Annotated in this window: 38 protein-coding genes (1 of these 38 cut by a window edge); 15 read left to right on the top strand and 23 right to left on the bottom strand. The window is 62.6% G+C overall.

Annotation, left to right across the window (positions count from 1 at the left end; translation table 11 throughout):
• Both RA26_RS10035 and RA26_RS10030 read right to left on the bottom strand, forming a co-directional pair.
• Window positions 1–2052: caspase family protein (locus tag RA26_RS10035; RefSeq protein WP_039183326.1), on the bottom strand; the 2052-nt coding region annotated here is incomplete at its 3' end.
• Between the two features lie 393 nt (window positions 2053–2445).
• Entirely contained in the window at window positions 2446–2913 is a 468-nt protein-coding gene (locus tag RA26_RS10030; RefSeq protein WP_052272374.1) for a hypothetical protein, read from the bottom strand.
• 113 nt (window positions 2914–3026) lie between these two features.
• Between RA26_RS10030 and trkA the strand changes: the two genes are divergently transcribed.
• The 4 genes from trkA (at window position 3027) to hflX (ending at window position 7572) form a co-directional block, all read left to right on the top strand.
• Entirely contained in the window at window positions 3027–4403 is a 1377-nt protein-coding gene (gene trkA / locus RA26_RS10025) for a Trk system potassium transporter TrkA (RefSeq protein WP_039183322.1), read from the top strand.
• Window position 4404: 1 nt separating this feature from the next.
• Window positions 4405–5940, top strand: coding sequence for a TrkH family potassium uptake protein (locus tag RA26_RS10020; protein ID WP_039183320.1), 1536 nt, complete (start codon window positions 4405–4407; stop codon window positions 5938–5940).
• 121 nt (window positions 5941–6061) lie between these two features.
• On the top strand, window positions 6062–6301 hold the full coding sequence (gene hfq, locus RA26_RS10015; protein ID WP_005611588.1) for an RNA chaperone Hfq: 240 nt from the start codon (window positions 6062–6064) through the stop codon (window positions 6299–6301).
• On the top strand, window positions 6301–7572 hold the full coding sequence (hflX, locus tag RA26_RS10010) for a GTPase HflX (RefSeq protein ID WP_039183318.1): 1272 nt from the start codon (window positions 6301–6303) through the stop codon (window positions 7570–7572). The genes hfq and hflX overlap by 1 nt, the downstream gene beginning before the upstream one ends.
• A 48-nt stretch (window positions 7573–7620) precedes the next feature.
• On the opposite strand, the gene RA26_RS10005 is transcribed toward hflX, so the two are convergent.
• On the bottom strand, window positions 7621–10098 hold the full coding sequence (locus RA26_RS10005) for a penicillin acylase family protein (RefSeq protein WP_039183316.1): 2478 nt from the start codon (window positions 10096–10098) through the stop codon (window positions 7621–7623).
• 6 nt (window positions 10099–10104) lie between these two features.
• On the opposite strand from RA26_RS10005, the gene RA26_RS10000 reads away from it, so the two are divergent.
• Window positions 10105–11091: an NAD(P)-dependent oxidoreductase gene (locus RA26_RS10000; protein ID WP_275041636.1), complete on the top strand. Its 987-nt coding sequence runs from the start codon at window positions 10105–10107 to the stop codon at window positions 11089–11091.
• Between the two features lie 101 nt (window positions 11092–11192).
• Here RA26_RS10000 and RA26_RS09995 read toward each other — a convergent pair whose 3' ends face one another.
• Both RA26_RS09995 and hemB read right to left on the bottom strand, forming a co-directional pair.
• Entirely contained in the window at window positions 11193–11768 is a 576-nt protein-coding gene (locus tag RA26_RS09995; protein WP_039183312.1) for a lipid-binding SYLF domain-containing protein, read from the bottom strand.
• 149 nt (window positions 11769–11917) lie between these two features.
• Window positions 11918–12916: a porphobilinogen synthase gene (gene hemB, locus RA26_RS09990; protein ID WP_039183311.1), complete on the bottom strand. Its 999-nt coding sequence runs from the start codon at window positions 12914–12916 to the stop codon at window positions 11918–11920.
• Between the two features lie 184 nt (window positions 12917–13100).
• Between hemB and RA26_RS09985 the strand changes: the two genes are divergently transcribed.
• Both RA26_RS09985 and mfd read left to right on the top strand, forming a co-directional pair.
• Window positions 13101–13625, top strand: coding sequence for a hypothetical protein (locus tag RA26_RS09985; protein WP_039183308.1), 525 nt, complete (start codon window positions 13101–13103; stop codon window positions 13623–13625).
• A gap of 36 nt (window positions 13626–13661) precedes the next feature.
• Window positions 13662–17114: a transcription-repair coupling factor gene (gene mfd / locus RA26_RS09980; protein ID WP_039183306.1), complete on the top strand. Its 3453-nt coding sequence runs from the start codon at window positions 13662–13664 to the stop codon at window positions 17112–17114.
• A 58-nt stretch (window positions 17115–17172) separates the two neighbouring features.
• On the opposite strand, the gene RA26_RS09975 is transcribed toward mfd, so the two are convergent.
• The 4 genes from RA26_RS09975 to RA26_RS09960 form a co-directional block, all read right to left on the bottom strand.
• Window positions 17173–18846, bottom strand: coding sequence for a tetratricopeptide repeat protein (locus RA26_RS09975; protein WP_039183304.1), 1674 nt, complete (start codon window positions 18844–18846; stop codon window positions 17173–17175).
• A gap of 58 nt (window positions 18847–18904) precedes the next feature.
• On the bottom strand, window positions 18905–20140 hold the full coding sequence (locus tag RA26_RS09970) for a multidrug effflux MFS transporter (protein WP_082015794.1): 1236 nt from the start codon (window positions 20138–20140) through the stop codon (window positions 18905–18907).
• A 151-nt stretch (window positions 20141–20291) separates the two neighbouring features.
• Window positions 20292–20957 carry a DsbA family oxidoreductase gene (locus tag RA26_RS09965; protein ID WP_039183301.1) on the bottom strand — a complete coding sequence of 222 codons (666 nt, stop codon included), beginning with the start codon at window positions 20955–20957 and terminating at the stop codon, window positions 20292–20294.
• Window positions 20954–22459, bottom strand: coding sequence for a class I adenylate-forming enzyme family protein (locus RA26_RS09960; RefSeq protein ID WP_039183298.1), 1506 nt, complete (start codon window positions 22457–22459; stop codon window positions 20954–20956). The genes RA26_RS09965 and RA26_RS09960 overlap by 4 nt, the downstream gene beginning before the upstream one ends.
• A gap of 64 nt (window positions 22460–22523) precedes the next feature.
• On the opposite strand from RA26_RS09960, the gene RA26_RS09955 reads away from it, so the two are divergent.
• Window positions 22524–23147, top strand: coding sequence for a helix-turn-helix domain-containing protein (locus RA26_RS09955; protein WP_039183295.1), 624 nt, complete (start codon window positions 22524–22526; stop codon window positions 23145–23147).
• Window positions 23148–23156: 9 nt separating this feature from the next.
• On the opposite strand, the gene RA26_RS09950 is transcribed toward RA26_RS09955, so the two are convergent.
• The 6 genes from RA26_RS09950 to RA26_RS22950 form a co-directional block, all read right to left on the bottom strand.
• The gene (locus RA26_RS09950) at window positions 23157–23348 is read right to left on the bottom strand and encodes a hypothetical protein (protein WP_409201592.1); all 192 of its coding nucleotides are present in this window, start codon (window positions 23346–23348) and stop codon (window positions 23157–23159) included.
• 169 nt (window positions 23349–23517) lie between these two features.
• Window positions 23518–24174: an aquaporin gene (locus RA26_RS09945; RefSeq protein ID WP_039183290.1), complete on the bottom strand. Its 657-nt coding sequence runs from the start codon at window positions 24172–24174 to the stop codon at window positions 23518–23520.
• Complete coding sequence (locus tag RA26_RS09940) at window positions 24171–24647, bottom strand: arsenate reductase ArsC (RefSeq protein ID WP_039183289.1); 477 nt, start codon at window positions 24645–24647, stop codon at window positions 24171–24173. Before RA26_RS09940 ends, RA26_RS09945 begins: the two co-directional genes overlap by 4 nt.
• A 22-nt stretch (window positions 24648–24669) precedes the next feature.
• Window positions 24670–25503, bottom strand: coding sequence for an arsenate reductase/protein-tyrosine-phosphatase family protein (locus RA26_RS09935; protein ID WP_039183286.1), 834 nt, complete (start codon window positions 25501–25503; stop codon window positions 24670–24672).
• 69 nt (window positions 25504–25572) lie between these two features.
• Window positions 25573–27288 (bottom strand): extracellular solute-binding protein, encoded by a 1716-nt coding sequence (locus RA26_RS09930; protein ID WP_241482623.1) that lies wholly within the window; start codon window positions 27286–27288, stop codon window positions 25573–25575.
• Between the two features lie 169 nt (window positions 27289–27457).
• Window positions 27458–27664, bottom strand: a complete 207-nt coding sequence (locus tag RA26_RS22950; RefSeq protein ID WP_206540430.1) for a hypothetical protein — start codon at window positions 27662–27664, stop codon at window positions 27458–27460.
• A 52-nt stretch (window positions 27665–27716) separates the two neighbouring features.
• Between RA26_RS22950 and RA26_RS09925 the strand changes: the two genes are divergently transcribed.
• Window positions 27717–28490 carry a 3-hydroxybutyrate dehydrogenase gene (locus RA26_RS09925; protein WP_039183280.1) on the top strand — a complete coding sequence of 258 codons (774 nt, stop codon included), beginning with the start codon at window positions 27717–27719 and terminating at the stop codon, window positions 28488–28490.
• 100 nt (window positions 28491–28590) lie between these two features.
• Window positions 28591–29619: a patatin-like phospholipase family protein gene (locus RA26_RS09920; RefSeq protein WP_039183277.1), complete on the top strand. Its 1029-nt coding sequence runs from the start codon at window positions 28591–28593 to the stop codon at window positions 29617–29619.
• Here RA26_RS09920 and RA26_RS09915 read toward each other — a convergent pair.
• The 4 genes from RA26_RS09915 to RA26_RS09900 form a co-directional block, all read right to left on the bottom strand.
• A complete protein-coding gene (locus tag RA26_RS09915; protein ID WP_039183274.1) occupies window positions 29616–30332 on the bottom strand; it encodes a DUF502 domain-containing protein in 717 nt (238 codons plus the stop codon). The genes RA26_RS09920 and RA26_RS09915 overlap by 4 nt on opposite strands.
• 80 nt (window positions 30333–30412) lie before the next feature.
• Window positions 30413–31327, bottom strand: coding sequence for a pseudouridine-5'-phosphate glycosidase (locus RA26_RS09910; protein WP_039183271.1), 915 nt, complete (start codon window positions 31325–31327; stop codon window positions 30413–30415).
• Window positions 31324–32232 carry a PfkB family carbohydrate kinase gene (locus RA26_RS09905; protein ID WP_039183268.1) on the bottom strand — a complete coding sequence of 303 codons (909 nt, stop codon included), beginning with the start codon at window positions 32230–32232 and terminating at the stop codon, window positions 31324–31326. The genes RA26_RS09910 and RA26_RS09905 overlap by 4 nt, the downstream gene beginning before the upstream one ends.
• Before the next feature lie 41 nt (window positions 32233–32273).
• Window positions 32274–33083, bottom strand: coding sequence for a DUF4198 domain-containing protein (locus tag RA26_RS09900; RefSeq protein ID WP_039183265.1), 810 nt, complete (start codon window positions 33081–33083; stop codon window positions 32274–32276).
• On the opposite strand from RA26_RS09900, the gene RA26_RS09895 reads away from it, so the two are divergent.
• Window positions 33082–34233, top strand: coding sequence for a HupE/UreJ family protein (locus RA26_RS09895; protein ID WP_039183262.1), 1152 nt, complete (start codon window positions 33082–33084; stop codon window positions 34231–34233). The two genes, RA26_RS09900 and RA26_RS09895, sit on opposite strands and share 2 nt — an antisense overlap.
• Window positions 34234–34260: 27 nt before the next feature.
• Here RA26_RS09895 and RA26_RS09890 read toward each other — a convergent pair whose 3' ends face one another.
• A complete protein-coding gene (locus tag RA26_RS09890) occupies window positions 34261–34893 on the bottom strand; it encodes a thiamine phosphate synthase (protein WP_039183259.1) in 633 nt (210 codons plus the stop codon).
• Window positions 34894–35059: 166 nt separating this feature from the next.
• On the opposite strand from RA26_RS09890, the gene RA26_RS09885 reads away from it, so the two are divergent.
• Genes RA26_RS09885 through RA26_RS09875 form a run of 3 tightly spaced genes read left to right on the top strand, consistent with a single transcriptional unit; the run spans window position 35060 to window position 38491 of the window.
• Entirely contained in the window at window positions 35060–35812 is a 753-nt protein-coding gene (locus tag RA26_RS09885) for an RNA methyltransferase (protein ID WP_039183257.1), read from the top strand.
• Between the two features lie 60 nt (window positions 35813–35872).
• Complete coding sequence (gene ctaA, locus RA26_RS09880) at window positions 35873–37018, top strand: heme A synthase (RefSeq protein WP_039183254.1); 1146 nt, start codon at window positions 35873–35875, stop codon at window positions 37016–37018.
• Between the two features lie 3 nt (window positions 37019–37021).
• On the top strand, window positions 37022–38491 hold the full coding sequence (locus RA26_RS09875) for a carboxypeptidase M32 (protein ID WP_039183251.1): 1470 nt from the start codon (window positions 37022–37024) through the stop codon (window positions 38489–38491).
• A 194-nt stretch (window positions 38492–38685) separates the two neighbouring features.
• Here the strand turns inward: RA26_RS09875 and RA26_RS09870 are convergent, their stop codons facing one another.
• Both RA26_RS09870 and gyrA read right to left on the bottom strand, forming a co-directional pair.
• Window positions 38686–39036, bottom strand: coding sequence for a DUF6614 family protein (locus tag RA26_RS09870; RefSeq protein ID WP_039183249.1), 351 nt, complete (start codon window positions 39034–39036; stop codon window positions 38686–38688).
• 138 nt (window positions 39037–39174) lie between these two features.
• Window positions 39175–41883 (bottom strand): DNA gyrase subunit A, encoded by a 2709-nt coding sequence (gyrA, locus tag RA26_RS09865; protein WP_039183247.1) that lies wholly within the window; start codon window positions 41881–41883, stop codon window positions 39175–39177.
• Window positions 41884–42107: 224 nt separating this feature from the next.
• Here gyrA and RA26_RS09860 point away from each other — a divergent pair, with 224 nt between their 5' ends.
• Window positions 42108–42377: an usg protein gene (locus tag RA26_RS09860; RefSeq protein WP_039183244.1), complete on the top strand. Its 270-nt coding sequence runs from the start codon at window positions 42108–42110 to the stop codon at window positions 42375–42377.
• A gap of 19 nt (window positions 42378–42396) precedes the next feature.
• Here RA26_RS09860 and RA26_RS22080 read toward each other — a convergent pair whose 3' ends face one another.
• Window positions 42397–43942: the 3' portion of a caspase family protein gene (locus RA26_RS22080; RefSeq protein WP_052272366.1), read on the bottom strand. It continues 8 nt past the right edge of the window; the window shows 1546 of its 1554 coding nt (coding positions 9–1554); its start codon lies beyond the right edge, outside the window; its stop codon occupies window positions 42397–42399.

Raw genomic sequence — 43942 nt, 5'->3', positions numbered from 1 at the left:
GGCCGCGGCGGCATGGGCCGGGACGCGGTCAGACAGCCGGTTCAGCGCCACCCAGGCGCCGTTCGCACCGCCCCAGGCATCGCCGCGGGCAAGGCCCATGTCATACCATTCCAGAGCTTCTGCAGCGTCGCTGCCGGGCAGGTCGCCGTTCATGATCATGCGGCCAATCTCACCCGGGGCATGCGGGTGGCCCAGCTGGGCGGCCTCCGCAAACAGCGCGCGGGCCTTTTCCTTGTCCACCGGTTTGCCGGCACCGCCGTCGCGGTAGACGTAGCCCAGATTGGCTGTGCCATAGATGTCGCCGCGCCCGGCGGAGGCCTCCAGATATGTCAGCCCGCGCTCCGGCTGCGCCAGCTCATCACCGCTCCACAAGAAGAAATAGCCAAGCTCGTTCATCGAGTAGGTGTGGCCAAGCTCAACTGCGCGGCTCAGCAGGTCGTAGCCGCGCCGCTTTTCCTCCGGCGTGCTGCTTTTGCGCAGAAGCCGTTTGCCGCGTGCATGCATCGAGAAGGGGTCGCCGGCCTCAATGCCCTTGTCCCAAAGCGCAAATGCCTTGTCCGGGTTATAGGGGATCGGCACCGTCTCGCGGTCCACATTCTGCGTTACATGCAGATAGGCTACCGCGTTATAGGCGCGGATATGGCCCAGGCTCACTGCCTTTTCAAAGGCTTCATAGGCTTCCATCAGCCGCCCCTGGCCCTGCAGCGCACGGCCAAGCTGGTAATGCAGGCGGCCAAGGTCCGGCGCAGCCTGGACAGCCTCCCGGCAGGCGGCCTCTGCTGCCTTGAGGTCGATTTCATTTGGGTAGCGGAACAGGCCTACGCCCTGCAGATCCAGCAGATCTCCAGCTTCCAGATCGCATTGGCGGGCGATCATCTCGAGATTCACGGTCACGTCGCGCACTGCATCGGCCTGTGCTAGGCGCAGCACCATCCGGTCCCTGCGGACCTGGCCACCGTCCTGGCGGGCGGGCAGCTCTGTGAGCTTGGGTGCATAGCTGACGCTGAGCGAGCGGCCATCGCCGGACTGCAGCGATGTGACACCGGAAGACGAGTTTTCAACGATCGAAACCGTTGTGCCCGCTTGAATATAGGGGCTGATTTCAGGCGCCAGCTCCAACGCCCGGCCCAGCGGCACTTTGACAGACAGCTCTGCTGGGATCTGGTCAAGGCTGGCGGCCACAGTCCCAGATGCGGTGTCCATACTGGCCGAGGCAACATTCAGGGACCGCTCCGCAGGGCGCAGATAGATCTTCTGCATCAGGGTGGAGCTCTCCCAGGGCACCTGTGTATTGCCGGTAGCGCTGTAGACATCGCTGCGGATGGCCGCCAGAACGGTCATCGCGTCCTCGTCCGGGTTGTCCGGGAAATGCCGCACGACGGAAGCGGTATAGGGGCTGTTGCCGCCGGGCTCCCCATCCAACGCGGTGGCGCCGGGGGAGGTGGAAAAAGCCACCAGCGTGTTCAGCGGCGGGCGGAACACATCAAAGCCTTCGCGCGCCTCATAAAGCTGGGCACCGACCTCGGCGTTGAGCTTGGCTTGCGGCACTGGGTTGTCGCGGCAGGAATCCAGCATCAGGATCTGGCTGCCGGCCTTGCCTCCCAGAATGGCGGACACCCGGTCCAATGTAACAGACTGGAACGGCAGGTCGTGAATGCCCGACAATTCTGCATCGCTGGTAAGCAGATAATTGCGCCGCCCCAGCTGAATGCCGTGGCCTGCGTAGTAGAAAAACACCTGGCTGCCGTCGCGGATGTTGAGCGCCGCCTGGCGAAGCAGTGCCTCGAACCCGCGCTTGTCCAGGTCGTAGCCTTCATAGACAGTATAGCCGAAGGTCTTGAGCATCTCTGCCATTGCCTCGGCGTCCTTGCGGGTGTTGGTCAGATCGCTGACGTGGTCGTAGTCCTGTATGCCGATCACAATGGCGGTTTCGGGAGCGGCGCTGCCTTCGCTGGTCTCATAGGCTGCCTGAACTGCCGCCGCAGGCAGCAGTCCTGCACAGGAAAGGGTCAGAGCAGCAAACGAGGAAGGTATGGGGGAAAGGGCTGTCATGGTTTTGTCCGGGTTTAGCCCCAGCCGCCACCNNCCGGCACCGCCGCCGCCCGGCGGACCGATGGTTGTTGCAGCAGGAGCGGTTGTTGTGCTGGCCGGGGCTGTGGAAGCGGGAGCCGGTGCGGGCGCGGGGCGCGTTGCCGGGGTGCTGTAGCTAGCAGGTGCCGTAGCCGGTACAGATGCAGCCGCCGGCGGCGGAGCAATCGGAGCCGTCGGTTCACAGGCTGCGGTAACAGCTGCCACAGGCAGCGCGGCAAACAGGAAATGTATCCGCATCGGGTACCTTTCTCTCTTGAGAATACTGGTCAAAAAACAATTGGCGTTCAGCTTACTTGAACTTAGTCCGCAAATCAAAAATGTCCTGCCGCTGAACGGCGGATCAGGACCGGATGCTCAGCCGCCGCTGCGGATGATGGTACTGCCATCGCGGTTGCGCTGCGCGCAGGATGCTTCGCTCAGTGGTGCCAGCCGCGGCCCAAGCGGGGTGCCGGCACTACTCCGGGTGCAGCGTTTCAGTGCGATCTGCTGATAGCCCTTTGAGGCCATGCAGGATTTTTCCAGCCGCTGGCGCAGAGGCTTGTTGACATCAACGGTGTAGATGCTGCCTTCCGACCAGTAGCCGGGGTAATAGTGGCAGTTGCCGTTATGGCAGACCTGCCGGCCGGGGTAGAATACCGGTGGATGCTGGCGGATCTCATTGGCGACGGGCGCCTCCTTCAGCGCTTGGGTCGCGCAAACCAGTTCATCGCTTTGCAGCCGCGATACCTCTGCCCCCTGCTTGTAGTAGACGGGCAGGGGCCCGCAGGCCGTTGTAAAGGCCAGCAAAACAGCGCCGGAGGTAACTGTATAACTGCGTTGCATATCGAAAGAATGGCCGCAAACTGAGGAAGTTACAATTAATTTGACCGTGAAAGCGGCATCTGTCATTCACATCGGGCAAAACTTTGCCCGAAACTCCGCCAAGGGACATGTAAATGAAGGTCATTATCTGCGGCGCGGGCCAGGTCGGCTGGCAGATCGCCCGGCACCTGTCCGGTGAGCACAATGATGTAACGGTGGTCGACAGCAATCCGGAACTGGTGAGGCGCGCGACCGATACGCTGGACGTGCAGGGCATCCATGGCTTTGCCTCTTATCCGGATGTGCTGGACCGGGCCGGGGCGCGGGACGCCGATATGATCATCGCCGCCACCCACTCGGACGAGGTCAACATGGTGACCTGCCAGGTGGCGCATTCGGTGTTCAAGATCCAGCGCAAGATCGCCCGCTTGAGGGCCAAAAGCTATCTGACTGCGATCTATTCCGACCTCTATCAGCGGGAGCATCTGCCGATCGATGTTGTGATCAGCCCGGAGCGCGAAGTGGCCGCGGCTGCGATGCAGCGGTTGTCGGCGCCTGCTGCCTTTGACACTGAGACCTTCATGGGCGGCAAGGCGCAGCTTTTGGGGATTCAGATCGATGCGGAGTGCCCGGTGGTGAACACGCCGCTGCGCCAGCTGACGGACCTGTTTTCCACCTTGCGTGCGATTGTGGTGGGGGTCCGCCGCGATGGCACCCTGTTTGCGCCAGAGCCGGGCGACCAGCTGTTCGTCGGCGACAGCTGCTATGTGTTTTCCCACGCGGACGATGTGCCGCGCACCATCGAGGTCTTCGGCAAGAAAGAGAAACGCCAGGACCGTGTAGTGGTGGTCGGCGGCGGCAACGTCGGGCTGGAAGTGGCCAAAGCGTTGGAAAGCAGCACCTCCCGGATCCGTGCCAAGGTGATCGAGCGGGACCGCCGCTGTGCCGAACGCGCTGCCGAGGAGCTGGAGCGCACCATTGTGCTGAATGGCGACGGGCTGGACCGGTCACTGATGATCGAGGCGGGCATCGACAAGGCGGACGCACTTCTGGCCGTGACCGACGACGACAAGGTCAACATGCTGGCCGCCGTTAGGGCCAAGGCCGAAGGCTGCCCGCTGGCGATTGCTCTGATCAATGACCCGACCCTGGTGCCGCTGCTGCCGCACCTCGGCATCGACGCCTATATCAACCCGCGCTCCACCACCGTTAGTTCTATCCTGCGCCACATCCGTTATGGCCGGGTGCGGCAGGTCTATTCGCTGGGCGACGCCGAGGCTGAGATGATTGAGGCTGAGGTGCTGTCGACCTCGCCTATTGCCGGGCAGATGATCCGCGAGACGGACTTCCCCGAAGGCGTGCTGGTCGGCGGCATCCTGAAGAACGGCGAGATGCTGCGACCGTCAGGTGAGACCCGGATCGAGGAAGGCGACGTGATCGCGCTGTTTGCAATGGCCGATGACGTGCCCGAGGTGGAGCGGCTCCTGCAGGTGTCGATCGACTACTTCTAGCATGCGCCGCGTGGTCCAAGCCCCCATCGGCGTGTTGCGCCTGCCGCTGTTCCTGCTGATCTGGGGCATCGCGTCTTTGGCGATGTGGCTGCCGGCCATCCATGCGGTGGTGCTGGATGACCATCACACATCGCAAAGCTTTTTCTATTCCGGACTGGCGGGGCTGATCCTGGTGGTTCTGATTGCGCTGTCGATGGGCAACCGGGTGCCGCGCTACGGGATGCCAGGGCAGCTCTTGTCGCTGCTGGCAACTTTTACCGTGTTGCCGTTGTTCCTGGCGGTGCCGGTGCAGGACGCGCTGGTCAGCACGCGTTACCTGAACGCCTATTTCGATATGGTCAGCGCCATTACCACCACCGGCGCCGATATCTGGGCCGATCCCGGCCGCCTGCCGCCCAGCGTGCATCTGTGGCGGGCTATGATCGGCTGGCTGGGCGGGCTCTTGATGTGGGTGGCCGCCTCAGCTGTGCTGGCGCCGATGTCGCTGGGCGGGTTCGAAGTCACCGCCAAGGGCGAGCCGGGCGGCGGCGTTGCCGGGCCGGGCCATATGGAGCGCGCGGACCCGCGCCGCCAGCTGCTGCTCGTCACCCGCACCCTGGCGCCGGTCTATGCCGGGCTGACCATGGTTCTGTGGCTCTTGCTGATGATCACCGGCGAACAGGCGCTGACCGGGCTCAGCCATGCGATGTCCGTGATGGCGACCTCGGGCATCTCCGCCACTGGCGGGGTGGAGAACGCGGGCAGCGGGATCGCCGGCGAGATGGTGATGTTCCTGTTCATGTTCTTCGCGCTGTCACGTCTGACCTTTTCCAGTGATACGGTGACTGCGGGGCAAGGGCGTTTGGACAAGGACCCGGAGTTCCGCACCGGGCTTCTGATCGTCTTCGGTGTGCCGCTGCTCCTCTTTCTGCGCCATTGGTTCGCCGCCTTCGAGGTGGATGCTGCCGAGGATCTGCTGCAGGCGCTGCGGGCGTTCTGGGGCACGCTGTTCACGGTGATGTCTTTCCTGTCCACCACAGGGTTTGAAAGCCTGCACTGGGAAGCCGCGCGGACCTGGTCCGGGCTGGAAACGCCGGGCATGATCCTGTTGGGGCTGGCTGTCTTCGGCGGTGGTGTTGCCACCACGGCGGGCGGGGTCAAACTGCTGCGGGTTTATGCGCTCTACCTGAACGGTCTTAGGGAAATGGAGCGGCTGGTTCATCCCAGCTCGGTCAGCGGCGAAGGCGACCGGACCAAACGGCTGCAAAAGAACGGTGCATTTGTCGCCTGGATCTTCTTCATGCTGTTCGCCTTGTCGCTGGCGCTGGTCAGCACCGCGCTTGCGGCGGTCGGGTCCAGCTTCGAGCAAGCTCTGGTTCTGGCAATCGCAGCGCTCTCGACCACCGGCCCGCTGACCGAGAGCGCCAGCAGTGCACCGATTGTTCTGAACCTGCTGACGGACCCGGCCAAGCTGATCCTGTGCATCGCCATGGTGCTGGGCCGGCTGGAAACGCTGGCCTTCATCGCGCTGCTGTCCCCGAACCTCTGGCGCAGCTGACTGTTCCCGCGGGTGAAAAGTGTTTTTCGGGTGGAAACTTATTTTTTCTTTCTCCATACTGAATTTTAACGTGCGTGCTGGTCCGCAGCGCGCGGCAAGAACAAAGGCGAGATAATAAAAAATGGCTTCGGACAGACAGAATCTTCAGGATGCCTTCCTGAATCACGTTCGCAAAACCAAGGTTCCGGTTACAATCTTTCTGATCAACGGGGTCAAACTGCAGGGTGTGATCACCTGGTTCGATAATTTCTGTGTGCTGCTGCGCCGCGACGGACAGTCGCAGCTGGTCTACAAACACGCGATCTCGACCATCATGCCGGCCCAGCCGATCAGTCTCTATGAGGGTGAAGACTCCAATTGATGGAGCATGACAGGAAGCAGACCCGCGCCTGGGTCCTGCATCCGGAAATCAAATCTGACATGGGACGCCGCGAGGCTGCTCCCGCGCTTGAGGAGGCCGTTGCGCTGGCAGCGGCCTTGCCCGATCTTGACGTGATCGGATCGAATGTGGTGCGCCTGCCCAAGGCGCATCCGGGGATGCTGTTCGGCTCCGGCAAGATCGAAGAGCTTGCGGGCATCCTGAAGGCGAATGACATTGAACTGGTCCTGATCGACGGGCCGGTTTCCCCCGTGCAGCAGCGCAACCTTGAGAAGGCCTGGAAGGTCAAGATCCTGGACCGGACCGGGCTGATCCTGGAAATATTCTCGGATCGGGCGGCGACCCGCGAAGGCGTGCTGCAGGTCGAAATGGCCGCGCTCAGCTATCAGCGGACGCGGCTGGTGCGGGCCTGGACCCACCTGGAACGCCAGCGCGGCGGCCTGGGGTTTGTCGGCGGACCCGGCGAAACCCAGATCGAGGCTGACCGGCGGGCCATCGATGACCATCTGGTGAGGCTGCGTCGGCAGCTGGATAAGGTGGTTAAGACCCGGACGCTGCATCGTGCCTCGCGCGCCAAGGTACCCTATCCGATTGTGGCGCTGGTGGGTTATACCAACGCTGGCAAGTCGACGCTGTTCAACCGGCTGACGGGTGCTGAAGTGATGGCCAAGGACATGCTGTTCGCGACCTTGGACCCGACCATGCGCCGGGTGCAGATCCCTGACGGGCCGGAGGTGATCCTGTCCGACACCGTGGGCTTCATCTCGGACCTGCCGACGGAACTTGTTGCCGCTTTCCGCGCCACGCTGGAAGAGGTGCTGGCGGCGGATGTCATCCTGCATGTGCGCGACATCAGCCATGACCAGAGCGAGGAGCAGGCAGAGGATGTGGAGGCGATCCTGACGTCTTTGGGCGTGGATGAAAACCGCGCCGGGATTGAAGTCTGGAACAAGCTGGACCAGTTGTCTGAAGAAGAAGCCGAAGCCCGACGGCAGCGTGCGGCGCGCGAGGAAGGCATCCACGCGATCTCTGCCCTGACCGGCGAGGGGCTGGAAGGTCTGCTGGCGGATATCGCGGAGCAATTGCAGGGCGTGCGGCACGAGGAACTGCTGCAGCTGACCTTTGCGCAAGGCAAGCAGCGGGCCTGGCTGTTCAAGGAAGACCTGGTGCAGCGCGAGGAGCAGACCGAGAGCGGCTTCGATATCACCGTGCTGTGGACCGACCGGCAGAAAGCCAAGTTCGAGCGGCTATAAACTTCCAATTTGCTTACAAAGAGAAACGGGCGCTGATGCGCCCGTTTTTTATTGCCTCGGTGCAATCCGGGTTATGCCGACAGCCGCAGCACGGGCTAGTTCTTCGTCCAGCGACATTGGAATGTATTCGCCGCGGCGCCACAGCTGGGCCATGTCGTCATAGTAGCGGGACAGCGGGTGGCCGGACTGCCCGGTGGCAGTGATAAAGACGGAACTGTCCGGGTCGGCAAAGTCATAGACCCCGCGGTAGCCGGCAGCGTGGATGTTCTGGAACGGCTCCGGGTCTTTGCCGGAGCTTTTGCCGCGCTGCAGGGTGTTGTCGCCGCCGCTGGTGGACTGGCGGATGTTCACGAAATAGCGCAGCAGCGGCACGTCGCCCAGAACAGCATGGTCCTGAACCGCCTGATGCGCGTCACCCCAGCGCAGGGATTCCAGCGCGTCGCCATAACGCTCCTCGATCCAGATCAGCGCATCATCAAGTGCAAGGCGCGCCATGTCGGTGCAGGTTTCCTGCGGCGCGCTCTGGCGCACGTCGCACCAGGATGCGGCGCCTTCGACATTGCGGAAGACACGCTCGATAAACAGCGGCTCCACGTGGCGGTAGGATTTTGCGACCGGCCCCAGTTCGTCGGTGATCAGGCGGGTCTGCAGGGCGCGCAGCCAGGCAGCATAGATTAGCGGCTCCGGCAGGTGCTCGTTCATCTCGCCGTTCCACTCTGACAGCAGGGTCAAGGCGATCTGGCGCTGGCGCTCACGGGTGCCTGCGGGTGCCGCCTCGCCGGTGAACCACAGGTTTGCGCCAATGAGCGGCAGCAGGGTGCGCGCGGTGTAGGAGACCGTGTCCAGCTGCGCCTCAATGAAGCTGTCGCGGGTGTGCACCTCGCGGTTCTGCATCAGCTTTTCCCAGCGGTGGATACGCTGGGTATCGCCCCAGTCAAAGGAGACGTGCCGGGGGAACGGGCGGTCGAGGATCTTGTTGTTGGTATTGCCCAGAATGCCGCCCGCGGGGCTGACGAACTCCGGGTTTTCCGTGTAAGGCGCCTGGCCTTGCCAGCGGTTTTCCAGTCGCCAGCCCTGGCTGGGCATCCGGCCTTTGCTTTGATGGTTTGCATCACGCAGCGGAAAAGCGCCAACGGTTTTCAGCGCGATGGTGTCCTTGTCCGCCAGTGTCAGGTTCTGCGCCGGGGCAACAAAATCCTCACCTGCTGTGATCGCCTCCTGCACCGAGGCGCTGCGCATCAGTCCGATGGTGGCGCTCATTGAGGTGTCCTTGGGGCTGAGAACGGTCCAGCCGAGGGAAGCCACGTGGCCGGGCGGGGTAATGTCCGCCAGGTTGAACATGGAGCCGGGCAGCACCGGGCCGTTGTCGGTCCAGCGCAAGGTCAAGGTGACGGGCGCCTCGTCCTTGATCTTGATGATCGAGGGGCGGGTGACGAATTTCTTGTAGCCGTCAACGCTCAGATATTCCTGCGGGTTTTCCGGGTTCAGCCGTTCGATAAACAGGTCCTGGTCGTCCATGTAAGAGGAAGTGACCCCCCAGCCCAAGGCATCGGACCGGCCGGTGATCACTGCGGGGATGCCGGGGATGGTGCCGCCGATCACGCCGCCGGTCGCCAGTTCCAGCCGGGCCAGATACCAAACGCCCGGGGCACTGAGGCCCAGATGCGGGTCATTGGCCAGAAGCGTGCCGCCTGCTGCAGAGCGGCTGGGAGCGGCGGCCCAGGCGTTGGAGGCGCCAGCGAGGCCGCGCGGAGCAACCGGGAACAGCAGGCTGTTTTCCTCGATGGGTGTGGCAGAGGCAAACTGCCGGGCGCCGGGTACCAGTTCCGCGTATTCGGGCAGGGCGGTGACACCTTTGCCCGGTGCGTCCGGCAGGATGTCCCGGATGCGCTCCGCATCGTTCAGCGCCAGCGAGGTGCGGGCGCGCAGGATCTCTTCCTTCATGTGGCCGGAGAGCTGCAGCGCCATCAGCTTCATGATCGCAATGCTGTCGGCGGGCTGCCAGGGGGCGAGCGGCATCTGAAACAGGAACATTTCCGGCGCGCCGCGGCCAAGCGCGTCCTCGTTGATTTCCAGAAGCCGGGCATTCACCCCGTCGGCATAGGCTTTGAGTGCCGCCGTCGCCTCGGGCGACTGCACCTCCACCGACTGCCGCGCCAGATTGTAGAGATCGAGGCGGCGCAGGTAGGTGTCGGTCTCCACTGTACGGGTTCCGAAAATTTCCGACAGGCGGCCCTGTGCTGTTCGCCGCATCACCGCCATCTGCCACAAACGGTCCTGGGCATGGGCGTAGCCGAGGCCGAAATACACATCCTCATCGCTGGCGCCGAAGCTGCCGAAAATATGCGGCACATTGGCGTTGTCGCGCACGATCTCCACGGGCGAAGAGATACCGGGCAATGCCAGTTCCTTGTTGTATTCGGGCAGAGACTGCGAGGCGAGGTAATAGACCAGCGCGGCGGCCAGGAGGCTCAGCAGAATCAGGCCCGCAGCGAGGCGCAGAAGCCAGCGGAAAAGAAGTCCCATCAGCGGTTGTTTTCCCTTGGGTTTTTGTCATTTCCAGCCGCATGGCAGATTGCGCCCCGCGGCGGCGGTGTTAGGGTTGGCGCCAACATATGCGAAGACAGATCAGGGGAAAAGCAGATGGCAAAAATCGCGTTTCTGGGGCTTGGTGTCATGGGCTATCCGATGGCGGGGCACCTGCAGGCCGCGGGCCATGAGGTCACCGTCTACAACCGCACCGAAACCAAGGCCAAGGCCTGGGCCAAGGAGCATGGGGGCCATTTTGCGGCGACCCCGCGTGCGGCGGCATCAGGTGCGGAGTTCGTGATGGCCTGCGTCGGCAATGACGACGACCTGCGTTCAGTCTGCATGGGCGCTGACGGGGCTTTTGCAGGCATGGCCAAGGGTACGGTCTTCACCGATCACACCACGGTTTCGGCCAAGGTCACGCGCGAGCTGTACGGTGCTGCGGCGGAACAGGGAATTGCTTTTGTCGATGCCCCCATCTCCGGCGGCCAGGCAGGGGCGGAGAATGGCGTTCTGTCCGTCATGTGCGGCGGTGATGAAGACGCCTATGCCCGCGCTGAGCCGGTGATTGATGCCTATTCCCGCATCTGCCGCCGCATCGGCGGCAGCGGCGCCGGCCAGATGACCAAGATGTGCAACCAGATCGCCATCGCGGGCCTCGTGCAGGGCCTGAGCGAGGCGCTGCATTTTGCCGAAAAGGCCGGCCTCGACGGGCGCGCGGTGGTGGAAGTGATCAGTCAGGGCGCGGCAGGCAGCTGGCAGATGGCGAACCGCTACGAGACCATGCTGGACGATCATTTCGAGCATGGCTTTGCGGTGGACTGGATGCGCAAGGACCTGGGCATCTGCCTGGACGCAGCGGATGAAACCGGCGCCAGCCTGCCCGTGACGGCGCTGGTCGATCAGTTCTACAAGGACGTGCAGAAAATGGGCGGCGGGCGCTGGGACACCTCGTCGCTGTTCAAAAGGCTGCGCCAGCTGGACGGCTGAGGCAAAAGAAAATGGCCTTTCCAATTGGAAAGGCCATGCCTCCGGCGGGGATATTTCCAGCCAGATGAAGAGGCGGATCCTGCCGCCTCCATCCCGTTCTCTTAGGGAATGATGCGGGTGTATTTGGTGCCTTCCAGGGTGGCGCCGACACGCAGGCCCGCCTGGGCAAATACCACGGCCAGAACCGGCGAGGTCAGGGTGTTGGTATCGGCTCTCAGGGATTCGCCTTCGTTCATGATGACGAATTCAGCATCGGCGCCAGCCGCCCAGCCTTGCGAGCGGCGGAAGTCTGCCAGCGCGTCCTGGGTCATGAAGAACAGCACATGGGCGTACTGCTGCGCCCCGATCTGGAAGCCGGCGTTGCCCTTGTAGGTCGCGTAGTAGTCAACGGTCACATCATTGATCCGCAAGGCGCCGCGGCCATAGGCGCCGCCAAAGACAAATCCGGCCTCGGTCACCAGCGGCATCACCAGCATGCCAGCTGCCTTGTCCGCAAGGGTGCGGGTGTTCGGGTACTGATTGTACATATGGTTCAGTGTGGCATCGACACGGGCGTCGATGGTGGCGGCGTTGGTGTTGCCGACGCCGTTGCCGCAGGCGGCAGTGACGCCTGCACCGGCCAAAGCGGTCAGGGCGAAACCGCGGCGGGTCATGCGGATAGAGGAATTATCGCTCATTTTTCAGGTGCCTGTAATGATTGCTCCAAGGCCGGTTCGATCCGGCTCTGAGGCAGTGTATACGCGGAAAACCGCTGCCTGTCATCCGCTGCGGTGCGGATATTGGCGGCTTCCCGCTGAAGTGATCCGGGGCGGCCCGCAGTGCAGCGTCAGCCGTTCAGCAGGCGTGCCGCGGAAGGCGCGAAATACGTGAGGATGCCGTTGCAGCCTGCGCGCTTGAAAGCCATCAGGCTTTCCATCATCACCTTCTCACCGTCGACCCAGCCGTTCTGGGCCGCGGCCTGGATCATCGCGTATTCACCGGAGACCTGATAGGCGTAAGTCGGCACGCCAAAGGTGGATTTCACCCGTTGGCAGATATCCAGATAGGCGATGCCGGGTTTGACCATTACCATGTCGGCGCCCTCCATCAGATCGCGTTCGATCAGCCGCAGAGCCTCGTCGCTGTTGGCCGGGTCCATCTGATAGGTTTTCTTGTCGCCCTTCAGCGCGCCGGATGCCCCAACCGCATCGCGGAACGGCCCGTAATAAGCTGAGGCGTATTTGGCCGAGTATGACAGGATCGCCACATTGTGGTGGCCTGCCTGTTCCAAGGCCGTCCGCATGGCGCCAACGCGGCCGTCCATCATGTCGGAAGGGCCGATGATGTCGGCGCCGGCGTCGGCTTGGGCCAGCGTCATCTTGACCAGCGCCTCAACCGTGGCGTCATTGACGATCTCGCCATCCACCACATAGCCGTCGTGGCCGTTGATATTATAGGGATCCAGCGCCACATCGGTCATTACGGCGATATCAGGTGCCGCGTCCTTGATGGCGCGGATGGCACGGTTGGTCAGGTTGTCCGGGTCCCAGGCCTCGGCGCAGTCCTCGGTCTTGAGCGAGGCATCGGTGTAAGGAAACAGGCAAATCGCCGGAATACCCAGCGCCTGGGCTTCAACCGCGGCTTCAGTGATCTTGTCCACCGAGCGGCGCATCACGCCTGGCATTGAGGCAATGGGCTCTTCCACGCCTTCGCCGTCGCGGACAAACACCGGCCAGATGAAATCGGATGGGGTCAGGGTGTTTTCCTGCACCAGATTGCGGATTGCCTGGCTTGCACGGGTGCGGCGCAGGCGGGCGGCGGGAAAGGGCGCGACGGTGGGCTTCATGGCGGTCTCTCGTTTTGGCTGGCCCATGGGTGGCATGGAAGCCGCCCCGGGAACAAGAGGCACATTCGCCGCGCTTGGGAACTTGTGCGCTCTGCGGGCTTGCCTGCGCGCGTTTCCCGGTTGATATAGGGCCAGTTACATAAAACAGGCCCCAAGGGCCGGCAGCGGCAAGATGGGGGCTGGAGTGGATCTGTTTCAAATCCTCTATGAGATGATTGACCTGCGGTCGTTTTCCAATCTCTGGTACTGGATTGCACTGGCAGTGATGTGGTCCTCTGCCAGCCACAGGGTTCTAGGTGTTCCGTTTGACATGGTCCAGCGGGCACGCCGCCGCGGAGGACAGGCGGAACAGGATCTGGAGGACATGGTCCGCGTCAACGTGAACCGGCTTCTCTACATTGCCGAAGTGTCCGGCCCCTGGCTGGTGGCGCTGGCCTGCTTCCTGTTGTCTGCCCTGGCGACGCTGGGCTTTGTTTTCCTGATGGAATTCGCCCAGGCTGTGTTCTTGCTCGCTTTCCCGATGTCCTTTGTTGGTGTCATCAGCTATTTCACGGCACGCCGGATTGCACGGGACGGTGCTTTGGGCGAGGACCTGTGCAAGCGGCTGTCCATGTGCCGGCTCTGCATCCAGTTCGTGGGGTCAATCTCAATTCTTGTGACCGCCTTCTGGGGGATGTATCAGAACCTCTCGATCGGCGCCTTGGGCTGAGGGGCAGGGTTTCAGCGAACCCGGAAAGGAAACCGCATGGCACAGCGCGCAATAACCATGGGCGGCGCCCCCGAGGGGTATGATGCCCGGCTGATCCTGAAGGAAGTGCAGAAATCCGGCGTGCCGGTGGTGCATGTGGCGCGCGATGACAAGCGGATGGAGGCGATGCGGGCCGCACTGGCCTTCTTTGCGCCTGACATGCCGGTGTTCGTGTTTCCAGGCTGGGACTGCCTGCCCTATGACCGGGTGTCTCCGAATGCGGACATCTCTGCGGCGCGGATGGCCACGCTGGCGGCGCTGGTGCACCAGATGCCCAAGCAGTTCGTGCTGCTGACCACGCTGAATGCCGCCAGCCAGCGGGTGCCGGCGCGGGAGGTGCTGCGGGAGGCGGCATTTACCGCCCGCGTCGATCACCAGGTGGATGAAGAGGCGCTTCGCAACTTCCTGGTCCGCATGGGGTTTTCACAAAGCCCGACCGTGATGGAGCCGGGCGACTATGCCATTCGGGGTGGTATCATTGACATCTTCCCGCCGGGTGAAAGCGGCCCCGTGCGGCTGGATTTGTTCGGCGATGTGCTGGACGGCGCCCGCCGCTTTGATCCGGCGACCCAGCGCACCACTGAGAAGCTGGAGGTGGTGGAACTGGCGCCAGTCTCCGAGGTGATCCTGGACGAGGCGGCGATCACACGGTTCCGCCAGAACTACCGGATCGAATTCGGCGCCGCCGGTACCGATGACCCGCTGTATGAGGCGGTCAGCGCAGGCCGCAAACACCAGGGGATTGAACACTGGCTGCCGTTCTTCCATGAGAAGCTGGAAACGCTGTTTGACTACCTGCCGCAGGCGACCGTCACGCTGGACGATCAGATGACGCCCGCACGGCTGGCGCGCTGGGACAGCATCGAGGATCAGTACGGCACCCGCAAGCACGCGCTGGAGCAGAAGGGGCGGATCGACACCGTCTACAAACCGACGCCGCCGGGTTTGCTATATCTCGACGATGCGGCCTGGGAGGCGGCTGTTGCGGATATGCGCGTTGTGCAGTTCCACCCGCTGCCGCAGGCCTCCGGCCCTGGAGTGGCAGATGCGGGCGGCCGCATTGGGCGCAATTTTGCGCCGGAGCGCCAGCAGGAAAACATAAGCCTTTTCGGCGCTTTGGCGGACCACATTAAGGTGCGGATGCAAGAGGGTCCGGTCCTCATTGCCTCTTACTCCGAAGGTGCGCGGGAGCGTCTGACGGGGTTGATCGAGGATGAGGGCCTGGCTGAGGCCATCCCGGTGATGGATGGCACCCGTATCGGAAAATCCGGTTTGCATTTGGCGGTCTGGGCGCTGGAGTACGGGTTTGAGGCGCCGGATATGACGGTGATCGCGGAGCAGGATGTGCTGGGCGACAGGCTGATCCGGGCACCGAAAAAACGCCGCAAGGCAGAGAATTTCCTGACCGAAACCCAATCGCTCAGCCCCGGCGATCTGGTGGTGCATGTGGACCATGGCATCGGCCGCTTCAAGGGGCTGGAGGTTGTCACAGCAGCCAGTGCGGCGCATGAGTGCATCCTGCTGGAATATGCCGAACAGTCCAAACTGTACCTGCCGGTCGAAAACATCGAGCTTTTGTCCAAATACGGCCATGACGAGGGGCTCTTGGACCGGCTCGGCGGCGGAGCCTGGCAGGCCAAGAAAGCCAAGCTCAAGGAACGCATCCGCGAGATGGCGGACAAGCTGATCCGCATCGCGGCGGAGCGTGCCCTGCGCAAGGCGCCAGTGATGGATCCGCCGCCGCACGCCTGGGAGGAGTTCTCAGCCCGCTTCCCCTATCAGGAAACCGACGACCAGCTGCGCGCGATCGAGGATGTAATGGAGGATCTGCACTCCGGCCAGCCGATGGACCGGCTGATTTGCGGCGATGTAGGCTTTGGCAAGACCGAGGTGGCTATGCGTGCGGCCTTTGTTGCCGCGATGTCCGGCCTGCAGGTGGCGGTGGTTGCACCAACCACGCTGCTGGCGCGCCAGCACGCCGCGTCTTTTGCTGAACGGTTCCGTGGTTTTCCCCTGCAGGTCAGGCAGTTGTCACGCTTTGTTAGTACCAAGGAGGCCAGCCAGACCCGCGAAGGATTGTCCAAGGGCACCGTCGACATCGTGGTCGGCACCCACGCGGTTCTGGCCAAGAACATCAAGTTCCAGAACCTCGGCCTCTTGATCATCGACGAGGAGCAGCACTTCGGCGTCGCCCACAAGGAACGGCTGAAGCAGCTTCGCAGCGACATCCATGTGCTGACGCTGACGGCTACGCCGATCCCGCGGACCTTGCAGCTGTCCCTGACCGGTGTGCGCGATCTGTCGATCATCGGCACGCCCCCCGTGGACCGGCTGGCGATCCGAACCTATGTCAGCGAATTCGACAGCGTCACCATCCGCGAGGCTCTGCTGCGCGAACATTACCGTGGCGGTCAGAGCTTCTATGTGGTGCCGCGGATCACCGATCTGCCGGACGTCGAGGAGTTCCTGAAGGCGCAGCTGCCGGAGCTTAGTTACGTGGTGGCGCACGGGCAGATGGCGGCGGGCGAACTCGACGACCGTATGAACGCTTTCTATGACGGCAAATACGATGTGCTGCTGGCAACGACTATTGTGGAGTCGGGCCTTGATATCCCAACCGCCAACACCATGGTCGTGCACCGCGCCGACATGTTCGGCCTTTCGCAACTCTATCAGATCCGGGGCCGGGTAGGCCGGTCAAAAACCCGCGCCTACGCCTATCTCACCACCAAGCCGCGCCAGCGGCTGACCCCGGCAGCAGAGAAGCGCCTGCGGGTTCTGGGCTCTCTCGACACGCTTGGTGCAGGCTTCACCCTTGCCTCGCAGGACCTTGATATCCGGGGCGCAGGTAATCTGCTGGGGGAGGAACAGTCGGGCCAGATGCGCGATGTCGGATACGAACTCTACCAGTCGATGCTGGAAGAAGCCATTGCCAAGATCAAGGCGGGTGAGATGGAGGGCCTGTCGGACGCCGACGAGCAATGGGCGCCGCAGATCAACCTGGGCGTTCCAGTGCTGATCCCCGAGGAATACGTACCGGACCTCGATGTGCGCCTGGGTCTTTACCGCCGCCTGTCGTCGCTGTCGACCAAGGTGGAGCTGGAAGGCTTCGCGGCTGAGCTGATCGACCGCTTCGGCAAGCTGCCGAAGGAAGTGAACACGCTTATGCTGGTGGTGCGCATCAAGGCGATGTGCAAACGCGCAGGCATCGCCAAGATGGACGGCGGCCCCAAGGGCGCGACGATCCAGTTCCACAACGACAAATTCGCCTCGCCGCAGGGGCTGGTGGAGTTCATCCAAGGCCAGAACGGCCTGGCCAAGGTGAAGGACAACAAGATCGTTGTACGCCGCGACTGGAAGAAGGACGCCGACAAGATCAAGGGCGCCTTTGCCATTGCCCGCGACCTGGCAGATAAGGTCGTGGCGGAAAAGAAGAAAGCCAAGGCCTGATCCTGGGCGGCAAGGAATTTCGAATTTCCTTGGCAAAATTCTTTCGCAAGAAATTTGGTCAGCCGCAGCAGGGGCTGGGCGTCATCGCTGCCTGGGCACAGAAACAGGACGCGCCCGCCGCCTGATCCGCGCGCGCCAGTGCAAGGTCGAGCTGTTGCTGAATATGCCTGATTTCGACAGTTTCGCCGCGTGTCTTCAAGCAGTCGTGCAGCCCCTTCAGGCTCCAGATATTGCCGGGATGCACGGATGCGCGTGACAAGGTGCTGTCCAAACCCAGGTCGGCACGGTAGACTGCTTCGGCTTCTTCCACATGGCCTTGCTCGAACAGCAACGCCCCCAGCGCGTGGCGGGTGGGCTGCATCCAGCCCCAGGGCTCATCATAGGGCAGGTTGTCGTCCAGCTCCGCCGAGCGGCGCAGATGGGCAAAGGCCGCGTCAAAGTTCTCCTTGCGGTACTCGATCTCGCCGCGCAGCATTTCCGTCGCGATTTCAAGCAGATCCACGACGCGGTTGTTGTGCAGCAGACGGGTGTCGGGCACCCGGGCCTTGGCGGCCAGGAAAAGCTGCTCCTCTGCTTCAGCTTCCGCCACGCGTCCAGTTGCGGCATAGGCAATGGCGCGGGCGTAATGGGTGTTCGCGGCCAGGGTGCAGTAAAGTTTCTGATCCTCCGGCAGCTCCAGAGCCATCGCGTCCTCCCAGCGTCCGAAGCGGACCAGGATATGCGGGTGCATTGCCATGTAGCTTTCAAAGAAATCCGCGATGGGCGGGCTTTCGACCTTCAGCATTTCCGGCGGGGTGGTGTCTAGAATGCCCTGATTGGCCGCCAGCGCCGGTTCAAGCTGGCCCAGGAACATCGCGCCGTAGATGACGAAGTGGTAATTGTGCTGGCGGTAGCCGGTGTAGATGTTGAACGCGCCTTCGCGCTCATAAAATTTCAGGTCCGCCTCGATCGCTTTCTGGTTCCAGTAAACCACACTGCGGTAGTCGCCGCACAGCACGTCGATATGGGTCGGCATATGCACCAGATGGCCCGCGTCCGGAACCAGTGTGCGCAGGGCATCCGCCGCTTTCAGCGCTTTTTCGGGCGTGGGCGACATCTCCATTAGATGCACGTAGAGATGCAGCAGGCCAGGGTGCTGCATGGCGCTAGGGTCGTTTTCCATTGCCTTTTCCAGCACCTTTTGTGCTTCCAGCGTAGCAGCACCTTCGGCGGGAAAACCGGTTTTCAGGTTCCACATCTTCCATGGGGTCAGGTTCAGCAGGCTCTCGGCATAGACCGTGCGTAGGTCCAGATGATCCGGGCAGGCGGCAAAGGCCGCGCGCATTGCATCAGCGAAATCGTAGTCCCAAGAGTGCATGTCCTCACCCGGTTCGCGCTGCGGATACCGGGTCTGGATGGCGCGGATCAGCAGTTGTTCGGCCTCTGTACAGCCTTCGATGCAGGCCAGGGCGGATTGCACCGCGTCAAAGGCTTCGGCCAGCGCTTTGGCGCGGCTTTTGGCGTCCCGGAGGTCCCAGGGCAGGTTGTAATTCGGCCCGGCTGCATAGGCGGCGCCCCAATGGGCCATGGCGCAGTCCGGGTCGTGTTCCAGCGCGCGGCGGAAGCAGGCGATGGCTTCTTCGTGATTGTAGCCATAGGTCCATACCAATCCCCGGTCGAACCAGCACTGCGCCTCAGACGACGCTGTGGTCACCGGGCAGGAATAGCTGCCGAGATCATAATCATAACCCATAAAAAACTCCCCCCAGTTAGGGGGAGGTTAGGCAGCGGGTGTTATCCGGGCAAGGCTGTTATTCGGCAGGCAGACGCGCCTCGGCTTTGGCCATTTGCAGCATCAGAAGAAAAGCAATGCAGGCCATGATCAGGAGACCTGCCGCCAGCGGCACCAGCGAGCCGTCGAACAGCAGCCCGACAGGTGCGGCAATGGCGGCAGCCAGAACCGTTGAGATCGCACCAATGACTGAGGCCGCCATGCCGGCAATATGGCCCATCGGCTCCATCGCCATCGCATTGAGGTTGCCGACGGTGGTGCCGACCATGAAGAACACGCTGGCTTGCCAGGCGACAAACAGGCCGAACATCCACGGATCCGGCAGGCTCCAGCCGCTGATCAGCAGTATCGCGCCAGTGATCAGGATCTGTGCAGCCAGCGAAACGGTAACGATGCGGCGCATGCCGATCCGCACAACGATGGCGGCATTCAGCAGGCTGGCGGTGCCGGAGATCGCCGCGACCAGGCCGAACCAGTAAGGAAAGCTGTCCGCGCGGCCAAAGATGATGTCATAAACCGGCTGCACCATGGTCAGCATGGTGAACAGCATGCCCAGGCACAGCGTCTGCACCATGATCGACAGGCGCACCGTCGGATGGCTGAGCATCTCTTTGACAGCCCCCATCAGCAGCGGCATGCGCATGGCGCGGCGGTCTTCACGCGCCAGTGTTTCCGGTAGGCGGAGGCTGGTCCACAGGACAATGACGGCGGCAAACAGCGCGAACAGCAGGAATATGGTGCGCCAGCCGGACAGCGCGATGATGCCTGCTCCCATCAAGGGGGCAATGGCCGGAACAATCATGAAGATCATCATGGCAATCGACATCAGCCGCGCCATTTCACGGCCCGAATAAAGGTCGCGGACAACGGCAACGCCCACGATGCGCGGTCCGGCGGCACCGATACCCATCAGGACGCGGGAGATCAGCAGAACTTCCAGCGAGGGAGACAGCCAGGCGGTTAGCGCGGCCAGCACATAAAGGGCGCATCCTACAGCCACCACCGGCTTGCGGCCAAAGGCATCCGACAACGGGCCGGTGAAGAAGGTGCCAAGCCCCATGCCCAGCACAAAGGACGTCAGCACCAGCTGCGCCCGGTTTATGTTCTCCGGGCTGAGCGTCTGGCCGATTTCCGGCAGGGCGGGCAGCATGGCGTCGATCGACAGTGCGATGGTGGCAAACATCATCGCAATCAATGCAATGAATTCAGCCTTGGCCATGCCATGGGCCGGGTTGTGAGCCTGGGATTGGGACATCTGAAACCTCTAACAGCTCTTCAGATGGGTCCGGGGAATGAGGCCGGTCTGGGAGCCGTCCGCATCCGCTATCACAATTGCGTCAGCCGGGCCAGCGCCCGGCTGCACAGGAATCTGTGCATAGTTGCGATGCTAAGCAGTTCGCCGCGGGTTACTCGGTCTCTGCGGCCTTCAGCTGCTGCAGGATGTCTTCGATCACCTGCTTCCACAGCTCCGGCGGCTGGGCGCCCGGCACTGCGTGCTGGTTGGCGACGATGAAAGTCGGCACCGAACTCACCCCCATCTTGCGGGAATGCGCGTCGCGGTCGCGGATGGCTTGCACATCGCTGTCGCCTTCCAGCAGGCGGGCGGCAACATTCGCCTCCATGCCTGCCTCCTGCGCCACGTCCGCCAGAACTGCGTGGTCGCCGATATCCCTGGCGTCGACGAAGTAGGCCTTGAACAGAGCGTCCACGACCTGCGTCTGCTTGCCTTCAACCCCGGCCCAGTGGATCAGCCGGTGTGCGTCCAGGGTGTTGGGGGTGCGCTGCATGGCTTCGAAATTGATCGTTAGCCCGGCCTTTTCCGCGTGCTCCACCACAGGTGCGTAGGCCTTTACCGCGCCCTCCTTGCCGCCGAACTTGCGCTCCAGGTATTCGCGCCGGTCCATGCCTTCGCGCGGCATATCGGGGTTCAGCTGGAAGGGGTGCCACTCGATGACAAACGGATGATCCGGCACCTCCGCTAGCGCCTTGTCCAGATGGGTCTTGCCGATATAGCACCAGGGGCAGATCGGGTCGGACAGGATGTCGAGCTTGACGGCGGGCATTTGGGTCATCCTTTGAACAGGGCGGGCAGGGCACGGCGCAACAGTTTTCCGTTGGCGCCGGTGGGCAGCGCCTCCAGATGGACGTATGCGCGGGGCTGCTTGTAGCGGGCCAAGCGTTCGGATGCAAAGGCCTGCAGGTCTTCGGCCTTCAACTCTTCGGGACCGGTATAGAATGCGGCGATAATATAGGTGTCTTCCTTCACTTCCACCGCGGCGGCGCCGGCCTGGGTGATGCCGGGGTGAGCGGCAAGGGCGGTCTCAACCTCGATCGGCGACACGCGGTAGCCGCCGGCGTTCATCATGTCGTCGCTGCGTCCCAGATATCGGATCTGGCCTTCCGCAGACATCGCCCCCTGATCGCCGGTCAGGAACCAATCGCCCTGATAGCGGGCCGCGGTTTCCTCCGGCGCGTTCAGGTAGCCCAGCATCAGGCCGGGATCGGATCGGTGGATCGCGATGGTGCCTTCCGCATCGACGGGAACCGGCCCGTTTGTGTCGACAATCGCCACCCTGCGGCCTTGCTGCGGCTGTCCCAAGGCGCCGTCCTGCGCCGGGTGCGCTGGGGATGAAGAGATGAAGGTCGAGCATTCCGACATTCCAAACGCTTCGTAGAGGCTGCAGCCGGATGCGGCTTCCCAGGCATCGTGAAGATGGCGTGAGAGCTTTTCACCTGCGCAAAGCCCGTGCCGCAGGTCCGGCAAGTTCAAAGCACCGCCGCGCAGGAACTTCCGGTAGACTCCAGGGGCGGCGGCAAAGATCGTGGCGCGGTGGCGGTGCAATAAGGCGGGCAGCTCTTCCGGGCGTGTGCCAGGGGTGGGGATCAGCGCAGTTGCACCTGCCGCCCAGGGGTCCATCAGCCCGGTGCCGAGGGTGTAGGTCCAGTTGAAGGCACCGGCATGCAGCAGCCGGTCGACCTCCGTCAGCCCGTACCAGCCGTCCACCATCATCTGCCGTGCCCAGACAGCCCTGTGTGCGTGTGCCACGGCACGCGGATTTCCGCTGGTTCCGGATGTATAAACCACATAGGCCAGCTGCTCCGGGCTGCCAAAGGCGTACTCACAAGGAGGCAGTTCATGCATCGCCAGCAGTTCCGTGGTGCTGATCTGGTGCGGGTGAATCGCGCAGGCAACAGCCGGATCCCGCAGCACGGCCGCAGGCTGAAGATCCGAAAGCAACCGCGCGGTTTCGGCCTCGGTCAGCTGTGAGGAGGTTGGCACCGGAACCAGACCGGCAGCTATGGCGCCGAGATAGGCGATCGGAAACTCCACCGTGTTCCCCAACCGCATCAGCACGGCGTCGCCGGGTTTCAGACCTGCCTGAAGCAGCCCGGTGCCGGTGCCGCGCACGGCGGCCTCCAGCCGGGCATAGCTCCAATCATCGCAGCCTTCGCCGTCAAGCACCGACAGCGCGGTCTTGTCCGCCAGCCGCGCGGCATGGCGCAGCACATGGGCCGCAAGATTGAAGGGTGAGGGGCAGGGCGCACAGGGTCCCTGATCAAAAACCGACAGCATGGCAAATGGCTAGCCCGCGCTGTCCTGCGTTGCAAGGCGCGCGGGTGCGGCTTATAGAGTCCTCATGAAAAGCCGCGATCCGAAATCCCTGATCACTATCGCCCGCGCGAACGGCGGTGACGATCAAGCAGAACCCCTGGACCTGGGCGCCCGCGTGCGCGAGCTGCGCAAGGCGCGCGATTGGACGCTGGAACATGCGGCCAATCAGGCCGGGCTGGCGCGTTCGACCCTGTCCAAGATCGAAAACGGCCAGATGTCACCGACTTACGAGGCGCTGAAGAAGCTGGCCGAGGGACTCGAGATTTCCATTCCGCAGCTGTTCACGCCGCCGCAGCGGGACCAGGTGAACGGGCGCATGACGGTGACCAAGTTCGGCGACGGTTCAGCGCACGCCACCGCCACATATGAGCATGAGCTGCTGGCTGACGGGCTGACGCGCAAGCAGATGCTGCCTTACCGTGCACGGGTGCGGGCACGGTCAATGGAAGAATTTGACGGGTGGGTGCGCCACGACGGCGAGGAATTCCTCTATGTGCTGACTGGTGTGGTCAAGCTTTATACGGAATTCTATGAGCCTGTGGAAATGCGCCGCGGCGACAGCGCCTACTATGACGCTGCGATGGGCCACAACGTGATTTCCGTCAGCCCCGAGGACGCAACAATCCTCTGGGTGACATCGCTGGCCTGACGTTCCGGGCTAGTGCTTGCGTCCGTCCAGTTCTCTCAGCAGGCTTTCGATATACAGGAAATCGTCCACTTCTTCCTTGGCTTCATTCAAGGTGAGATGGTGGGTGCGGGCCAGGTAGGCCACGAATTTGTCCCGGTCATCCAATAGGGATGGCGCGTTGCTGGCTTTCAGATGAGGAAAGCGCTGTTTGATGCGGGGCATCCTGTCAATCCAGCTGGCAGCTGCTGCTTGTACAGGCATTGGGGGGCACTCCCTGACAAACGGATTATGGTTTTCGGACCCCCATCGTAACACTTTTTGTGAGATTTTGTAACGTCCGCCCCAAGGTGCCGGCTTGGGGCGGTATCCGTAAGCGGATTTCTGCTGGTTGTCAGCGAGATGCAAATAGCTTGGGCAGTACCAGGTGGCCAATGCCAACCGCAATAAGCTGCATCAGGATGAACATCGGGATGTGGCCCGGGTAGATGCCCGCAAAGGTGTCGCTGAAGCCGCGCGCTATGGTGACGGCAGGGTTGGCGAAGCTGGTCGAAGAGGTGAACCAATAGGCGCCCGTGATGTAAAGGCCGACCAGTGCAGGCACCGCTTCTGGTCTTGAACGCAAGCCGCCGAAGATCACGAACAAGAGGCCGAATGTGGCCAGGATCTCAGAGAACCACTGCGCGGTGCCGGTGCGGTGCATTGTGGCTGAGCTTTGCAGGATTGCAAGGTCGAACATCACATGGCAGGCCCAGACGCCGAGGATGCCGCCACCGATCTGCACCAGGACATAAGGGGCGACAGCGTTCCAGGAATGCTCGCCGCGCAGTGCAAAGGCCAAGGTGACCGCCGGGTTGAAATGGGCGCCGGATACGGGGCCAAGCGTGGTGATGATTGCGTAGAGCATACAGCCGGTGGCGATGGCATTGGCCAAGAGCGCCAGCGCCACGTTCCCGTCCGCCAAGGTCTCCGCCATGATACCGGAGCCGACGACGCCAATCAGAAGCATGGCGGTGCCCAGCCCCTCGGCCAGCAGCTTTTGCGCGGTCATGCGATCTCTCCAATCTTCTTAAGCTGTTCGGACAGCTCTGCCGCCGCCATGGTTTCAATAGGCAGCTCCAGCAGCGCCTTGGCGCGCTTCTCCAGAATGGTATAGGCGGTGCGGAAAGCGGCGTCCCAATCGGGCTGTTCTGCTGCCGCCGGGTCCTCGACCCCCCAATGGGCACGCACCGGCGCGCCGGGCCAGACCGGGCAGGTCTCACCCGCGGCCGAGGCGCAGACAGTGATCACGATGTCCATCTCCGGTGCATCTGCGGCGGCAAATTCGTCCCAGCTCTTGGACCGCGCACCAGACACGTCGTGGCCCAGTTCGTCCAGCAGCACCAGCGACTGCGGATGTACTTTGCCGGTTGGGTTGGAGCCGGCCGAAAAGGCGCGGGTGCGGCCCGCGCCCAGCGTGTTGAAGATCGACTCCAGCAGAATGGAGCGCGCGGAATTGCCGGTGCAGAGGACGAGGATGTTCATGTGATGAGTCCGTGCTTTTGTTTCAATCGGGTGAATTCAGTTGGCCGATACCGTCGAGCTGATGCTGCAGCGACATTCGGTCAAGCGTATCAAAGGGCAGCGCCGCAAAGGCTTTGATCCGGTTGCGCAGCAGCCCATAGGCCTGCTGAAAGACAAGGCGGCGTTCGGCGTCTGTGCCCTCGGCCTTGACCGGATCGGCCAGGCCCCAATGGGCGCTCATCGGCTGGCCGGGCCAGGCCGGGCATTCCTCATTTGCTGCGTGGTCGCAGACGGTAAAGATGAAATCCATCTTCGGCGCATCGGGTGCGGAGAACTGGTCCAGAGGCTTGGACTGCAGGCTGCTTGTGTCCAGACCTTTGGCCTCCAGCATGGACAGAACCTCCGGACGGGGGGCATGCGCGGGCAGGGTTCCGGCCGAGAAGGCGCGGAACCTGCCGCCGCCCTCCTGTGTCAGGATTGCCTCCGCCAGCAGCGACCGGGCCGAATTGCCAGTGCAGATGAACAGGATATTCAACGGGTGTTCAACCGTTGGCGCGGGCATTGCTGCGGCTGCCGCGGGGTTGCAGATATCAGGGCGGTTCTGGCAGCAACCCGACAAAAGGCCGTCAAACATGCCGCGCAGCCCCGTCAGGTCAGCGGCATACATCAGCGATGTGCCGCTGCGCTGCTGGGTGATCAATCCGGCGTGTTTCAGGGCTGACAGATAGGCTGAGGCGGTATTTGCCTTGTAATCCAGCGCCTCTGCAATCTCACCTGCCGGCACGCCATCCGGATAGCGCCGCATCAGCAGCCGGAACAGCGCCAGCCGGTTCGGGTGCGCCAAAGCGGCGAGTTTATCTGACAGTTCTATTTCCATAATTCGTGAATTATGGAAATAGAGTTTTTCTGTCAACTCCGCAGGGCGGGTTTGGGCTCCGCAGAATGGTCAGTCTGCCTGATACCACCAGACGTCTGGCATGAACCCGGTGCGGTCGCCATAAATCGGAAGCCTGTCCGGGAAACGCATCTCTTTCACATGGGCGATGCGGCCGGTGTCGAAACTCCAGAACGGAATGACATAGCGCCCGGCGGTCAGCACCCGGTCCAGCGCCCGCACCGCGGCGGCGAAGTCCTCCGGTTCGGTTGCGGTCAGCATTGCGTCAATCATCGCCTCTGCTGCCGGGCTGTTCATGCCCATCAGATTGCGGCTGCCGGGCTGGTCCACGCCTTCGCTGCCCCAATAGTACCGCTGCTCATTGCCGGGGCTCAGCGACAGTTCCCGGCGGAACCGGGTGAGGTCGAAGTCATAGGCGTTTTCCCGTTCGGCATATTGGGCGTTGTCCACGGTCTCAGCCGTCAGGGTGATGCCCAGCCGCTCCAGCGCGCGGGCGTAGATTTCGGTGACCGTTTTCATCTCGCCGTCGCCCTGACGGATCAGCACGCTGAGGTCCATCACTGTGCCCTCAGCGTTGCGCAGAACGCCATCGGCTACGGTCCAGCCTGCGTCTGCCAGCAGCTTCATCGCCTTGCGCAAATTGCCGCGGTTGCGCTTGCTGCCGTCACCTTGGGGCAGGGTGTAGCCCTCCAGCGTGCCGGGCAGCAGGCTGTCTGCAAAGGGATCCAGAAGCGCGCGCACCTTTCCCTCAGCGGCGCCAGAGCGCATCCCCAGAACTGAGCCGGAGAAATAGGAGGAGATCCTCTGCTGGGCGCCCCCCGTCACGGTGCCGTTGATGTATTCAAAATTGAAGGCCAGCAGCAGTGCCTCGCGCACGCGCCAGTCGTCCAGCGGTGCGCGGCGGGTGTTCATCACCAGCCCGGTCATGCCGGAAGGGCGCTGATGCGGGATTTCGCTTTTGACAACGTCGCCGCGGTTGATCGCCGGGAAGCTGTAAACACTGTCCCATTTGTCGGCATTGAACTCGCGCACCGCGCTCAGCTCGCCCGCCTTGAAGGCCTCGAACAGCACCGTTTCATCGCCGAAGAAGTCGATGCGCAGCTCATCAAAGTTCTGGGTGCCGAGGCGCAGAGGCAGATCCTTGCCCCAATAGCCCGGGTTACGGGTGAGGGTGACAAAGCGGCCGGGCTCATAGGCGTTGACCACATAAGGGCCGGTGCCGATGGGCGCGCCTTTGACTTCATCGGTACTGAATTCCATGCCGTCCCACTGGGCCTTCTGAAGGATCGGGCGCAGGCCGGCGATCAGCGCCAGCTCGCGGTCCTCGACGTTGAAGGTCAGCCGGAGGCTGCGCGGCCCGGTCTGTTCGATGGACTCCACCTTGGTCCAAAATCCGCGGTAACGCGGATGGCCTTTGGTGCCCAATGTCTCGTAGGACCAGATCACATCGTCGACGGTCACCGGGCTGCCGTCAGAGAATCGGGCCTCCTGCCGCAGGGTGAATTCGACCCAGGAGCGGTCCTCCGGAACCTCAATCGATTCGGCCAAAAGACCGTAAAGGGAGAAAGGCTCGTCCCAGGAGCGGCCCATCAGACTCTCGTATCCCCAGAACCGAAGCTGCCAGGGAGAGGTCCCCTTAAGGGTGAACGGATTGAGGCTGTCAAAACCTCCGGTGTTGCCGAACACAACCTTGCCGCCCTTCGGTGCGTCCGGGTTCGCATAGGGTAAAGACACAAAATCCGGTGGCAGCGCAGGGTCGCCGTACATAGCTATGCCATGGGCCGATTCTGCCAGCGCATAATTCGCGGTAATTGCCAGGGTGATTCCAGCCAGTGCCGCGCGAAGAGTCCGGAAATTTTCTTTTCGCTGATTCACAACAATCCCGCTCTGCCCTTATTTTCTTGCCTCCGCACGCTACGTGCGCTTTTTCGTCTTTTCAAACTTTTAGCTTGGACGAAAGCCGGAAATTGCTTATAAAGGGGTCACTGCTCGATAGGTTTCTTGCCTGTATGAAACCTGCCTCAATAACTAACGCCCGCCTTGTGCGGGCGTTTTTTTCTGCCCGTTTCTTTACTTTTCCTGCGATGGAAATGGCGGCTTTGGGCAGCAGCAGCATCCGTAGTCTTACGCGTTTCTTTTGCATCTGCAGCATGGCACAGTAGCGGCAGTTTCAATCAGCCAAGGGGCAGGACGCGATGACATTGCAAGGCAAGACCGCCGTTATCACCGGATCGAATTCAGGGATTGGCCTGGGGGTCGCACGCGAACTGGCGCGGGCAGGGGCCAATGTGGTGCTCAACTCCTTTACCGACCGCGAGGAGGATCACGCGCTGGCAGCGGAACTCGCCCGTGAGTTCAGCGTCAAGGCCCAGTACGTTCAGGCCGATATGTCCAAGGGCGCCGATTGCCGCGCGCTGATCGAAAAGGCTGGGGCCTGCGATATCCTGATCAACAATGCGGGCATCCAGCACGTGTCGCCGATCGACGAGTTTCCGCAGGAAAAGTGGGATGCCATCATCGCCATCAACATGAACTCGAACTTCCACACAATGGCGGCAGCGCTGCCCAAGATGCGCGCAGCAGGCTGGGGCCGGATCGTAATTATTGCGTCAGCGCACGGGCTGACAGCCTCGCCCTACAAGGCCGCCTATGTGGCCGCCAAACACGGGGTGGTGGGCATGACTAAAACAGTGGCGCTGGAAACCGCGGAGGAGCCGATCACCTGCAATGCGATCTGTCCGGGCTATGTGCTGACACCGCTGGTGGAGGCGCAGATCCCCGATACCATGGAGAAATACGGCATGGGCCGGGAAGAGGTGATCAAGAAGGTGATGCTGGAGCGCCAGCCAAGCCGCGAGTTCGCAACGGTGGAGCAGCTGGGCGGCACCGCGGTGTTCCTGTGCTCCGATGCGGCTGCGCAGATAACCGGCACAACCATCAGTGTCGATGGCGGCTGGACCGCGCTGTAAGCGCGTGCGGCGCAGGCGGGAGGGGGCCAGCCCCCTCTTGCCCTGACGGGGCAATTCACCCCCGGAGTATTTTCATAAAGGTGAAACTGGCAGGTGGGATGTGGTGACACGGATTAATCTGGCCCTGCAGGGCGGCGGCGCGCACGGGGCGTTCACCTGGGGGGTGCTCGACCGGCTGCTGGAGGACGAAGGGATCGAGGTTTCCGGGATCACCGGGACCTCCGCCGGGGCGCTGAACGGCGCTGCGTTCAAGGCCGGCATGGTGCAGGACGGGCGCGCGGGTGCCAAGGCGGCGCTGGCTGGGCTATGGGCGCAAATGGGCGCCGTTGGCGACATGCGGTTCAATCATTGGCTCACGCGGTTTGACGCGGTAGCCTGGGCAGGCGCGCTGGAGGCGGCGATGCCGTTTTCGCCGCTGGAAAGCCTCAGCCAGGTGATCTCCCCCTATCACTACGGTCCGTTCTACAAGAACCCGCTGCGCGAAGTGGTTGAGACATTCAATTTTGCCGAGGTCTGTGCAGGCGAAGGGCCGGAGCTGTTCATCTGTGCAACCTGCGTGCGGACCGGCAAGATCCGCATCTTCGAGGGGGAGGAAATCAGCACGGACGCCATTCTTGCTTCTGCCTGCCTGCCGGACCTGTTTCAGGCGGTGGAGATAGAGGACCCTGAAACCGGCCGGATGGAGGCCTATTGGGACGGCGGCTATACCGGCAATCCGGCGCTGTTTCCGCTGTTCCGCGACGCGCTGCCGGGGGATGTGGTGATTGTGAACATCAACCCGCTGGAGCGGGAGGATATCCCCAAGACCCCGCAGCAGATCCGCAACCGGGTGAACGAGATCAGCTTCAATTCGTCACTGCTGCGGGAACTCAGGGCGATCAATTTCGTGCAGCGGCTGCTGGCGGATGGCACTATTCAGCAGGGGCGGATGAAAGAGGTGCGGGTGCATATGATCGCTGACGATGATCTGATGACGCAGTTGTCGGTCACCACAAAGCTGTTCCCTGTGCCGCAGATCCTGGCACGGCTGAAGCAGGCAGGACGGGATGCGGCAGAGGGGTTTCTGACCCAGAACCGGGAAAACCTTGGGGTGCGTTCTTCGGCTGATCTGCCGGCAATGTTCGGCTAGGCGTCTTCTTTTTCCAGAACCTTCGGCTTCTTGCCGTTTTCCACTGGCTTGGTGGGGTCCTTGGGGTTCGGGTAGACGAGGCCTGCCGAGATCACCAGTTTAGCCGAGTCCTCCACCGTCATGTCCAGTTCGATCACGTCCTCCTCCGGCACAAACAGCAGGAAGCCGGATGTGGGGTTCGGCGTGGTCGGGAGAAAGACGCTGACCAGCCCGCCACTGGTTTCGGCCCGCTTGGCGATCTCACCCTTGGCATAGGTGGAAATAAAGCCGATCGCCCAGATGCCCTTGCGCGGATATTGCACCAGGCAGGCCTTTTCAAAGCTGCGCTCGGACTGGGCAAAAACCGTCTCGGAAATCTGCTTGATGCCGGAATAGACCGTCCGCACCACCGGCATCCGGTCCACCAGGCTTTCGGCAAAAGTGATCAGCGAGCGGCCGATGATGCCCTTGGCAATCCAGCCGACGATAATGGTGAACAGCAGGAAGATGATCAGCCCGACGCCGCGCAGGTTGATGCCGATATACTGCTCAGGCCGGAACGTGTGCGGCACCAGCGGCAGCACCACGCTGTCTATCCAGCCCATGACAGACCACAAGAGCCAGATGGTCAGCCCCACCGGCGCGATCACGACGATGCCCGTAAAGAAGGAGGCCCGCAGGCTGGCGAACAGGCCGCGGCGGCGTTGGGGTTCTTCGTCGAATGGCGTGGTCATAGATCAGTTTTCCAGGAATTCCGCGTGGAACCTAGGCACTGTTTTGGGGCGGAGCAATGGTTTCCGCCCCAAAAATCAACTCATTGTGCGAGATTGTTGAGTTCCTGTGCGATCTTTGCCGCCAGCCGCGCGTTGTTGCGCACCAGTGCGATGTTCGCGGTGAGCGAGCGGCCTTCGGTCAGCTCGAAGATACGGGACAGGAGGAAGGGCGTCACATCTTTGCCCGCAACGCCCTGTTCATCTGCTTCGGACTGGGCCTGGGCGATGACCGGGGCCAGGTCTTCTGCCGCGATCTGGGCGTCTGCCGGGATCGGGTTGGCCACCAGCTGGCCGCCGGGCAGGTCCATGGCCTGACGGGTGGCGTGGGCACGGGCGATATCAGCAGGGGTGTCCATGCGCAGCGGTGCCTTCAGATCCGACTGGGCCGACCAGAACGCGGGGAAGCTGTCCTGCCCGTAGGCAATCACCGGCACGCCCTGGGTTTCCAGCACTTCCAGGGTCTTCGGCAGGTCCAGGATCGCCTTGGCGCCTGCAGCCACAACGGTGACCGGGGTCTGCGCCAGCTCCATCAGGTCGGCGGAAATGTCGAAAGAGGTCTCAGCCCCTTTGTGCACGCCGCCGATGCCGCCGGTGGCAAAGACGGAAATCCCTGCCAGCCGCGCCGCAATCATGGTGGCTGCTACGGTGGTCGCACCGGTGCCGCCAGTTGCGATGCAGGCGGGCATATCGGCGCGCGAGATTTTTGCTACGCCCTTGGCCTGTCCCAGCGCCTGCAGCTGTTCGGGCTCCAGCCCCACATGCAGCACGCCGTCGATCACCGCCATGGTCGCTGGCACGGCGCCGGCATCGCGGATGTCCTGCTCCACCTGTGCGGCAACCTCGACATTCTGTGGATAGGGCATGCCGTGGGTAATAATGGTGCTTTCCAGCGCAACGATTGCCTGTCCATCGGCCTTTGCAGCCAGAACCTCGGACGAATACTGAATATCGATCAAAGCGGGGGTTCTCCTGAAACGTAGGTTGCCGCAGCCTTGAGGGCTGAGGCCAAAGCGGTCTTGCGGTCTTCGCCCCGTGCCTCGGCAACGATATGGGCGGCCATGAAAGTATCGCCTGCGCCGGTCACGCGGGCGACGGTAACGCGGGGCGGGTGCAGGGTGATGGTGCCCTCGGCATCGGCCACGGTGGCAGAGGAACCGCCATCGGTGACCAGCACCCGTGCGGCACCACGGTCCAGCATCGCTGTAGCGGCGGTTTCGCTGTCGGTGAACTCCGCCTGGCACAGGATGCCGGCCTCTTCCAGGTTCACATAAAGCGTGCCGCGTGTGCGGGTGAGGAACGGGCGCAGCCGTTCCGCCTTGCCCGGCGAAGCAGGCGCCACGCGCAGGTCGGCCTTGGCAAAGGCCGGGCTGGCGACGATGTCATCCAAGAGCGACAGGGTCAGGTTGCCGTCGAGCGCCACCTGGCCCTCATAGGGTGCGGCCTCGGTGCCCAGCGAACCGTCGGACAGCGGGCGCAGGATTTTGTCTCCAGCAGCCTCCAGCGAATGCGCATCGGCAATGGCGGCAATCAGCCCGTTGGCGCCCTCGACAGCCATGTAGCGGTCGGTGGGCAGGTCCTCTGAGCGGTAGATGTGATCGGTGATCAGGCCGAAATGCCCACAGGCATGGATCAGCTCGTCGCCTTCGGGATCGCGGCCCACGGCGGTCAGTAGCGCGGGCTTCACGCCAAAGCGCGACAGGGTCATGGCGATGTTCATGGCGACGCCGCCGGGCAGCCGGGTGATGCGCCCGGGCATGTCCGATCCGCGCTGCATTTCACTGGTGCAGCGGCCGATGATGTCCCACAGGACCGACCCGATGCACAGGATGGCGGGTGTCTGAGAGTTAGGGGCTTGTGTCATATCGACCTATTGCCGCCTTTGGCAGGCCTCTGCAAGCGGCTTCACCGGGCGGGCACCGCGAATGTCAGGGCCGCCCACAGGCTTTCCCAAACGAAATCCTCGCCTGCCGGGGCAGGGCGCAGGACCACGGAGTCCAGCAGGTAGCTGTGCCCGGGGGCAACCCGGACGATGGTCTCTCCCTTCGCATCCGTCAGCTGGGTCGTGATGGCGACAGTGCCATCCGGGGCCTTGGCAAAAATCTCGACCTGCGCCTCTGCCCGCGGGGCGCCCTGATACAGAACCCGGACCCGAAGCCCGTCTGCCATGCTGTCCGTATAGGGATTGGCCAGGGCCACGATCTCGGTCTCCAGCCCGGTGGCTTGGTCCGCCCCTTTGCCATCGCCAATGGCAACCAGCGCCTTGGCATAGCGGGTGTACTGCTCAACGAATCCCGCGTCCGGCAGGCTGCGCGCCTGATGCTGTGTGCGGATATCGCCAAACGCTTTGTGATCAACAAAGGCCTGGAATTCCTCCCAGCTGTCATAAGTGATGGTCTGCGGCCGGGTCTGGTGGATCAGCACGGCCAGCCCGTTCTGCAAGGTGCTGCCGGCAAAGGCAGGCATATCGCCCATCCGGCCAAGGTAGAGCATGGCAGGTCCGCCCTGAAAAACCTCGAACCGTGCGATGCGGTGATCCAGATAGGGCTGCTCGGCACCGTTGAACTCTTGCCCGTTTCGCAGCCGTGCCACCACCGCTTCCCCGGATTCCACTTGATATTTCTCCGGCTCAATCCAAAACTCGTGGGATAACACTGGCACGGCCCCAAGGGTTAGCCCGGCACAGAGAATTGAGCAGAACAGGCGGTATTGCATGAAGGGGTCCTTGGCTGTCAGGCGCGGCTTAACGTGGCTGCAAGGCCTATTTGCGCTGCTGTTCTGCGTGGTTGCAATAGCAGTGCTGCCAGCCCGCGCGCATGAGGTCACGCCGGCGATTGCCGATTTCACGGTCAAGAACGGGCAGATCACGCTGGAACTGCGCCTGAACGTCGAGGCTTTTGTCGCGGGTATCAACCTCGATGGGCTGACGGACACCAACCAGACCGCCCAGGCTGCCGACTATGATGAACTGCGCGCGCTGGGTGCCAGTGAACTGGAACCGATGGTGCAGCTGTTTGCAGAGGAATGGCTGGAGACGTTTTCCGTGCAGGCTGGCAGCCCGGTTGCGCTGGATGTCGCAAAGATCACTATTCCCGAGGTCGGCAATGCAAGCCTGCCGCGCGCCTCCTACCTGGAACTGACCGGTGGCGTGCCGCCCGGAACAAGGACACTGCGCATTGCCTGGCCCGCAGGCTCCGGCGGCGTGGTGCTGCGGCAGAACGGGGTGGAGGAGCCGTATACGGGATACCTGCAAGGCGGAGAGACCTCACCGCCGATCCCATTGGACGGCGGCGCGGCCAAAACGCCGGTTGAGGCCTTCATGGAGTATATTCCCGTCGGCTTTACCCACATCCTGCCCAAGGGGTTGGATCATATCCTGTTTGTGTTGGGGCTGTTCTTCCTCAGTCCGCGGGTGAAACCGCTGCTGTTGCAAGTGAGCCTGTTCACCGTGGCACATACCATCACGCTGGCGCTGGGCGCGCTGGGCATGGTCGATGTGAACCCCGCCATTGTCGAGCCGCTGATTGCCCTGTCGATTGTCTTTGTCGCGGTCGAGAACATCTTTGCCCGCAAGCTGCACACATGGCGCAGCTTTGTGATTTTCGGCTTTGGCCTGCTGCACGGGCTGGGCTTTGCCTCCGTGCTGGGGGAATTCGGCCTGCCTGCCAGCCAGTTCCTGCCTGCGCTGATCGGCTTTAACGTCGGGGTGGAACTGGGCCAGCTGGCGGTGATTGCAGCCGCCTACCTTGGCGTGCGCCTGTGGTTCGGACGGCATCCGAAGTACCGCGGCCGGGTGGCGATCCCGGCCTCTGTCACCATCGCGATGATCGGCGGCTACTGGTTTGTGGAGCGGGTGTTTCTGTAAACACCTGCCAAATGGCTCAGGAGCAGGTCAGCCCATCGCCCGCATCAGCACCTTGAGCGCCGCCAGCGGGTCTTCCGCGTGCCAGATCTCATCGCCGATGCCAAAGAAATCGGTATGGGGTGCGATGCCGCGCACCAGATCCTCAGTCAGGCCGCCCTCGGCCACCACCGGAACCTCGATCATCTTGGACCACCATTCAAACAGATCCGCCTCTGCCTGTGCGCCATCCCCCAGACCGGAGGTGCCCACCGGACCAAAACTCACGTAATCCGCGCCCGCTTCGCCGGCAACCATACCGTCATGCTGAGAGGCACCGCAGAAACAGCCGACAATCGCATCCGGCCCCAGCGCCTTGCGCGCGGTGCGGATGGATTTCGACGCATCGGTCAGATGCACGCCGTCCAGGCCCAGCCGTTCCGCCAGGATCTGGTGGTCAGAGATCACCAGCGCCACGTCGCGCGCCATGGTCACTTCGCGCAGCGCATCGCCCGCGCGGCTGAGGGTGTCCTGATCGCGGCTCGCCATGTCTAGGCGCACGCAGGCTACGTCGACCTCATCCAGCACCCGCGCCAGCTGGCCGGGGAATTTGCCCAGTTCGAAACTCGGCGGGGAGATCAGATAGATCTGCGGCTGCTCCGGTGCGTCAGCAGGGCTTCCCATGGCGGTGCTCCATTGTTCAGGCGATTGGACGGTGTTTAGCCGATTTCTTGCAGGACGCAAGGATTTGCGGCGGTGAAGCCCCGGTAAATGAAGCCCAAACCCGCGCTGGACCTTGCCCCGCAGCCGCGCGGGCAGTACAGCAGTGCCGATTTTGCCGGAGAATACGATGCCCACCGATACGCCCCAGCCCGCCTTTGTCCTTGTCCGCCCGCAGATGGGCGAGAATATCGGTGCCGCGGCGCGGGCGATGTGGAACTTCGGCCTTGACCGGATGCGCATCGTGGCGCCGCGCGACGGCTGGCCGAACCCCAAGGCGGTGGCGATGTCCTCTGGTGCCGGGCGGCTGCTGGACGAGGCGCAGCTTTGTGCGGATGTGCCGGAGGCGCTGGGCGACTGCACCTATGTCTTTGCCACCACCGCCCGCCAGCGCGGTCTGACCAAGCCGGTCTACAGCCCTGAACGCGCCATGCAGATTGCCGCCGAGAAGATCGCGGCGGGCGAGAAGGTCGCTGTGATGTTCGGCCCCGAACGTGCGGGCCTTGAGAACGAGGATATCGCCAAGGCCAACGCCATTATCTCGGTGCCGGTAAACCCGCTTTACGCCTCGCTGAACCTGGGCCAGTGCGTGCTGCTGACCGGATACGAATGGATGCGCCAGTCCAGCGAAGTGCTGCATGAAACCACTGATCTGGGCCGCAAGGGCGAATGGGCCACTGGTGTCGAGGTCGAGAAACTGGTGGAGCACTACGAGGACCGGCTGGATGAGGCGGGCTTCTTCTTCCCGCCGGAAAAGGCCGAGGGCATGAAGACCAACCTGCGCAACCTGTGGAGCCGGATGCGGATGACCCGCAGCGACGTGCAGATGCTGCACGGGATCATGCGCCAGATGGTCCGCTGGAAAGAGCGCGGCGGCGAGTAAGCCGCTCTGGACCTTTGAATAACCCGCCCCTAGCTTGGCACCACAGACAAAGAGGCAAGCATGAGCAAGCGCAGCATTTTCGAAGAGGTTGAGGGCGAGAAAAAAGACGCGCCTGCGGTCCAGCCAGGGCTGATCGACCGAGGCCGCGGCGGCGCCCGCAAGGCGATCCGCGCCTGGCTGATGGTGCTGTTTGCGCTGGTGGTTGCGATGATCGTTGTGGGCGGGCTGACGCGCCTGACCGACAGCGGCCTGTCGATCACCGAATGGCGTCCCGTGACTGGAGCTGTCCCGCCGATGTCGGAAGCCGAGTGGCAGGCAGAGTTCGACAAGTACAAGGAAATCGACCAGTGGCGCATCCAGAACCAGTGGATGGAACTGTCTGATTTCAAATCGATCTACTGGTGGGAATGGGGCCACCGCCAGCTGGGCCGTTTCATCGGCGTGGTCTGGGCGGTTGGGTTCTTTGGTTTCTTCGCCGCACGCAAGATCCCGGCGGGCTGGACCGGCCGGTTGCTGCTGCCTGGTCTCCTCGGCGGCGTGCAGGGCGCCATCGGCTGGTGGATGGTGGCCTCTGGCGTCACGCAGGGCGAGGGGATGACCGCGGTGGCCTCCTACCGGCTGGCCGTGCATCTGGGGCTCGCGTTCGTAATCCTCGGCTTCATCGCCTGGTATGTGCTGATGCTGGGCCGCGAGGAGCGCGAGCTGATGCAGGCGCGCCGCGCCAAGGAGGCAAAGCTGTTCAGCCTGTCCACCGGACTGATGCACTTCGCCTTCCTGCAGATTTTGCTGGGCGCTCTGGTCGCAGGGATTGACGCGGGCCGCTCCTATACCGACTGGCCGCTGATGGGCGGGCAGGTGATCCCGCCGAAACCCTTCATGATCGACCCGGTGTGGAAGAACTTCTTTGAAAACCCCGGTCTGGTGCAGTTCATTCACCGGGTGGCAGGCTATCTGCTGTTTGCCTTTGCTGTGGTCGCCTGGCTGCGCGGACGCAACTCGGCCCATGCGCGGACCCGTTTCGCGTTCAATGCCGTTTTCGCGGCGCTCTCCGTGCAAGTTTTGCTGGGGATCATCACCGTGGTATACGCCGCGCCGCTGCACGCCGCGATTACCCACCAGCTGGTGGCTGTGGGCGTCTGGGTGCTGATCCTGCGTGCCCGGTTCCTGTCTGCCTATCCCATTGCAACCTCGATCAAGGATCATTGAATTATGAGCGCATTTGACGAATTGATGGCCTTCCAGCGCGAAACCCAGGCGCTGGGGCAGATTGCGGGCCGTCTGGGCTGGGATCAGGAAACCATGATGCCGCGCGGGGCGGCGCCGCAGCGGGGCGAGGAGATGGCCGCGATGGAGGCGGTGCTGCACGCCCGCCGCAGCGATCCGCGGGTGGCGGAGTGGCTGGAGCAAGCGGTTGCCCCCAATGAGGCAGGAGAGGCGCAGTTGCGCGAAATCCGCCGCAGCTATGAGCGCACCGTCAAGGTGCCCGCCGATCTGGCCAAGAAGATCGCCCAGGTGACTTCTGTCGCGCAGGGCCAATGGGCTGCGGCGCGGGCGGATGAGGATGTGGCAGCCTTTGTCCCGGTGCTGGAGGAAGTCGTCGCGCTGAAACGCGAGGAGGGACTGGCGCTGGCGGCGGGCGGTGATGTCTATGACGCCATGGTCGAGGACTATGAGCATGGCATGACTGGGGCCGCAATCGCGGAGATCTTTGATAACATGCGCCCCGGACTGGTGGAACTGCGCGCCAAGGTGCTGGAGAAACCCGCGCCGAAGGGCGTGAGCGGCACCTTTGATGAAGCCGCGCAGATGAAGCTGACCCGAAAGCTCGCCAGGCAGTTCGGCTATGACATGTCCCATGGCCGGGTCGACAAGGCAGTGCATCCGTTCTGTTCCGGCGCGGGACTGGACGTGCGGATCACCACCCGGACCAGCGAGACTGATCCGTTCAACTGTTTCTATTCCACCATCCATGAGGTCGGCCACGCGGCCTATGAGCAGAACATCAGCCGCGACTACCTGCTGACGCCGCTGGGCAGCGGCGTGTCGATGGGGGTACATGAAAGCCAGAGCCGGATTTACGAGAACCAGATCGGCCGCAGCCGCGCCTTTACCGGCTGGCTGTTTGAGGAGATGAAGGACGCCTTTGGCGATTTCGGTGTTGCGAACGCGGATGCTTTCTATGCTGCCGTGAATGCGGTGCATAAGGGCTATATCCGGACAGAAGCGGATGAGCTGCAATACAACCTCCATATCATGATGCGGTTCGGCCTGGAGCGCGCGCTGATGAGCGGCGATCTGGCGGTGAAGGATCTGGAAGCGGCTTGGAACGACCGGTTCGAGGCGGACTTCGGTTATGCCGTCGACAAACCGTCGAACGGCTGTTTGCAGGATGTGCACTGGTCGGTGGGCCTGTTCGGTTACTTCCCGACCTACACGTTGGGCAATGTCTATGCCGGCTGCCTGTACCAGGCGCTGCGCCGGGATGTGCCGGGACTGGATGCAGAGCTGGCTGAGGGCAGCACCGACGGCGCCACCGCGTGGCTGAAGGAAAACCTGCAGCAGCACGGCGGCCTGCGCAGCCCGCGCGAAACCATCAGGCACGCCTCCGGCATGGAGCCGGGACACGCGCCTCTGCTGGCCTATCTCGAAGAGAAGTTCAGCTTGCTCTACGATCTCTGAATCGGGTTTGAACTACGGCTAAGGCCCTCTGGCGGCAGCGGAAATCCCGCTGCCCCGAAAATGCCGCATTTTAACAGTATTCTCTTAATCCTTGGGGGTGTGAGTAAGAGAGTAATCTGATGCATACAGCCGTCGCCTACCTGATTTTTGCCAGTTACGTGCTGGGAACCACCCTGGTCTGAGGCATCTGCCCGTCAGATCAGCGCCATACGCTCCGCCCGTTCCGGATCCGGGAAGGGCCGGTAAAGGCCGATGTTCGCGGTGGCGATCAAAGCCCTGACGTGGGAATAGAGCTTCTCAACCTCCTCGTCATGCTCGCCCAGAACCCGGAAGGCCTGATCAAGCTGGGTCATGTCCTTGAATTCGATTTCCAGGAGGAAATCGCGGCAATTGTCGCTGGCCATGTCCAGCTTACGGCGCAGCAGCCGCCAGCCCTGGACCACACCGCGTTCCTGCAGATAGCCCATCCATTGATCGACCGCGCTGGCAAAACTCAGCGCCTTGGCCTCGTGATGCAGGTCGATGGAGCAGTGGTACAAGTTCATTGGGGTCTTCCCTTCATGAGAAATCAGAACTTGCCGTAACAATACCTAAGATCTGTTAGGGGGCCGTTAACACTGCGAACGCCGCCCCGGCAACGGGACGGCGTTCAATGTTTTCAATGGGATGGGTTGAGAGGGGGCTTATTCCTCGCCGCCGTCCTCTTCCTCGCCGTTCTCAGCAATCCAGGCGACAGAGACGACTTCTTCACCCTTGCCGGTGTTGAATACCCGAACCCCGCCGGCAGAGCGCGAGCGGAAGGAGATGCCATCGACCGGAACCCGGATCGACTGGCCCTTGGAGGTCGCCAGCATGATCTGGTCGTCCATCTCAACCGGGAAGGACGCCACGATCTCGCCGCCGCGCATCGCCTTGTCCATCGCAGTGACGCCCATGCCGCCGCGGCCGCGCACCGGGTAGTCGTGCGAGGACGACAGTTTGCCGGAGCCGCCGGTGGTGATGGTCAGGATCAGGTTCTCCGCTGCCGACATTTCTGCATAAAGCTCGGTCGAGAAGTTCGGATCCTCGGGCGCGTCCTCATCCGAAGCCTCGGCATCGTCGGTCAGACCGGCCATCGCGCGGCGCATCTTGAGGTAGGCGGTGCGCTGCTCCGGTGTGTATTTGGAGTGGCGGATCACCGACATCGAGACAACATCGTCCTCGCCGGTCAGCTTGATGCCGCGGACGCCGGTGGACTCGCGCGAATTGAACACGCGCACGTCGGTGGAGCGGAAGCGGATGGCGCGGCCCGAATTGGTGAACAGCATCACGTCGTCATCTTCCGAGCAGATGCGCACGTTCACCAGTTTGACGGAGCCGTCTTCCGGCAGCTTCATGGCGATCTTGCCGTTGCGGCGGACATTGGTGAAATCCGACAGGCGGTTGCGGCGCACGTCGCCGCCGGAGGTCGCGAAGACAACCTGCAGGTTTTCCCATTCTTCGTCCGGCACATCGACCGGCATGATGGCAGCGATGGAAACCCCGGTCGGGATCGGCAGGATGTTGACGATCGCCTTGCCCTTGGAGGTGCGGCCGCCCTGCGGCAGGCGCCAGGTCTTCAGCTTGTAGACCATGCCATCGGTGGTGAAGAACAGCAGCTGGGTATGGGTATTGGCCACGAAGAGGGTGGTGATCACGTCCTCTTCCTTGGTCTGCATGCCCGAAACGCCCTTGCCGCCGCGTTTCTGGGCGCGGAAGTCGGCCAGCGGGGTGCGCTTGATGTAGCCGCCGGAGGTCACGGTCACGACCATGTCCTCGCGCTCGATCAGGTCCTCGTCCTCCATGTCGCCGGACCAGTCGACGATCTCGGTTCGGCGCGGCACGGCGAAGTTGTCACGAACTTCGCGCAGTTCATCTCCGATGATGCCCATGATGCGCTCGCGCGAGGACAGAATCTCAAGGTACTCCTTGATCTTGGCTGCCAGTTCTTCCAGTTCGTCGGTGACTTCCTTGACGCCGATCTGGGTCAGGCGCTGCAGCCGCAATTCCAGGATTGCCCGGGCCTGGGTTTCAGACAGGTTATAGGTCCCGTCGTCGTTCATCTTATGAGTCGGATCGTCGATCAGGCGGATGTAATCCGCAATATCAGCGGCTGGCCAGCGCCGGGTCATCAGTTTTTCACGCGCTTCAGCCGCATCCGCGGAGGAGCGGATCGTTGCGACGATTTCATCGACGTTGGAGACCGCCACAGCCAGACCGCACAGGATGTGGCTGCGCTCGCGGGCCTTGCGCAGCAGGTGCGCAGTGCGGCGGGCAACGACATCCTCGCGGAAGTCGATGAAGGAGGTCAGGAACCGGCGCAGGGTCAGCTGTTCCGGCCGGCCGCCGTTCAGGGCCAGCATGTTGCAGCCAAAGGAAGTCTGCATGGGGGTGAAGCGGAACAGCTGGTTCAGCACCACCTCGGGCGTGGCGTCGCGTTTGAGTTCAACAACAACCCGCACGCCGTTGCGGTCGGATTCGTCCTGCACATGGGCGACGCCCTCGATCTTCTTCTCGCGGACCTGCTCGGCGATCTTCTCGATCATCGCGGCCTTGTTCACCTGATAGGGAATCTCGTCCACGACAATGGCATAGCGGTCCTTGCGGATCTCTTCGACGCGGGTTTTGGAGCGGATGATCACGCTGCCGCGGCCTTCTAGGTACGCCTTGCGCGCACCAGAGCGGCCCAGCATCACACCGCCGGTCGGGAAGTCGGGGCCGGGGATGTAGTCGATCAGTTGTTCGCTGGTCAGATCCGGATCCTCGATCAGGGCCAGAGTGGCGTCGATCACTTCGCCCAGGTTGTGCGGCGGGATGTTGGTGGCCATGCCGACCGCGATGCCGCCGGCGCCGTTGACCAGCATGTTCGGGAAGCGGGCCGGGAGCACGGTGGGCTCGCGGTCCTTGCCGTCGTAGTTGTCCTGAAAATCGACGGTTTCCTTGTCGATGTCAGACAGAAGGAAGGCGGCCGGCTTGTCCATCCGCACTTCGGTGTAACGCATGGCCGCCGGGTTGTCGCCGTCCATCGAGCCGAAGTTGCCTTGGCCGTCCAAGAGCGGCAGCGACATCGAGAAGTCCTGCGCCATCCGCACCAGCGCGTCATAGATCGCGCTGTCGCCGTGCGGGTGGTATTTACCCATCACGTCGCCGACCGGACGGGCCGACTTGCGGTAGGCCTTGTCATGGCTGTTGCCGGATTCGTGCATCGCATAGAGAATGCGGCGGTGAACCGGCTTCAGACCGTCCCGCAGGTCCGGAATTGCACGGCTGACGATGACCGACATCGCATAGTCGAGATAAGAGTTGCGCATCTCGGCTTCGATGGAAACGGTCGGCCCGTCATAGGCCGGGCGTTCCGGCAGGTTTTCGTCCATGTTTTCAGGAGTTTCCGGCGTATCGCTCACGTTGGCTGCCCGCTCTTTCTTCTGGGTCTATATATTGTGTTCGCACCCTATCAGAGACCGTATATGGGGCGCAAGCACACAGCCCCCGAAAGCTGGAAACCTGCTGTTCACGCATCGGTAACGCACTGTTTTTGAGGAAATTAACCAATTGCAGCCTAGCATCAATCAGAGGGGGTAAGAATTGGAGGCTAGAGATGGAGACCAGCGAAACCGAGCTGATGCTCAAGGGATACGGGCTGACCACGGCAGAATTCACCTATCACATGCCGGATCATATCCATGTTCTGAATACGTTTGTCTGGCAGCAATACGACCTGGCGCCGGACCACCCGCGGCTGTTTGAGTTCATCGAATTCTGGCATCGCGAAATCGAAGGGCCGCTGCATTCGGTGCGGTTCAATCACCGCAAGATGATCGGCCCCGGCGAATGGCGCAACGTGGTCGGAGAGTTCCAGATCCACTGACCAGACCCACTGAGCCGGATCAGCGCCAGGCATAGACCGCGCAGCCGGTGGAGCCGCTGGAGGTGAAACTGCGCCCGTCCGCGGCAAGACGGCCGCGCCAGGTGACGGTGATGCCGGGAAAATAATCCGTGCCGCTGATCTGCTGGCCGTTCAGGAAGACCTCAGTGTTGGCGTTCTGACCCAGTGAATCGCTGAACCGCCCGTGGTATTTGTTGCCGCCTGCATGGGTGTAGTGGACGTTTCCCGTGACCTTGACCACCAGGGCGCAGGTTGCCTTGAACTTCCAGGCGCCTGCCAGCGGAGCAGCGGCTTTTGTTGGGGCAGGTGCCGGGGCGGAGGCAGTTCTGGGCGCAGGTTTGCAGATTTCCCCCGACTTTTGGCGCAGTTCTTCCAGCGCGTGTGCGGTGCCCAGATCATCGGCGCCGAGATTGCTGTCCGACGCTGCCAGATAGGCAGCAAAGGCGCTGCGGGTGCGCGGACCGGCAATTCCGTCGGGGCGGCCAGACTGGCAGCCGATTTCGTTCAGCGCTGCCTGTGTGTCGCGCATCACCGCCTTGGAGTCGGGGATGACCGGAACGTCAGGGGTTTCGGGCGTTTGCCGGGCAGGTGGCTCCGCCTGCGCTTGTTCGGTTTCCAGCCCCTGCCTTAGCTGCAAGGCAACTGTGTAGGTATATTCGTCCTCGCGGCCCGTGTAGCGTTCCAGGAAGCTATCGAGGGCCTGCTGGGTTCCTATCGAACGGGCGACCTCAAAATCCGTTTGCATTGTGTTTGCAGGCAAGGGCGCAGGTTCGGCGGGCAAGGCGGCCTGCGTGAAATAGAATTCCCCTAGCATTTCATCATAATAAGCAGGCACTTGGCGGTGCTGGACGGTCAGCGCCAGATCGCGCACCTCGCGCCGCAGCCCTGCAACCAGCGTGCGCAGCTCCAGCCCCGGTTCCGACAGGAGCGGCAGCAGCGCACGGGTGAAGACCGAGTTTTCCGCTGTGTCGTCCTCGTTCAGCCGGTCCAGCGCCAGCTGGCCTGCGCCGGCGGAGAAGATCACGAACGTGCCTTGCGGTGCCGCAATCCGGCCAAGGCCGCGGGTGGTGCCGATGCTGCGGCCCTCGACCAGTTCAAACGGGTTGTTGCGGCAGGCGTCGATGACCACCACGGCAGAGCGCGCGCCGGTCTTGCGGACGCGGTCCAGAAGATCCGATAGGGCAATGGATTCGGATTTCACAAAGTCGCTGCCGCCAGCGCTGGGGGCCGCAATGTCCGTGGGCAGCAGGTAGTTCTCGCCGTCAATTTCCACCCCGTGGCCGGCAAAGAAGACAAAGGCCGCATCGCCGGGTTCCAGACGGGCGGTGAATTCAGAGATTTTCTTGTTCAGTCCGCGGCGGTCCTGGTCCAGCGCAGTAGTGACGGTGAATCCCAGCTCATTCAGTTTGGTGCCGATGGACCGCGCGTCTGCGCGGGCCTTGGCGAGAACGGGAACGTCGGAATAGCTGTTGTTGCCAATGACCAGGGCCATCCGGTTCTGTGCTGAAGCCGCGATGGGAATAAGGCACAGAAACAGAGCAATCAGA

The sequence above is a fragment of the Leisingera sp. ANG-M7 genome (assembly GCF_000813965.1).
Taxonomy (GTDB): domain Bacteria; phylum Pseudomonadota; class Alphaproteobacteria; order Rhodobacterales; family Rhodobacteraceae; genus Leisingera.
Note: the sequence above shows the minus strand (reverse complement) of the source record. Positions and strands in the feature narration are given on the sequence as shown.

Bases quoted from the DNA above. Each gene is read 5' to 3' on its own strand.
- RA26_RS10030 (WP_052272374.1), bottom strand. From the start codon at position 2,913: ATGCAACGCAGTTATACAGTTACCTCCGGCGCTGTTTTGCTGGCCTTT.
- trkA (WP_039183322.1), top strand. From the start codon at position 3,027: ATGAAGGTCATTATCTGCGGCGCGGGCCAGGTCGGCTGGCAGATCGCC.
- RA26_RS10020 (WP_039183320.1), top strand. From the start codon at position 4,405: ATGCGCCGCGTGGTCCAAGCCCCCATCGGCGTGTTGCGCCTGCCGCTG.
- hfq (WP_005611588.1), top strand. From the start codon at position 6,062: ATGGCTTCGGACAGACAGAATCTTCAGGATGCCTTCCTGAATCACGTT.
- hflX (WP_039183318.1), top strand. From the start codon at position 6,301: ATGGAGCATGACAGGAAGCAGACCCGCGCCTGGGTCCTGCATCCGGAA.
- RA26_RS10005 (WP_039183316.1), bottom strand. From the start codon at position 10,098: ATGGGACTTCTTTTCCGCTGGCTTCTGCGCCTCGCTGCGGGCCTGATT.
- RA26_RS09995 (WP_039183312.1), bottom strand. From the start codon at position 11,768: ATGAGCGATAATTCCTCTATCCGCATGACCCGCCGCGGTTTCGCCCTG.
- hemB (WP_039183311.1), bottom strand. From the start codon at position 12,916: ATGAAGCCCACCGTCGCGCCCTTTCCCGCCGCCCGCCTGCGCCGCACC.
- mfd (WP_039183306.1), top strand. From the start codon at position 13,662: ATGGCACAGCGCGCAATAACCATGGGCGGCGCCCCCGAGGGGTATGAT.
- RA26_RS09975 (WP_039183304.1), bottom strand. From the start codon at position 18,846: ATGGGTTATGATTATGATCTCGGCAGCTATTCCTGCCCGGTGACCACA.
- RA26_RS09970 (WP_082015794.1), bottom strand. From the start codon at position 20,140: ATGTCCCAATCCCAGGCTCACAACCCGGCCCATGGCATGGCCAAGGCT.
- RA26_RS09965 (WP_039183301.1), bottom strand. From the start codon at position 20,957: ATGACCCAAATGCCCGCCGTCAAGCTCGACATCCTGTCCGACCCGATC.
- RA26_RS09960 (WP_039183298.1), bottom strand. From the start codon at position 22,459: ATGCTGTCGGTTTTTGATCAGGGACCCTGTGCGCCCTGCCCCTCACCC.
- RA26_RS09955 (WP_039183295.1), top strand. From the start codon at position 22,524: ATGAAAAGCCGCGATCCGAAATCCCTGATCACTATCGCCCGCGCGAAC.
- RA26_RS09950 (WP_409201592.1), bottom strand. From the start codon at position 23,348: ATGCCCCGCATCAAACAGCGCTTTCCTCATCTGAAAGCCAGCAACGCG.
- RA26_RS09945 (WP_039183290.1), bottom strand. From the start codon at position 24,174: ATGACCGCGCAAAAGCTGCTGGCCGAGGGGCTGGGCACCGCCATGCTT.
- RA26_RS09940 (WP_039183289.1), bottom strand. From the start codon at position 24,647: ATGAACATCCTCGTCCTCTGCACCGGCAATTCCGCGCGCTCCATTCTG.
- RA26_RS09935 (WP_039183286.1), bottom strand. From the start codon at position 25,503: ATGGAAATAGAACTGTCAGATAAACTCGCCGCTTTGGCGCACCCGAAC.
- RA26_RS09930 (WP_241482623.1), bottom strand. From the start codon at position 27,288: ATGTACGGCGACCCTGCGCTGCCACCGGATTTTGTGTCTTTACCCTAT.
- RA26_RS22950 (WP_206540430.1), bottom strand. From the start codon at position 27,664: ATGCAAAAGAAACGCGTAAGACTACGGATGCTGCTGCTGCCCAAAGCC.
- RA26_RS09925 (WP_039183280.1), top strand. From the start codon at position 27,717: ATGACATTGCAAGGCAAGACCGCCGTTATCACCGGATCGAATTCAGGG.
- RA26_RS09915 (WP_039183274.1), bottom strand. From the start codon at position 30,332: ATGACCACGCCATTCGACGAAGAACCCCAACGCCGCCGCGGCCTGTTC.
- RA26_RS09905 (WP_039183268.1), bottom strand. From the start codon at position 32,232: ATGACACAAGCCCCTAACTCTCAGACACCCGCCATCCTGTGCATCGGG.
- RA26_RS09895 (WP_039183262.1), top strand. From the start codon at position 33,082: ATGAAGGGGTCCTTGGCTGTCAGGCGCGGCTTAACGTGGCTGCAAGGC.
- RA26_RS09900 (WP_039183265.1), bottom strand. From the start codon at position 33,083: ATGCAATACCGCCTGTTCTGCTCAATTCTCTGTGCCGGGCTAACCCTT.
- RA26_RS09890 (WP_039183259.1), bottom strand. From the start codon at position 34,893: ATGGGAAGCCCTGCTGACGCACCGGAGCAGCCGCAGATCTATCTGATC.
- RA26_RS09885 (WP_039183257.1), top strand. From the start codon at position 35,060: ATGCCCACCGATACGCCCCAGCCCGCCTTTGTCCTTGTCCGCCCGCAG.
- ctaA (WP_039183254.1), top strand. From the start codon at position 35,873: ATGAGCAAGCGCAGCATTTTCGAAGAGGTTGAGGGCGAGAAAAAAGAC.
- RA26_RS09875 (WP_039183251.1), top strand. From the start codon at position 37,022: ATGAGCGCATTTGACGAATTGATGGCCTTCCAGCGCGAAACCCAGGCG.
- RA26_RS09870 (WP_039183249.1), bottom strand. From the start codon at position 39,036: ATGAACTTGTACCACTGCTCCATCGACCTGCATCACGAGGCCAAGGCG.
- gyrA (WP_039183247.1), bottom strand. From the start codon at position 41,883: ATGGACGAAAACCTGCCGGAACGCCCGGCCTATGACGGGCCGACCGTT.
- RA26_RS09860 (WP_039183244.1), top strand. From the start codon at position 42,108: ATGGAGACCAGCGAAACCGAGCTGATGCTCAAGGGATACGGGCTGACC.